The 55837-nt window shown below is 61.9% G+C and carries 58 protein-coding genes (1 of these 58 cut by a window edge); 51 read left to right on the top strand and 7 right to left on the bottom strand.

All coding sequences use genetic code 11. The features are described 5' to 3' along the window. The 3 genes from ACM6IM_RS27080 to ACM6IM_RS27070 all read left to right on the top strand — a co-directional run. Nucleotides 1-190 carry the 3' portion of a glutathione S-transferase family protein gene (locus tag ACM6IM_RS27080; RefSeq protein ID WP_192305979.1) on the top strand. It extends 434 nt beyond the left edge of the window, so only the last 190 of its 624 coding nucleotides appear in the window; its start codon lies off the left edge, out of view; the stop codon is at nt 188-190. A gap of 133 nt (nt 191-323) precedes the next feature. Continuing rightward, nucleotides 324-1256, top strand: a complete 933-nt coding sequence (locus ACM6IM_RS27075; protein WP_201193186.1) for an ABC transporter ATP-binding protein — start codon at nt 324-326, stop codon at nt 1254-1256. Next, nucleotides 1253-2032: an ABC transporter permease gene (locus tag ACM6IM_RS27070; RefSeq protein WP_414866797.1), complete on the top strand. Its 780-nt coding sequence runs from the start codon at nt 1253-1255 to the stop codon at nt 2030-2032. Before ACM6IM_RS27075 ends, ACM6IM_RS27070 begins: the two co-directional genes overlap by 4 nt. Nucleotides 2033-2146: 114 nt before the next feature. On the opposite strand, the gene ACM6IM_RS27065 is transcribed toward ACM6IM_RS27070, so the two are convergent. Beyond that, the gene (locus tag ACM6IM_RS27065) at nt 2147-2665 is read right to left on the bottom strand and encodes a DUF2062 domain-containing protein (RefSeq protein ID WP_192305986.1); all 519 of its coding nucleotides are present in this window, start codon (nt 2663-2665) and stop codon (nt 2147-2149) included. Nucleotides 2666-2800: 135 nt separating this feature from the next. Between ACM6IM_RS27065 and ACM6IM_RS27060 the strand changes: the two genes are divergently transcribed. The 12 genes from ACM6IM_RS27060 (at nt 2801) to ACM6IM_RS27005 (ending at nt 14241) form a co-directional block, all read left to right on the top strand. After that, nucleotides 2801-5023, top strand: coding sequence for a DNA internalization-related competence protein ComEC/Rec2 (locus ACM6IM_RS27060; protein WP_414866796.1), 2223 nt, complete (start codon nt 2801-2803; stop codon nt 5021-5023). Between the two features lie 98 nt (nt 5024-5121). Continuing rightward, nucleotides 5122-5760 (top strand): MotA/TolQ/ExbB proton channel family protein, encoded by a 639-nt coding sequence (locus tag ACM6IM_RS27055; RefSeq protein WP_414866795.1) that lies wholly within the window; start codon nt 5122-5124, stop codon nt 5758-5760. After that, nucleotides 5757-6185 carry a biopolymer transporter ExbD gene (locus ACM6IM_RS27050; RefSeq protein WP_201193180.1) on the top strand — a complete coding sequence of 143 codons (429 nt, stop codon included), beginning with the start codon at nt 5757-5759 and terminating at the stop codon, nt 6183-6185. The genes ACM6IM_RS27055 and ACM6IM_RS27050 overlap by 4 nt, the downstream gene beginning before the upstream one ends. Beyond that, nucleotides 6185-7195, top strand: coding sequence for a tetraacyldisaccharide 4'-kinase (gene lpxK, locus ACM6IM_RS27045; protein WP_201193178.1), 1011 nt, complete (start codon nt 6185-6187; stop codon nt 7193-7195). Before ACM6IM_RS27050 ends, lpxK begins: the two co-directional genes overlap by 1 nt. 24 nt (nt 7196-7219) lie before the next feature. Then, nucleotides 7220-7405, top strand: coding sequence for a Trm112 family protein (locus ACM6IM_RS27040; RefSeq protein WP_187677807.1), 186 nt, complete (start codon nt 7220-7222; stop codon nt 7403-7405). After that, nucleotides 7402-8166 carry a 3-deoxy-manno-octulosonate cytidylyltransferase gene (gene kdsB, locus ACM6IM_RS27035; RefSeq protein WP_414866794.1) on the top strand — a complete coding sequence of 255 codons (765 nt, stop codon included), beginning with the start codon at nt 7402-7404 and terminating at the stop codon, nt 8164-8166. Before ACM6IM_RS27040 ends, kdsB begins: the two co-directional genes overlap by 4 nt. Beyond that, complete coding sequence (locus ACM6IM_RS27030) at nt 8166-8627, top strand: low molecular weight protein-tyrosine-phosphatase (protein WP_201193174.1); 462 nt, start codon at nt 8166-8168, stop codon at nt 8625-8627. Before kdsB ends, ACM6IM_RS27030 begins: the two co-directional genes overlap by 1 nt. After that, a complete protein-coding gene (gene murB / locus ACM6IM_RS27025) occupies nt 8624-9643 on the top strand; it encodes a UDP-N-acetylmuramate dehydrogenase (RefSeq protein ID WP_414866793.1) in 1020 nt (339 codons plus the stop codon). The genes ACM6IM_RS27030 and murB overlap by 4 nt, the downstream gene beginning before the upstream one ends. 248 nt (nt 9644-9891) lie before the next feature. Then, a complete protein-coding gene (locus ACM6IM_RS27020) occupies nt 9892-10362 on the top strand; it encodes a (2Fe-2S)-binding protein (RefSeq protein ID WP_192306002.1) in 471 nt (156 codons plus the stop codon). Continuing rightward, a complete protein-coding gene (locus tag ACM6IM_RS27015) occupies nt 10359-12680 on the top strand; it encodes a molybdopterin cofactor-binding domain-containing protein (protein WP_414866792.1) in 2322 nt (773 codons plus the stop codon). Before ACM6IM_RS27020 ends, ACM6IM_RS27015 begins: the two co-directional genes overlap by 4 nt. Further along, on the top strand, nt 12680-13654 hold the full coding sequence (locus tag ACM6IM_RS27010) for an XdhC family protein (RefSeq protein ID WP_414866791.1): 975 nt from the start codon (nt 12680-12682) through the stop codon (nt 13652-13654). The genes ACM6IM_RS27015 and ACM6IM_RS27010 overlap by 1 nt, the downstream gene beginning before the upstream one ends. Beyond that, nucleotides 13651-14241 (top strand): nucleotidyltransferase family protein, encoded by a 591-nt coding sequence (locus ACM6IM_RS27005; RefSeq protein ID WP_414866790.1) that lies wholly within the window; start codon nt 13651-13653, stop codon nt 14239-14241. Before ACM6IM_RS27010 ends, ACM6IM_RS27005 begins: the two co-directional genes overlap by 4 nt. A 102-nt stretch (nt 14242-14343) precedes the next feature. Here ACM6IM_RS27005 and rne read toward each other — a convergent pair whose 3' ends face one another. Beyond that, complete coding sequence (rne, locus tag ACM6IM_RS27000; protein WP_414866789.1) at nt 14344-17565, bottom strand: ribonuclease E; 3222 nt, start codon at nt 17563-17565, stop codon at nt 14344-14346. A 701-nt stretch (nt 17566-18266) separates the two neighbouring features. Here rne and rluC point away from each other — a divergent pair. The 3 genes from rluC to ACM6IM_RS26985 are packed head-to-tail and all read left to right on the top strand — an operon-like array spanning nt 18267 to nt 20889. Further along, on the top strand, nt 18267-19226 hold the full coding sequence (gene rluC, locus ACM6IM_RS26995) for a 23S rRNA pseudouridine(955/2504/2580) synthase RluC (protein WP_192306012.1): 960 nt from the start codon (nt 18267-18269) through the stop codon (nt 19224-19226). Next, on the top strand, nt 19213-19875 hold the full coding sequence (locus ACM6IM_RS26990) for an HAD-IA family hydrolase (RefSeq protein ID WP_192306014.1): 663 nt from the start codon (nt 19213-19215) through the stop codon (nt 19873-19875). The genes rluC and ACM6IM_RS26990 overlap by 14 nt, the downstream gene beginning before the upstream one ends. A 24-nt stretch (nt 19876-19899) precedes the next feature. Beyond that, nucleotides 19900-20889: a S49 family peptidase gene (locus tag ACM6IM_RS26985; protein ID WP_201193165.1), complete on the top strand. Its 990-nt coding sequence runs from the start codon at nt 19900-19902 to the stop codon at nt 20887-20889. 64 nt (nt 20890-20953) lie between these two features. Here the strand turns inward: ACM6IM_RS26985 and ACM6IM_RS26980 are convergent, their stop codons facing one another. After that, nucleotides 20954-21532 carry a Maf family protein gene (locus ACM6IM_RS26980; protein ID WP_201193163.1) on the bottom strand — a complete coding sequence of 193 codons (579 nt, stop codon included), beginning with the start codon at nt 21530-21532 and terminating at the stop codon, nt 20954-20956. A gap of 105 nt (nt 21533-21637) precedes the next feature. Here ACM6IM_RS26980 and ACM6IM_RS26975 point away from each other — a divergent pair, with 105 nt between their 5' ends. From ACM6IM_RS26975 to ACM6IM_RS26845, 27 genes are all read left to right on the top strand, one after another. Further along, nucleotides 21638-22165, top strand: coding sequence for a YceD family protein (locus ACM6IM_RS26975; protein ID WP_192306020.1), 528 nt, complete (start codon nt 21638-21640; stop codon nt 22163-22165). A gap of 13 nt (nt 22166-22178) precedes the next feature. After that, nucleotides 22179-22361 (top strand): 50S ribosomal protein L32, encoded by a 183-nt coding sequence (rpmF, locus tag ACM6IM_RS26970; RefSeq protein ID WP_003179396.1) that lies wholly within the window; start codon nt 22179-22181, stop codon nt 22359-22361. A gap of 4 nt (nt 22362-22365) precedes the next feature. Continuing rightward, nucleotides 22366-23376, top strand: coding sequence for a phosphate acyltransferase PlsX (plsX, locus tag ACM6IM_RS26965; protein ID WP_414866788.1), 1011 nt, complete (start codon nt 22366-22368; stop codon nt 23374-23376). Between the two features lie 125 nt (nt 23377-23501). Then, nucleotides 23502-24440, top strand: a complete 939-nt coding sequence (gene fabD / locus ACM6IM_RS26960; protein WP_414866787.1) for an ACP S-malonyltransferase — start codon at nt 23502-23504, stop codon at nt 24438-24440. Between the two features lie 16 nt (nt 24441-24456). After that, nucleotides 24457-25197 carry a 3-oxoacyl-ACP reductase FabG gene (gene fabG, locus ACM6IM_RS26955; RefSeq protein WP_201193162.1) on the top strand — a complete coding sequence of 247 codons (741 nt, stop codon included), beginning with the start codon at nt 24457-24459 and terminating at the stop codon, nt 25195-25197. 196 nt (nt 25198-25393) lie between these two features. After that, nucleotides 25394-25630 (top strand): acyl carrier protein, encoded by a 237-nt coding sequence (acpP, locus tag ACM6IM_RS26950; RefSeq protein ID WP_192306028.1) that lies wholly within the window; start codon nt 25394-25396, stop codon nt 25628-25630. 108 nt (nt 25631-25738) lie between these two features. Next, entirely contained in the window at nt 25739-26983 is a 1245-nt protein-coding gene (gene fabF / locus ACM6IM_RS26945) for a beta-ketoacyl-ACP synthase II (protein WP_192306030.1), read from the top strand. Next, a complete protein-coding gene (gene pabC / locus ACM6IM_RS26940; protein ID WP_414866786.1) occupies nt 26983-27798 on the top strand; it encodes an aminodeoxychorismate lyase in 816 nt (271 codons plus the stop codon). Before fabF ends, pabC begins: the two co-directional genes overlap by 1 nt. A 3-nt stretch (nt 27799-27801) precedes the next feature. Next, the gene (gene mltG / locus ACM6IM_RS26935) at nt 27802-29064 is read left to right on the top strand and encodes an endolytic transglycosylase MltG (RefSeq protein WP_414866785.1); all 1263 of its coding nucleotides are present in this window, start codon (nt 27802-27804) and stop codon (nt 29062-29064) included. 19 nt (nt 29065-29083) lie between these two features. Further along, nucleotides 29084-29716, top strand: coding sequence for a dTMP kinase (tmk, locus tag ACM6IM_RS26930; RefSeq protein WP_414866784.1), 633 nt, complete (start codon nt 29084-29086; stop codon nt 29714-29716). Beyond that, complete coding sequence (locus ACM6IM_RS26925) at nt 29709-30695, top strand: DNA polymerase III subunit delta' (protein ID WP_414866783.1); 987 nt, start codon at nt 29709-29711, stop codon at nt 30693-30695. Before tmk ends, ACM6IM_RS26925 begins: the two co-directional genes overlap by 8 nt. 42 nt (nt 30696-30737) lie before the next feature. Next, a complete protein-coding gene (locus ACM6IM_RS26920) occupies nt 30738-31094 on the top strand; it encodes a PilZ domain-containing protein (protein ID WP_192306040.1) in 357 nt (118 codons plus the stop codon). A gap of 14 nt (nt 31095-31108) precedes the next feature. Continuing rightward, on the top strand, nt 31109-31894 hold the full coding sequence (locus ACM6IM_RS26915; protein WP_414866782.1) for a TatD family hydrolase: 786 nt from the start codon (nt 31109-31111) through the stop codon (nt 31892-31894). Nucleotides 31895-32236: 342 nt separating this feature from the next. Then, a complete protein-coding gene (locus ACM6IM_RS26910) occupies nt 32237-32875 on the top strand; it encodes a TetR/AcrR family transcriptional regulator (protein WP_201193115.1) in 639 nt (212 codons plus the stop codon). 138 nt (nt 32876-33013) lie between these two features. Further along, nucleotides 33014-33982 (top strand): GTP 3',8-cyclase MoaA, encoded by a 969-nt coding sequence (locus ACM6IM_RS26905; protein ID WP_414866781.1) that lies wholly within the window; start codon nt 33014-33016, stop codon nt 33980-33982. Nucleotides 33983-34117: 135 nt separating this feature from the next. Further along, nucleotides 34118-34726, top strand: a complete 609-nt coding sequence (locus tag ACM6IM_RS26900; protein WP_192306046.1) for a DUF4823 domain-containing protein — start codon at nt 34118-34120, stop codon at nt 34724-34726. A gap of 16 nt (nt 34727-34742) precedes the next feature. Further along, complete coding sequence (locus ACM6IM_RS26895) at nt 34743-35303, top strand: DUF1285 domain-containing protein (protein ID WP_201193109.1); 561 nt, start codon at nt 34743-34745, stop codon at nt 35301-35303. Between the two features lie 117 nt (nt 35304-35420). Beyond that, on the top strand, nt 35421-36137 hold the full coding sequence (locus ACM6IM_RS26890; RefSeq protein WP_414866780.1) for a FadR/GntR family transcriptional regulator: 717 nt from the start codon (nt 35421-35423) through the stop codon (nt 36135-36137). Between the two features lie 60 nt (nt 36138-36197). Continuing rightward, entirely contained in the window at nt 36198-37073 is an 876-nt protein-coding gene (locus ACM6IM_RS26885) for an SMP-30/gluconolactonase/LRE family protein (RefSeq protein WP_414866779.1), read from the top strand. Between the two features lie 199 nt (nt 37074-37272). Next, complete coding sequence (locus tag ACM6IM_RS26880; RefSeq protein ID WP_414866778.1) at nt 37273-38091, top strand: SDR family oxidoreductase; 819 nt, start codon at nt 37273-37275, stop codon at nt 38089-38091. Between the two features lie 121 nt (nt 38092-38212). Then, complete coding sequence (locus ACM6IM_RS26875; RefSeq protein ID WP_414866777.1) at nt 38213-39217, top strand: substrate-binding domain-containing protein; 1005 nt, start codon at nt 38213-38215, stop codon at nt 39215-39217. A 65-nt stretch (nt 39218-39282) separates the two neighbouring features. After that, on the top strand, nt 39283-40827 hold the full coding sequence (gene araG / locus ACM6IM_RS26870) for an L-arabinose ABC transporter ATP-binding protein AraG (protein WP_414866776.1): 1545 nt from the start codon (nt 39283-39285) through the stop codon (nt 40825-40827). A 12-nt stretch (nt 40828-40839) separates the two neighbouring features. Then, on the top strand, nt 40840-41808 hold the full coding sequence (gene araH, locus ACM6IM_RS26865; protein ID WP_192306060.1) for an L-arabinose ABC transporter permease AraH: 969 nt from the start codon (nt 40840-40842) through the stop codon (nt 41806-41808). A gap of 185 nt (nt 41809-41993) precedes the next feature. Continuing rightward, nucleotides 41994-42707, top strand: coding sequence for a GntR family transcriptional regulator (locus ACM6IM_RS26860; RefSeq protein ID WP_192306062.1), 714 nt, complete (start codon nt 41994-41996; stop codon nt 42705-42707). Then, on the top strand, nt 42704-43702 hold the full coding sequence (locus tag ACM6IM_RS26855; protein WP_414866775.1) for an ADP-ribosylglycohydrolase family protein: 999 nt from the start codon (nt 42704-42706) through the stop codon (nt 43700-43702). Before ACM6IM_RS26860 ends, ACM6IM_RS26855 begins: the two co-directional genes overlap by 4 nt. 201 nt (nt 43703-43903) lie before the next feature. Continuing rightward, nucleotides 43904-45370, top strand: coding sequence for a purine-cytosine permease family protein (locus tag ACM6IM_RS26850; protein ID WP_192306066.1), 1467 nt, complete (start codon nt 43904-43906; stop codon nt 45368-45370). Continuing rightward, nucleotides 45363-46292: a PfkB family carbohydrate kinase gene (locus ACM6IM_RS26845; RefSeq protein WP_414866774.1), complete on the top strand. Its 930-nt coding sequence runs from the start codon at nt 45363-45365 to the stop codon at nt 46290-46292. The genes ACM6IM_RS26850 and ACM6IM_RS26845 overlap by 8 nt, the downstream gene beginning before the upstream one ends. Nucleotides 46293-46393: 101 nt before the next feature. Here the strand turns inward: ACM6IM_RS26845 and ACM6IM_RS26840 are convergent, their stop codons facing one another. The 3 genes from ACM6IM_RS26840 to ACM6IM_RS26830 all read right to left on the bottom strand — a co-directional run bounded on the left by ACM6IM_RS26840 (nt 46394) and on the right by ACM6IM_RS26830 (nt 47460). Then, entirely contained in the window at nt 46394-46774 is a 381-nt protein-coding gene (locus ACM6IM_RS26840; protein ID WP_192306069.1) for a Rho termination factor N-terminal domain-containing protein, read from the bottom strand. Nucleotides 46775-46841: 67 nt separating this feature from the next. Continuing rightward, nucleotides 46842-47096, bottom strand: coding sequence for a hypothetical protein (locus ACM6IM_RS26835; protein ID WP_192306071.1), 255 nt, complete (start codon nt 47094-47096; stop codon nt 46842-46844). Between the two features lie 40 nt (nt 47097-47136). Continuing rightward, nucleotides 47137-47460 (bottom strand): hypothetical protein, encoded by a 324-nt coding sequence (locus ACM6IM_RS26830; RefSeq protein ID WP_414866773.1) that lies wholly within the window; start codon nt 47458-47460, stop codon nt 47137-47139. 295 nt (nt 47461-47755) lie between these two features. On the opposite strand from ACM6IM_RS26830, the gene ACM6IM_RS26825 reads away from it, so the two are divergent. From ACM6IM_RS26825 to ACM6IM_RS26800, 6 genes are all read left to right on the top strand, one after another. Continuing rightward, nucleotides 47756-48238: a GNAT family N-acetyltransferase gene (locus ACM6IM_RS26825; protein WP_414866915.1), complete on the top strand. Its 483-nt coding sequence runs from the start codon at nt 47756-47758 to the stop codon at nt 48236-48238. A 178-nt stretch (nt 48239-48416) separates the two neighbouring features. Then, complete coding sequence (locus ACM6IM_RS26820) at nt 48417-49409, top strand: 2-dehydro-3-deoxygalactonokinase (RefSeq protein WP_192306074.1); 993 nt, start codon at nt 48417-48419, stop codon at nt 49407-49409. A 19-nt stretch (nt 49410-49428) separates the two neighbouring features. Then, the gene (locus ACM6IM_RS26815; protein ID WP_414866772.1) at nt 49429-50049 is read left to right on the top strand and encodes a 2-dehydro-3-deoxy-6-phosphogalactonate aldolase; all 621 of its coding nucleotides are present in this window, start codon (nt 49429-49431) and stop codon (nt 50047-50049) included. A gap of 46 nt (nt 50050-50095) precedes the next feature. Next, a complete protein-coding gene (dgoD, locus tag ACM6IM_RS26810; RefSeq protein ID WP_016770960.1) occupies nt 50096-51244 on the top strand; it encodes a galactonate dehydratase in 1149 nt (382 codons plus the stop codon). Between the two features lie 107 nt (nt 51245-51351). After that, nucleotides 51352-52662, top strand: coding sequence for an MFS transporter (locus tag ACM6IM_RS26805; RefSeq protein WP_414866771.1), 1311 nt, complete (start codon nt 51352-51354; stop codon nt 52660-52662). A 60-nt stretch (nt 52663-52722) separates the two neighbouring features. Next, complete coding sequence (locus ACM6IM_RS26800; RefSeq protein WP_414866770.1) at nt 52723-53526, top strand: IclR family transcriptional regulator; 804 nt, start codon at nt 52723-52725, stop codon at nt 53524-53526. A gap of 87 nt (nt 53527-53613) precedes the next feature. Here the strand turns inward: ACM6IM_RS26800 and ACM6IM_RS26795 are convergent, their stop codons facing one another. After that, complete coding sequence (locus ACM6IM_RS26795) at nt 53614-55278, bottom strand: electron transfer flavoprotein-ubiquinone oxidoreductase (RefSeq protein ID WP_414866769.1); 1665 nt, start codon at nt 55276-55278, stop codon at nt 53614-53616. Nucleotides 55279-55837 lie beyond the last annotated feature (559 nt).

Raw genomic sequence — 55837 nt, 5'->3', positions numbered from 1 at the left:
GGCGCTGGCGGTCAAGCCGTACCTGTCGGGTGATGAAATCGGCATGGGCGACATCCCCCTCGGCAGTTTCATTTATGCCTGGTTCGAGATGCCGATCGAGCGTGCCCCGCAGCCTCATCTGCAAGCCTGGTACGCACGGCTGAAGCAGCGTCCGGCGTATCGGAAAGCCGTCATGACTGCGTTGACTTAATACTTACTATCGACACACTTCACTGTACTTGTGTGGCGGCGACAAGCACCATTGCGCTCATGCGCCGCGGTTGCGTTGTGCGCCGCCCGCCCTCATCGATTCTTTTTTTCCCTTCTTGGTGCGTAGATCCGATATGAGTTCCGCTCTGTCCATCCGGCAGCTAACCAAAACCTACGGCAACGGTTTCCAGGCCCTGAGTGGTATCGATCTGGACGTCGCCGAAGGTGACTTTTTCGCCTTGCTCGGCCCCAACGGTGCCGGCAAATCCACGACCATCGGCATTCTCTCGACCCTGGTGAACAAGACCAGCGGCACGGTGAACATCTTTGGCCACGACCTGGACAAAAATCCTGCGCAGCTCAAGCGCTCCATCGGCGTCGTGCCGCAGGAATTCAACTTCAACCAGTTCGAAAAAACCTTCGACATCGTCGTGACCCAGGCGGGTTACTACGGCATCCCGCCGAAAGTCGCCAAGCAACGCGCCGAGCAGTACCTGACCCAGCTCGGTCTGTGGGACAAGCGCGATGTACCGTCACGTTCGCTGTCTGGCGGCATGAAGCGTCGCCTGATGATCGCCCGTGCGCTGGTCCACGAACCGCGCCTGCTGATCCTCGACGAGCCGACGGCGGGGGTGGATATCGAACTGCGTCGTTCGATGTGGACCTTCCTCACCGAACTGAACCAGAAAGGCATCACCATCATCCTCACCACGCATTACCTGGAGGAGGCTGAGCAGTTGTGCCGTCATATCGGGATCATCGACCACGGCACCATCGTCGAGAACACCAGCATGAAACAGCTGCTGGGCCAGCTGCATGTAGAAACTTTCCTGCTCGACACCCGCAACGCACTGAGTGTCGCGCCGCAGTTGCTCGGTTACCCGTCCCGATTGCTCGATGCGCATACCCTTGAGGTCCAGGTCGAGAAGACCATGGGCATCACCGCGCTGTTCACCCAGCTGGCGCAGCAGAACATCGAAGTATTGAGCCTGCGTAACAAAACCAATCGCCTCGAGGAGTTGTTCGTGTCCCTGGTGGAGAAAAATCTGTCGAAGGTGGCCGTATGAATTCCGAGCTGCGACCCAACCTCGTCGCCCTCAACACCATCGTTTACCGTGAGGTCAGGCGCTTCACCCGGATCTGGCCGCAGACCTTGCTGCCACCGGCCATCACGATGGTTCTGTACTTTGTCATTTTCGGTAACCTGATTGGCCGGCAGATCGGTGACATGGGTGGTTTCACCTACATGGAGTACATCGTGCCGGGGCTGATCATGATGTCGGTGATCACCAACTCCTATGGCAACGTGGTGTCGAGCTTCTTCGGCAGCAAATTCCAGCGCTCCATCGAGGAATTGATGGTGTCGCCGGTGTCGCCGCACACCATCCTGATCGGCTTCACCCTTGGCGGTGTGCTGCGCGGGTTGATGGTCGGGCTGATTGTCACGCTGCTGTCGATGTTCTTCACCCACCTGCAGGTGCATCACCTGGGCATAACCGTTCTGGTCGTGGTGCTGACGGCGACGATCTTTTCGTTGCTGGGCTTCATCAACGCGGTGTTTGCGCGCAACTTCGATGACATTTCGATCATCCCGACCTTCGTGCTGACGCCACTGACTTACCTGGGCGGTGTGTTCTATTCGATCTCGTTGTTGTCACCGTTCTGGCAGACCGTCTCCCTGGCGAACCCGGTGTTGCACATGGTCAATGCCTTCCGCTTCGGGATCCTGGGGGTGTCGGACATCAGGATCAGCGTGGCGATCACCTTCATGCTGGTGGCCACGGTGGTGCTGTATATCGGCTGCGCGCGGTTGCTGGTGAGTGGGCGGGGGATGCGGACTTAGGGTTTTTCGGGCTGTACTGGTTTGGGTGCATATCCATTTTATTTGTGAGGGCGGAACCATAATCCGCCATCACCCCAAAAACGGATATTCACCCGGTCCAAAACAGAACCGAGGTCACCCCATCCGCCTTTTCTTGCGCCGTGCCCACTGCCGGCTGACCCACCATCGCCAGTACACCATCACCAGGCAATAGGCGAGTGCACCCAGCAGCAGGCCTGTCACCACCGACCCCAGCAGGAAGGGTTGCCACAATGTCGACAACTCGCCACTGATCCATTCCCAGGTCAGTTCGTCAGGCAAGGTCCGGGCGGGCACGTTCATCAGCCAGGCGCCCATCTGGTAGGTACAGAAAAACACCGCAGGCATGGTGATCGGGTTGGTCAGCCAGACCAGGCTGACAGCGATGGGCATATTGCCGCGTACCACGATGGCCAGGGCGGCGGCCACCAGCATCTGCATGGGAATCGGCAGGAACGCCGCGAACAACCCCACCGCCATGGCCCGCGCCACCGAGTGTCGATTGAGGTGCCAGAGGTTCGGGTCATGCAGCAGTGTTCCGAGAAAGCGTAAGGATTGATGTTCCCTGATGCTCGTCGGGTCTGGCATGTAGCGTTTGAATAATCGCCGGGGCATAGGGCTTCTCGGTCGGTTAAGGCGGCAAGTATGTCTGGATTCTATGAGCCGCCTATTCAGAGTTTGTGACAATTATTGACGACGCTCGTGCCGTCAGCCGGCTATGACTAGGAGGGGACTCTCAAGGACGGGCTTATGCGCACAGGGATGATGGCGCTGGCGTTGGGTTTGCTGGCCCTGCGTTTTGTACCGGTATTACCGCCGGTCTGGTTGTGGCTGGTGTTGCCCCTGGCGGGTTTGATGTTGATGCCGTTCAGGACTTATCCATTGGCGTTTTTCCTGTTCGGCCTCAGTTGGGCCTGCGCGAATGCACAATGGGCGCTGGATGATCGCCTGCCGATCGATCTCGACGGGGAAACCCGTTGGCTCGAGGGACGGGTGGTGGGTTTGCCCCAGGACAGCGAAGGGGTGGTGCGGTTCGAATTGACCGACATTCGCGCGCGGCAGGCACAGGTGCCCCAGCGCATGCGCCTGGCCTGGTATGGCGGGCCGCCGGTCAACAGCGGCGAACGATGGCGGCTGGCGGTGAAGTTGAAACGTCCGGCCGGGTTGCTCAATCCCCATGCCTTCGACTACGACGCCTGGCTGCTGGCGCAACGCATCGGCGCCACCGGTACCATCAAGGATGGCCAGCGCCTCGCCGAAGCCCGTTGGGCCTGGCGCGACGGCGTGCGCAAACGCTTGCAGGCGGTGGACGCCCAGGGCCGGGCCGGGGCTCTGGCGGCGCTGGTGCTGGGCGACGGTGCCGGACTCGGTCGCGAAGATTGGCAGGTGCTGCAAGACACGGGCACCGTGCACCTGCTGGTGATTTCCGGGCAGCACATCGGCCTGCTGGCCGGTGTGGTGTACCTGATGATCGCCGGGCTGGCTCGCTACGGCCTGTGGCCGCACCGTTTGCCGTGGTTGCCCTGGGCATGCGGGCTGGCATTCGCCTCGGCGCTGGGCTACGGGCTGCTGGCGGGGTTCGAAGTGCCGGTGCGACGAGCCTGCGTGATGATCGGCCTGGTGTTGTTGTGGCGCCTGCGCTTTCGCCACCTAGGCAGCTGGTGGCCCCTGTTGCTGGCCCTGAATGCGGTGCTGCTGTTCGATCCGCTGGTGAGCCTGCAGCCGGGATTCTGGCTGTCCTTCGCGGCGGTGGCGGTGCTGATCTTCACCTTTGGCGGTCGCCTCGGCCCCTGGCGATGGTGGCAGACCTGGACCCGTGCGCAATGGTTGATCGCAATCGGCCTGTGCCCTTGGTTGCTGGTGCTGGGATTGCCAATCAGCCTCAGCGGCCCGGTCGCCAATCTGCTGGCGGTGCCCTGGATCAGCCTGCTGGTGTTGCCGCTGGCCCTGTCGGGCACGCTGTTGCTGCCGGTGCCTTATGTGGGTGAAGGCTTGCTGTGGCTGGCCGGCGGGCTGATCGACGGGCTGTTCAAAGGCCTGGCGTGGGTGGCCGGGCAAATGCCTGCGTGGGTGCCGGTGGCGATTCCATTCTGGGCGTGGGCGTTGGGAAGCCTAGGCGCGCTGCTCCTGTTACTGCCCCGTGGCGTACCGCTGCGGCCGTTGGGCTGGCCGCTGTTGCTGATGTTGGTGTTTGCGCCCAGGCCCCCGCTGGCCGAAGGCATCGCCGAAGTCTGGCAACTGGACGTCGGTCAGGGGCTGGCGATCCTGGTGCGAACCCGCCATCACACCCTGCTGTACGACAGCGGCCCGCGCTTGCGTGGCGTCGACCTCGGCGAGCGCGTCGTCCTGCCTGCCTTGCGCAAGCTCGGCGTGGACGGGCTCGACCTGATGCTGATCAGCCATGCGGACGCCGATCATGCCGGCGGCGCGCGGGCGATTGCCGGGGGGCTGCCGGTGATGCGGGTCATCAGCGGCGACCCCGAGGCATTGCCCGACGAATTGCACGCGCAGCCTTGCGAAAGCGGGCAGCAATGGACCTGGGACGGCGTGAGGTTCCAGCTCTGGCAATGGCCCCAGGCATCGGACAGCAACCAGAAGTCCTGTGTCCTGCAGGTCGAGGCCAAGGGTGAGCGCTTGCTGCTGAGCGGTGACATCGACAGCGCAGCCGAGCGCGCCCTGCTCGACAGTCCGCTGGGCGTGCCCACCGAGTGGTTGCAGGCGCCGCACCACGGCAGCCGCAGTTCGTCCTCGATGGCCTTGCTGGCGACGCTGCAACCCAAAGCAGTGCTGATTTCCCGAGGCCACGGCAATTCGTTCGGCCACCCGCATCCCACGGTCATGGCCCGGTATCGCAAACGGGGCATGTCCGTGCATGACAGCGCCGAGCAGGGTGCCATTCGTCTGCGCCTGGGGCAATTCGAGCCGGCCTGGACGATGCGTCAGCAGCGGCGTTTCTGGCGTGCCGCGCCATGAGGGCCGCCTGTCAACGCCCGACCGGATGCGACATCACGGTCTTCGGTGAGCCGACCCCCTATGTTAGAGTGGCGCACTTTTTCGAGGGGACTGACACTGTGTGGGAATTGGTCAAATCCGGCGGCTGGATGATGCTGCCGATCATTCTGAGTTCCATCGCGGCCATGGCGATCGTCGCCGAGCGTCTGTGGACCCTGCGAGCCAGCCGCGTGACCCCGGAGCATCTGCTCGGCCAGGTCTGGGTGTGGATCAAGGACAAGCAGCTCAACAAGGACAAACTCAAGGAACTGCGGGCCAACTCACCCTTGGGCGAGATTCTGGCGGCGGGCCTGGCCAATTCCAAGCATGGTCGCGAGATCATGAAGGAGTGCATCGAGGAAGCCGCGGCGCGGGTGATTCATGAACTCGAACGTTACATCAATGCGCTGGGCACCATCGCTGCGATGGCGCCGTTGCTGGGCCTGCTCGGCACGGTGCTGGGCATGATCGACATTTTCAGCGCCTTCATGGGCACGGGCATGACCACCAACGCCGCCGTACTGGCCGGCGGTATTTCCAAGGCATTGATCACCACGGCGGCGGGTCTGATGGTGGGTATTCCTTCCGTGTTCTTCCACCGGTTCCTGCAACGCCGCATCGATGAACTGGTGGTGGGCATGGAGCAGGAAGCGATCAAGTTGGTCGAGGTGGTGCAGGGTGACCGCGACGTGGACCTGTACGAGGGCAAAAAAGCGTGAAATTCCGTCGCAAGCAACGGGAGAACGTGGACATCAACCTCGCGTCGCTGATCGACGTGGTGTTTATCCTGCTGCTGTTTTTCGTCGTCACCACCACCTTCACCCGTGAAACCCAGTTGCGCGTGGACCTGCCGGAGGCGGCCAGCGGTTCGCCTGCCGAAGACCAGGCCAGGCACCTGGATGTCACCATCAGTGCCGATGGCGTGTTCTCGGTGAATAACCAGATCCTGCCAAAGAATGATCTCGCCACCTTGATGGACGCCTTGCAGAAGGAGTCCGGTGGCGATACCAACCTGCCATTGTCCATCAGCGCCGACGGCAAGACCCAGCACCAGTCGGTCATCACGGCCATGGATGCCGCCGGCAAACTGGGCTTCAGCCATCTGCGCATGACCACAGTCGAGGCGGCGCCGCCCGCGCCCTGATGGCCATGTCCGATCGTTTGCTCGCCGCGTGGTATCAGGGGCATCCGGCCCTGAAATTGTTGCAGCCGCTGGAATGGTTGTATCGACGCGTGGTCACCCGCAAGCGCGAACGCTTTCTGGCGGGCGAGGGTGAGATCTATCAGCCGCCGGTGCCCCTGATCGTGGTGGGTAACATCACCGTGGGCGGCACCGGCAAGACCCCGCTGATTCTGTGGATGATCCAGCATTGCCAGCGCAGCGGCCTGCGGGTCGGCGTGGTCAGTCGCGGTTACGGTGCCAAACCGCCACAGCTGCCATGGCGCGTCGAAGCCGACCAGGACGCCGCAGTGGCGGGCGACGAACCGTTGCTGATCGTCCAGCGTACCGGCGTGCCGCTGATGATCGATCCGGATCGCAGCCGCGCGGTCAAGGCGCTGTTGGCGAGCGAGCCGCTGGACCTGATCCTGTCCGATGACGGCATGCAGCATTACCGCTTGGCGCGGGACCTCGAACTGGTACTGATCGACGCGGCCCGTGGCCTGGGCAATGGGCGTTGCCTGCCCGCCGGCCCCCTGCGCGAGCCGGTCGAGCGCCTGCACAGCGTTGACGCTGTGTTGTACAACGGCGCCACCGATGACCGTGCGGACGGTTTTGCCTTTACCTTGCAGCCCGGCGCACTGGTCAACCTGCAGAGCGGCGAACGGCGTGCCCTGGATCACTTCCCCGCAGGCCAGGCGCTGCATGCGGTCGCCGGAATCGGCAATCCGCAGCGTTTCTTCACTACCCTCGAAACGCTACACTGGCAGCCTGTTCCCCATGCGTTTGCCGATCACGCCGAATACAGCGTGCAGGCTTTGAATTTCACACCGTCATTGCCCGTGGTGATGACTGAAAAGGACGCGGTCAAGTGCCGCGCCTTCGCCGCCGCCGATTGGTGGTACCTGACGGTCGATGCTGCGCCATCGCCGGCCTTCGTGGCCTGGTTCGATACGCAGTTGATGCGTCTGTTGCCGGCTCGTCTTTTGCCTTAAACCGTTGTTCTCCAGGGAATGCTCATGGACACCAAACTGCTCGACATCCTCGCTTGCCCGATCTGCAAAGGCCCGCTCAAGCTCAGCGCCGACAAAACCGAACTGATCAGCAAGGGCGCCGGCCTGGCGTACCCGATCCGCGACGGAATCCCGGTGATGCTCGAAACCGAAGCCCGCACCCTGACGACCGACGAGCGCCTGGATAAATGACCGCAGCCTTTACCGTTGTCATTCCATCGCGTTATGCCTCCACCCGCTTGCCGGGCAAGCCGCTGCTGCTGATCGCCGGCAAGCCGATGATCCAGCATGTCTGGGAGCAGGCGAGCAAGAGCAGTGCCCAGCGCGTGGTGGTGGCCACCGACGATGCGCGCATTGTCGAGGCTTGCAAGGGCTTTGGCGCCGAAGTGGTGCTGACCCGCGAAGATCACAATTCCGGCACCGACCGTTTGGCCGAAGTCGCCGCCCAGCTCGGCCTGGCGCCGGACGCCATCGTGGTCAACGTTCAGGGGGACGAACCGCTGATCCCGCCGAGCGTGATCGACCAGGTCGCCGTCAATCTGGCGGCCCACGCCGAAGCGCGCATGGCCACCTTGGCCGAGCCGATCGAAGACGTGGAAACCCTCTTCAACCCCAATGTGGTGAAGGTGGTCAGCGACCTCAACGGCCTGGCGCTGACCTTCAGTCGCGCGACCCTGCCATGGGCCCGAGATGCGTTCGCCAAAAGCCGCGATCAGTTGCCGGAGGGCGTTCCGTATCGCCGTCATATCGGGATCTACGCCTACCGCGCCGGGTTCCTGCATGACTTCGTCAGCTGGGGGCCGTGCTGGCTGGAAAACACCGAATCCCTGGAGCAGCTGCGTGCCTTGTGGCATGGCGTGCGCATTCATGTCGCCGACGCGCTGATTGCGCCGCCGACCGGTGTCGATACCCCCGAAGACCTCGAACGCGTTCGTCGCCTGCTGGAGGCCTGATGCGGGTTCTGTTCGTCTGCCTGGGCAATATCTGCCGTTCACCCACGGCCGAAGGCGTGTTGCGCCACAAGCTGCGCGAAGCAGGGTTGGCCGAGCGGGTCGAAGTGGCTTCGGCCGGCACCGGTGACTGGCATGTCGGCAAAGCGCCGGACAAACGCAGCCAGGCTGCGGCCAGGCGTCGTGGCTACGACCTGTCTGCCCAGCGTGCGCAGCAAGTGACCCGTGCCGATTTCGCCACCTATGACCTGATCCTGGCCATGGACCACAGCAACTTGCGCCACCTCAAGGCCCTGCAACCGGCCACGGGCAAGGCCGAGCTGGACCTGTTCCTGCGTCGATATCAATCGGAGATCGACGAAGTCCCGGATCCGTATTACGACGATCAGGGTTTTGATCAGGTGCTCGACTTGATCGAGCGTGCCAGCGATCAGTTGCTGATCGAATTGAAGGGCCGGTTATGAGTTTGCAGGTACAGCGCGAGGTTTCCCTCAAGCCGTTCAATACCTTTGGCGTGGATGTCCGGGCCCGTTTGTTCGCCCAGGCCCATAGCGATGCCGACGTACGCCAGGCGCTGGCCTACGCCGAGGAACAGGGCGTGCCGCTGTTGGTGATCGGCGGTGGCAGCAACCTGTTGCTGACGGCCGATATCCCGTCGCTGGTGCTGCGCATGGCCAGCCGTGGCATTCGCATGCTTGAGGATGACGGCCGCCGCGTCGTCATTGAAGCCGAAGCAGGCGAGCCCTGGCATCCGTTTGTGCTGCACACCTTGGCGCAGGGGTTGTCGGGGCTGGAAAACCTCAGCCTCATCCCAGGCACCGTTGGCGCAGCACCGATGCAGAACATCGGCGCCTATGGCGTGGAAATCAAGGACGTGTTCGCCGGCCTGACCGCGCTGGATCGCCAGACCGGCGAGCTGCGCGACTTCACCCTGGACGAGTGCAATTTTGCTTACCGCGACAGCCTGTTCAAACAGCAGCCAGGCCGCTGGTTGATCCTGCGGGTGCGTTTTGCCCTGAGCCGCATCGCGCACCTGCACCTGGAATACGGCCCGGTGCGTCAGCGCCTGACCGAACAGGGCATCGACCAGCCAACCGCCACTGACGTCAGCCGGGCGATTTGCAGCATCCGCAGCGAAAAACTGCCCGACCCCGCCGTGCTCGGCAATGCCGGCAGTTTTTTCAAGAATCCGCTGGTGTCGGCCACGCTGGTTGCGCAGCTCAAGGGCGAATACCCGGACCTGGTGGCTTACGCACAACCCGATGGGCAGATGAAACTGGCCGCCGGGTGGTTGATCGAGCGCGCCGGGTGGAAAGGTTTCCGCGACGCCGACGCCGGTGTGCACAAGGCCCAGGCGCTGGTGCTGGTCAATTATGGTGACGCCACCGGGCTGCAGCTGCTCGACCTGGCACAACGCATTCAGAAAGACATTTCAGAACGCTTCCATGTCGAACTGGAAATGGAGCCAAACCGCTATTGAAGCTAAGCTTTCAGGGTTGATTTGAAAGCCCTGCACAACTTCCATTGTGCAGGGCTTTTTTGTTAATGCTGGGTTAACTTAGTCAGCTAACGATACAAACCATTTGCTCCACCAAAGGCCCGGTGCAGACGCTCGCGTCTGTACAAGAGAGCCCGATTAGCCTGAGCCGATCTGCGTGATTGCACCCGCCGAAAACCCGGCGGCAGATTGCTCGACCCCATAACCTTCATCACTATGCGGGCGTGCCCATGATTACCCTGAAACTCAATGGTCAAGACCATCAACTCGATGTCACCGAGGACATGCCGCTGCTCTGGGCGATCCGCGACGTGGCGGGTTACAACGGTACCAAATTCGGTTGCGGCATGGGCCTGTGCGGCGCCTGCACCATCCATATCGACGGTTCACCGGCGCGCAGTTGCATCACCCCGATTGGCTCGGTGACCGGTCAGAATGTCACCACCATCGATAACCTGCATGCCGATCCCGTCGGGCAGGTCGTCCAGCAGGCCTGGCTCGACAGCGCCGTGGCGCAGTGTGGTTATTGCCAGGGCGGGCAAATCATGTCGGCGACGGCGCTGCTCAAGACCAACCCGGACCCCAGCGACGAACAGATCGAAGAGGCAATGGTCGGCAACATCTGCCGGTGTGGCACCTACAACCGGATCAAGACCGCGATCCGCCAGGCATCCACTCACCTGAAGGAGGCCAAGGCATGAGCCAGTTACCCAATGATTTTGCCCTGAGCAACCTCAGCCGCCGTGGCTTTCTCAAGGGCGTCGGTGCCACCGGTGCCTTGGTGATTGCCGCCAGTTGGGGCTGGCAGGACGCATTCGCCGCCGACAAAGAGAAAAAGTTCGGCGCCGACGGCATGCCCAACGGCTGGATCGATGACCCGAAGGTCTACGTCAGTATTGCGACGGACGGCACAGTGACCGTGGTGTGCAACCGCTCGGAAATGGGCCAGGGCGTGCGCACCAGCCTGACCATGGTGGTCGCCGATGAGCTGGAGGCCGATTGGGCGCGGGTCAAGGTGCAGCAGGCACCGGGCGATGAAGTGCGTTTCGGCAACCAGGACACCGACGGCTCGCGCAGCATGCGCCACTGGTACGAACCCATGCGGCGTTGCGGTGCCGCTGCGCGGACCCTGTTGGAGCAGGCGGCTGCCGACCAGTGGAAAGTCCCGGTCGGCGAGTGCCACGCCCAGCTGCATAAGGTCATCCACAAACCCAGCGGCCGGGAGCTGGGCTACGGCGAGCTGGCGGTCGCTGCGGCTGCATTGGCCGTGCCCGCCCGTGACGGCCTGCGACTCAAGCAACCGTCGGAGTTCCGTTACATCGGCAAGGAAAGCACCCGGGCCATCGACGGTGCAGATATCGTCAATGGCCGCGCCATCTACGGCGCCGATGTGCATTTCGATGGCATGCTCTATGCCACCATCGCCCGTCCGGCGGTCTACGGCGGCAAGGTGAAGTCGCTGGATGACAGCGCGGCGCTGAAGGTCCCCGGGGTGATCAAGGTCCTGCAGATCGAAAGCCGCCCATTGCCCTCGGAGTTCCAGCCGCTGGGCGGCGTGGCGGTGGTGGCCAGCAACACCTGGGCCGCCATCAAGGGGCGCGAGGCGCTGAAGATCGAGTGGGACGACGGCCCCAATGCCAGTTACGACTCGATCGCCTACCGCAAGGAGCTGGAAGCGGCGTCGCTGAAGCCAGGCAAGGTGGTCCGCAACACCGGCGACATCGACAAGGCGCTCAGCAGCGCCGACAGCACCCTGGAAGCGTCCTACTACCTGCCCCATCTGTCGCAATCGCCGATGGAGCCGATGGTCGCCATCGCCCGCTTCAAGGACGGCGTCTGCGAAGCCTGGGGACCGAGCCAGGCGCCTCAGGTCACCCGCGAGCGGATCGGTGAACGCCTTGGCCTTCCCTTCGATAACGTCACCTTCAATGTCACCTTGCTCGGCGGTGGCTTCGGGCGCAAATCCAAGCCGGACTTCATCATCGAAGCGGCCGTACTCGCCAAGGAGTTTCCCGGCAAGGCCGTGCGGGTGCAATGGACCCGTGAGGACGACATCCATAACTCCTACTTCCATACGGTCTCGGCGGAATACCTGAAGGCCGGCCTGAACAAGGAGGGCCTGCCGTCCGGTTGGCTGCACCGCACCGTGGCCCCGAGCATTACCGCGTTGTTCGCCCCGGGGATGAACCACGAGGCCGCCTTCGAGTTGGGCATGGGGTTCACCAACATGGCCTACGCGATTCCCAACGTGCGCCTGGAGAATCCGGAAGCCGTGGTGCACACGCGGGTGGGCTGGTATCGCTCGGTGTCGAACATTCCCCACGGTTTTGCGGTGCAGAGCTTTGTCGATGAACTGGCGCACAAGGCCGGCGAGGACCCGCTCAAGTACCAGATCAAGTTGCTCGGTCCCGATCGTCAGATCGACCCACGCACCTTGAGTGAGGAATGGAACTACGGCGAGTCGCCCGAGCGCTATCCGATCGACACCGGGCGCATGCGCACCGTCCTGGAAACCGCCGCGAAAGCCGCCGGTTGGGGGCGCAAGCTGCCGAAGGGGCGAGGCCTGGGCCTGGCGGTGCACTACAGCTTCGTCACCTACGTGGCGGCGGTGATTGAAGTCGAGGTCAAGGACGACGGCACGCTGATCGTGCACAAGGCCGACATCGCGGTGGATTGCGGTCCGCAGATCAACCCCGAGCGGATTCGCTCGCAGTTCGAAGGCGCTTGCGTGATGGGCCTGGGCAACGCGGTGCTGGGTGAAATCAGCTTCAAGGACGGCAAGGTCCAGCAGGACAACTTCCACATGTACGAAGTGGCGCGCATGTCGCTTGCGCCGAAGGAAGTCGCGGTGCACCTGGTCACGCCGCCGGGCGTCGTGCCGCTGGGCGGTGTCGGTGAGCCAGGTGTGCCGCCGATTGCGCCGGCACTGTGCAACGCGATCTTCGCCGCGACGGGTCAGCGCATCCGCAACCTGCCGGTTCGCTTTCAGCTGCAGGGTTGGCAGAAGGCGCAAGTGTAATGGACAGCGTCGATCTGAACGTCTTGCGCAGCGTGTTGCAATGGCGCCAGGCCGGTCAGCGAGTGATGTTGTACAGCGTGGTCCAGACCTGGGGCACGGCGCCCCGGGCGCCTGGCGCCATGCTGGCATTGCGCGAAGATGGCGTGGTGATTGGCTCGGTGTCCGGTGGCTGTATCGAGGATGACCTGATTGCCCGGCTGCACGACGGGCGAATTCCGCCTGACGGGCCGCCGGTGCAACTGATCACCTATGGCGTCTCCCTCGAGGAGGCTGCACGCTTTGGTTTGCCGTGCGGCGGCACTTTGCGCCTGACCGAGGAGCGCGTCGGCGACCCGGCCTGGGTCGCTGAACTGCTGGCGCGCTGCGAGGCCCATGAAGTCGTTGCGCGCACGCTGCAGATTGCCACCGGCGAAGTCCGGTTGCAGCCTGCGGCCAAGGGTGACGTGCTGAGCTTCGACGGCCACACACTGCGGGCGATCTACGGTCCGCGCTGGCGCTTGTTGCTGATCGGCGCGGGGCAATTGTCCCGGTATGTGGCCGAGATGGCGCGGTTGCTGGATTTCGAAGTGCTGATCTGCGACCCGCGCACGGAGTTCGTCTACGGCTGGGAGGAACAGCATGGGCGCTTTGTCTCCGGTATGCCGGACGAAGCCGTGCTGAACATACAGACCGACGAGCGCACGGCCATCGTCGCGTTGACTCACGATCCCCGCCTGGATGACATGGCGCTGCTCACAGCCCTCGACTCCAGGGCCTTTTATGTCGGTGCATTGGGCTCGCGGGTCAACAGCAGGAAGCGTCGGGAAAATCTGGCTCAGCTAGGCTTGTCTCAAGGTGCCATCGACCGTTTGCACGGTCCGATCGGTTTGCACATCGGCAGCCATTCACCGGCCGAGATTGCCTTGTCGCTGCTGGCCGAGATCGTGGCGATCAAGAATGGCGTCGAATTGAAACAGAAGAAGGAGAACGTATGAGCGAGCCTGTGGGTGTCATCGTTCTGGCTGCGGGGCAGGGCGCCCGATTCAGGCAGGTCGCGGGTGCCGACAGGGACAAATTACTGGCCGACTGCACCGGGCGCGATGGTGCCGTTCGTTCGGTGATCGAGCAGGTGCTGCTCAGCGTACCGGCGAACCTGGCGAAGCGCGTACTGGTGACCACCGAGGATCGCCCGCAGGTGATTCGCATGGCCCAGGCCTACGGTTTCGACATCGTGCTGATCGAATCGACCGGCATGGGCGACAGCCTCGCCGCCGGGGTGGCGGCGTGTCCGCAGTTGGGGGGATGGTTGATCATGTTGGGTGACATGCCGTTCATCCTGCCGTCCACCGTCGAGCGGGTGTTGGCGGGGCTGACGGAGGAGGGGATCAGTGTTCCGCTGATCAATGGCGAGTACGGTCATCCCGTGGGGTTTGGACGCGTGTTCGGGCCGGGTTTGATGGCGCTGTCGGGGGATCGCGGTGCCAGGTCGTTGTTTGCCTCGGCCAAGGTGGTCGAGGTGACGGTGGAGGATCCCGGGGCGCTGTGGGATGTCGATGTGCCTGAGGCGCTCATCTTCCAGTAGGCAGCGGTAATACGGGAAGCCTGAGACGCAGCAGACCTTTCGCAAAGGCATAAAAAAGCCCCGCCTGGCATCGCCAGGCGGGGCTTTTTAGTCGCCGCAGAATCAGACGAGCGGTTTAGGCTCGTGTTCTTTTTCCTGGGCTTCGTGTTGCACGACCGCTTCCTGTACGGAGCGCGGTGCTTCGTGGATCACCGATTCAGCCGATTCAGCGGGAGCCTCGACGACCGGGGCAGGGGCTGCCTCGACCACTTCGGCAACCACCGGGGCAGGCTCGTCGGCGACTACGGCTTCAGCTGGAGCGGCAGCGGCGGCCAGTTCGGCCTCCTTCTGCAGGCGCTCTTCCTCACGCTTGCGGCGACGCACTTCACGTGGATCGTTCGGCGCACGGCCGCTTGGCGTCAGGGCGCTGACAGGAGCCGCCTCGACCACTGGAGCGGGGGCTTCGGCAACGACCGGCGCTTCAACCACTGGAGCCGGTTCGGCAGCTGCCACGACCGGTTCGGAAACCACGGGTTCAGGCTCAGCGACGGGCGCAGGGGCTGGGGTTTCAACAGCAGCCGGTTCGGCCACCCAGTTGAACGCGGTTTGCTCTTCACGAACTTCGCGAACCGTTTCGGTCACTGTTTCTGCAGTGACTTCGGCGGCAGGCTCGGCAACCACGGCGGGCGCTTCAACCACTACGGCCGGTTCGGCAGCGGCTTCCACTTCAGGCTGTGCTTCCTGATCCGGTGCCACTTCGATTTCCGGAGCGGACGTCGCTTCCACCGCAGTGGTCGCTTCGACGACCGGTGCTTCGACGGCTGGTGCTTCGACTGGAGCGGTTTCCAGCGTGGCAGCAGTGGCGCGTTCAGCTTGCTCGTTGGCCTGAGCTTCGGCTGGAGCGCTGATCACGGTACTGGCAACGGCGGCGGTCACTGCCAGGCCAGCGGCCAGGTCGGCGGCGCTTGGTGCTTCGCTGCCTTCAGCGGATTCCGCTTCTTCCGAACCCTCGATCACGTTGCCGTTGGCATCGCGCTGACGCTCGCGGCGGTTGCTGCGACGACGCTGGCCACGGGAACGGCGGCGTGGACGATCGCCTTCGGCGTTCTCCTGGCCGTCTTCCGACAGTTGCTCATCGTTGCCGGTCAGTTCTTCTTCGGCCACGGCAGCCGCTTGCTCGGCACGCGGTTGACGTTCTTCACGCGGTGGGCGCGGAGCACGCTCTTCGCGTGGCTGGCGGGCTGGACGCTCTTCAGCGGTCACGGCAGCAGCGGTTTCCGGCGCAGCAGCATCCAGAGGCTCGCGCAGTACACGAACCCGCTCTTCACGCTCGCCACGTGGCTTGCGATCTTCGCGAGGCGCGCGTGGAGCACGTTCTTCACGTGGGGCGCGCGGAGCACGTTCTTCGCGAGCGGCCGGGGCTTCTTCGCGGACTTCACGGACTTCACGTGGCTCGCGTGGTGCGCGCTCTTCACGCGGTGCACGCTCTTCGCGCGGTTTGCGTTCTTCATCGCGGCGACCGTTACGGTTGCGGCTCTGCTGACGACCGTTGCGACGTTCTTCGTTGCGTGCCGGACGTTCGGAAGCGGCCGGTTTTTCAACCACGGCTGGCGCGGCAGGTTCTTCCTTGGTTGCAAACAGGCTGACCAGCGACTTCACCAGGCCTTTGAACAGGCTTGGCTCTGGCGCGGCGGCCGGCGCAGCCACCGGTGCGGCGGGAACGTCGGTTGGAACCGGAGCGTTGGCGCGGGCCGGCGCAGTCTTGACCGCGGCTTCCTGGCGAACCAGGGTGCGGGTTGCGGCAGCTGGCTGGACTTCTTCGACTTCGGCGGCGGCCGCAGCGATTTCGTAGCTGGACTGGTTGTTGGCTGCTTCCGGGCTGTCATCGCGCAGACGCTGCACTTCGAAGTGCGGGGTCTCGAGGTGATCGTTCGGCAGAATGACGATACGGGCACGGGTGCGCAGTTCGATCTTGGTGATCGAATTGCGTTTTTCGTTGAGCAGGAAGGCTGCCACCGGAATCGGCACCTGGGCGCGAACTTCGGCGGTACGGTCTTTCAGAGCTTCTTCTTCGATCAGGCGCAGGATCGCCAGGGACAGCGACTCAACGTCACGGATGATGCCGGTGCCGCTGCAGCGAGGGCAGACGATGCCGCTGCTTTCGCCCAGCGATGGACGCAGGCGCTGACGGGACATTTCCAGCAGGCCGAAGCGCGAGATGCGACCGACTTGCACGCGAGCGCGGTCGGCTTCCAGGCATTCGCGGACTTTCTCTTCCACGGCGCGCTGGTTCTTGGCAGGGGTCATGTCGATGAAGTCGATGACGATCAGGCCGCCGATGTCGCGCAGGCGCAACTGACGGGCGATTTCTTCGGCGGCTTCAAGGTTGGTCTGCAGGGCGGTTTCTTCGATGTCGCTGCCTTTGGTGGCGCGCGCCGAGTTGATGTCGATGGACACCAGGGCTTCGGTCGGATCGATGACGATGGAACCGCCGGAAGGCAGTTCGACGACGCGCTGGAAAGCGGTCTCGATCTGGCTTTCGATCTGGAAACGGTTGAACAGCGGGACGCTGTCTTCGTACAGCTTGATCTTGCTCGCGTATTGCGGCATTACCTGGCGAATGAAGGTCAGGGCTTCGTCCTGGGCTTCAACGCTGTCGATCAGCACTTCGCCGATGTCCTGGCGCAAGTAGTCGCGGATGGCGCGGATGATCACGTTGCTTTCCTGATAGATCAGGAACGGAGCGGAGCGATCCAGCGAGGCTTCCTTGATGGCGGTCCAGAGTTGCAGCAGGTAGTCGAGGTCCCACTGCATTTCTTCGCTGCTGCGGCCCAGGCCGGCAGTGCGCACGATCAGGCCCATGTCGGCAGGTGCAACCAGGCCGTTCAGGGCTTCACGCAGTTCGTTGCGCTCTTCGCCTTCGATGCGACGGGAGATACCGCCGGCACGCGGGTTGTTCGGCATCAGGACCAGGTAACGACCGGCCAGGCTGATGAAGGTGGTCAGGGCGGCGCCCTTGTTGCCACGTTCTTCTTTTTCGACTTGAACGATGACTTCCTGGCCTTCGCTCAGGACGTCCTTGATGTTGACGCGGCCTTCAGGCGCTTTCCTGAAGTATTCGCGGGAGATTTCCTTGAGGGGCAGGAAGCCGTGGCGCTCGGAGCCGAAATCGACAAAGGCAGCCTCAAGGCTCGGTTCGATGCGAGTAATCCGGCCTTTGTAGATGTTGGCCTTCTTCTGCTCGCGTGCACCGGATTCGATGTCCAGGTCGTAGAGGCGTTGGCCATCTACCAGTGCAACACGCAACTCTTCGGGTTGAGTTGCGTTAATCAGCATTCTTTTCATGTAGTACCGTCGGTTTCCGGGCTGCCGGAAACGGCGTTCGGCACACACGACTTCTCACGGTCGGTGTCAGGTGCGTCGGGAATGGTTGGCCAGTCCCGTGTCCAGCGAGGTCCGGCCAATGTGGGCCTTCGTCGCGACGTACGCGTCCTGCTTGCTGTGGCTACTTAAGCACTCAGTCAGGAGGAGGAATCAACCGGCGGCTGTGGACGAGATGAAGCGTCTAGATAAAGCCTATTGCTACACAGTCCAGCGGTTGTGCATCTCCACCCTACACGTATCCCTGATAATTCGGGTGCTGCCGCGCGCAGAATCCGCAGCGGGTTGGCATTTACCGTGAGCTCCGAAAGGGGAAATCACGCATCATGGCTAATTTAGGCGTTGTTTCCGAAGCCTGCGCTCGGGGTCATTCGCTGCTGACTGCACTTTGTGAACTGGCCGTGAATATGAGCTCGCGTGGCGAGTTGAAACTCTGCTTTGCGGCGTGATTCAGGCCTCATGTCACCTGCGCTCGTTACAACTGCAAACTCCACCGTTACGTAGCGAAAGCCCCGTAGGACGGCCTCGCGTCCTGGTGAATTGCTTTGGTCAGGGCCGGTTTTTGACCGTTAATCCGCTGTCCAGGCCGCTTTTGGCGGCGTTCGCGACTATAGCAGTAATGATTAAGTGCTTCAATTCCATAAAAAATTGATATCATCCGCGCCATGACGACTACTGCCCCCTCGACTCCAGGCGTACAACTGCTTGAGGTCTCGCCGGAATATGCCGGCCAACGTATTGATAACTTCCTTCTCGCTCGGCTCAAAGGCGTGCCCAAGACCTTGATTTACCGCATTTTGCGCAAGGGCGAAGTGCGGGTGAACAAAGGTCGGATCAAGCCCGAATACAAGCTGCAGGCGGGCGATATCGTGCGCGTCCCGCCGGTTCGCGTGCCCGAACGTGACGAGCCGGTGCCCGTTGCCCAGGGGCTGTTGCAGCGCCTGGAGGCCTCGATTGTCTACGAAGACAAGGCGCTGATCGTGATCAACAAGCCGGCCGGGATCGCGGTCCACGGCGGCAGCGGCCTGAGCTTCGGCGTGATCGAAGCCTTCCGGCAGCTGCGCCCCGAAGCCAAGGAGCTGGAACTGGTCCATCGCCTGGACCGGGACACCTCCGGCCTGCTGATGATTGCCAAAAAGCGCAGCATGTTGCGCCATTTGCATGAAGCGCTGCGCGGCGATGGCGTCGACAAGCGCTACATGGCGCTGGTGCGGGGCAACTGGGCGACATCGATCAAGCAGGTGCGCGCGCCGCTGCTCAAGAGCAATCTGCGTTCGGGCGAGCGCATGGTGGAGGTCAACGAAGAGGGCAAGGACGCGTTGACCGTGTTCAAGGTGCTGCGCCGCTTCGGCGATTTCGCCACCATGGTCGAGGCCAAGCCAGTCACCGGTCGGACTCACCAGATTCGCGTGCACACCTTGCACGCCGGGCACTGCATCGCTGGTGACAGCAAGTACGGCGATGACGATTTCACCCGGGAAATCCGTGATCTGGGCGGCAAACGCCTGTTCCTGCATGCCTACATGCTGACCGTGCCGCTGCCCGATGGCGGCGAGCTGAAGCTTCAGGCCCCGGTTGATGACATGTGGTCCCAAACTGTGGAGCGCCTGAGTGCACCCATCTGATTACAAATTGTTGATTTTCGACTGGGACGGCACGTTGGCCGATTCCATCGGTCGGATTGTTGAAGCGATGCACGTTGCCTCCGGCCGTATGGGCTTCGAGTTGCGTGATGACTTTGCGGTCAAGGGCATCATCGGCCTGGGTCTGCCAGAAGCGATTCGCACCCTGTATCCCGAGATCGATGACAGGGAGATGGAGGCGTTTCGCCAGCATTACGCTGATCACTACATCGCTTCGGAAGCCGTGCCTTCGCCCTTGTTCGAAGGCGTGGTGGAGTCGATGGAGGCGTTTCGTGCCGAGGGCTATCACCTGGCGGTCGCGACAGGCAAGGCGCGTCGCGGTCTGGATCGGGTGCTGAAATCCCACGGTTGGGAAAACTATTTCGATATCACCCGTGCGGCCGACGAAACCGCCAGCAAGCCTCATCCGTTGATGCTCGAGCAGATCCTCGCTCACTGCGAGGTGCGTCCGGAGCAGGCGTTGATGGTGGGTGATTCGTCGTTCGATCTGCAGATGGCGCGCAACGCCGGCATGGGTTCGGTGGCGGTCAGCTATGGCGCTCAGTCGATCGAGGCGTTGAAAGCGTTTGAGCCACGGTTGTCCATTGATCGTTTTTCACAGTTGCATGCCTGGCTGAATCAGCGGGCTTAATACGTTTTTGCTGGGGTGAATGGCATGACCGACGAATGGAAGGCGCCCGAGAAGTCGAGTGCGCAAAGCGGTGACGAGAAAAGCTGGAAGCTGCTGGAAAAAACCTTGCTGGCCGGGGTGCAGGAGCAGCGTCGATCCCGTCGCTGGGGGATTTTCTTCAAGCTCCTGACCTTCGTGTACCTGTTCGTCGCGCTGGCCTTGTTCACGCCGTTGATGGATATGGAGAAGGCTGCCAGCCGCGGCGGCAGCTACACGGCGCTGATCGATGTGAATGGCATGATCGCCGACAAGGAGCCCGCCAGTGCGGACAATATCGTCGGCAGCCTGCGGGCGGCCTTTGAGGATGACAAGGTCAAGGGCGTGATCCTGCGGATCAACAGCCCGGGCGGCAGTCCGGTGCAGTCGGGCTATGTCTATGACGAGATTCGCCGTCTGCGCGGTTTGCACCCCGATACCAAGTTGTATGCGGTGATTTCCGACCTGGGCGCGTCCGGCGCCTACTACATCGCCAGTGCCGCCGATCAGATCTATGCCGACAAGGCGAGCCTGGTGGGCTCCATCGGTGTGACCGCCGCCGGTTACGGTTTCGTTGGCACCATGGAAAAGCTCGGTGTCGAGCGTCGTACCTACACCTCCGGCGAGCACAAGTCGTTTCTCGATCCGTTCCAGCCGCAGAAGCCTGAAGAGACTGCGTTCTGGCAAGGGGTGCTCGATACCACCCACAAACAGTTCATCAACAGCGTCAAGCAGGGGCGTGGTGACCGCCTGAAGGACAAAGAGCATCCGGAGCTGTTCTCTGGGTTGGTCTGGTCCGGTGAGCAGGCGCTGCCGCTGGGCTTGATCGATGGCCTGGGCAATGCGAGTTCGGTGGCGCGTGATGTGATTGGCGAGAAAGAGCTGGTGGATTTCACTGTGCAGGAATCGCCGTTCGATCGCTTCTCGAAAAAGCTCGGCGCCAGCGTGGCTGAGCAATTGGCGATGTGGATGGGGTTCCATGGCCCTTCGCTGCGCTGACTGGCGGGCGGCATGAAAAAAACCGGCTCTCGTGGCCGGTTTTTTCATGGAGGAGGGCGGGCGCTCAGGGTATTGCAACACCTTCGACCAGCAGCATATCGATCAGGCGAATCAGCGGCAGGCCGATCAGGCTGGTGGCATCCGCGCCTTCGGTGCGTTGAAACAGGCTCACGCCCAGGCCCTCGGCCTTGAAGCTGCCAGCGCAATCGTAAGGCTGCTCGGCCAGCAGGTAGCGTTCGATGCGTGCGGTGTCGAGTGTGCGCATGTGTACGGTGAATGGCACGCAGTCGACCTGGCAATGGCCGGTCTGGCTGTTGAGCAGGGCCACGCCGGTGAGGAAGGTCACGCTGGCGCCGCTGGAGGCGAGCAGTTGTTCGCGGGCCTTCTCGAAGGTATGGGGCTTGCCGATAATCCGTTCGCCGAGCACCGCCACTTGGTCGGAGCCGATAATCAGATGAGCGGGATGGCTGCCGGCAAGGGCTTGCGCTTTTTCCCGGGCGAGGCGTTTGACCAGTTCGATCGCAGGCTCGTCCGGCCGGCGGCTTTCGTCGATATCCGGCGAGCTGCAGATGAACGGCAGTTGCAGGCGGGCCAGCAATTCCCGGCGATAGGCCGAGCTTGAAGCGAGTAATAAAGGCAGCATGTGCATCTCCGGATCACAGGTGCGAATTCTAGCGAGGCTTCCAGGTGACGGACAGGGCGGAATTTCCTTTGACATGGCCGGGGGCATCCCTATAATGCTGCGCCTATGTTGAATGACCCGATTCCACCTCACGTTGACCCGCGCAAATTGGCTGACCGTGGCACCACCCTTCAAGGTGAAATGCTGCTGGCCGATTTGAAGAGACTCTGCGACCCGCTTTCCGACACTGTCGGTACGGTGCAGGCTAAATTCGTTTTTGAACGAGATGAACGTAAGTCTGTGGTAATCCACAGCTTTATCGACACCGAAGTCAAAATGGTTTGCCAGCGTTGTCTTGAGCTGGTCACCCTGCCGATCCATAGCGAATGCAGTTATGCTGTGGTGAAGGAGGGTGCGAATACCCAGTCGTTGCCGAAAGGTTATGACGTGCTGGAACTGGGCGAAGATCCTTTGGATCTGCAGTCACTGATCGAGGAGGAGCTTCTGCTCGCCTTGCCCATTGTGCCTGCTCATCATCCGGAAGAATGCCAGCAGCCGGCGGGAGCAGATGAACCCGAACCGAGCGAGGACGAGGTAACGCGGTCCAACCCGTTCAGTGTATTGGCGCAGTTAAAGCGTGACCCAAACGTTTAGGAGTTAATCAATTATGGCTGTTCAGCAGAACAAAAAATCCCGCTCTGCCCGTGACATGCGTCGTTCGCACGATGCTCTCGAGGCTAGCACCCTGTCTGTAGAAAAAACCACCGGTGAAGTTCACCTGCGTCACCACGTATCGCCAGAAGGCGTATACCGTGGCCGTAAAGTGATCGACAAGGGCGCTGACGAGTAATCACTTGTCTGCTCAAGTCATCGCGATTGACGCAATGGGCGGGGACTTCGGTCCCCGCAGCATTGTCCAGGCCAGCCTCGCTTGCCTGTCTGCTACACCCTCGCTGCACCTGACCCTCGTCGGTCAACCCTCCCTTCTTGAAGAATTGATCGCTGGCCATTCGGCTGTGGATCGCTCGCGCCTGTCGATTGCACCGGCGTCCGAAGTCATCACCATGGACGAAAAGCCTGCCCAGGCCCTGCGTGGCAAGCCGGACTCGTCGATGCGCGTGGCCCTGGAGTTGCTGCGCGATGACAAGGTCCAGGCGTGCGTCAGTGCCGGTAATACCGGCGCGCTGATGGCGTTGTCGCGGTTCGTGCTCAAGACGCTGCCAGGTATCGACCGGCCGGCCATGGTGGCAGCGATTCCGACGCAGAAGGGCTATTGCCAGTTGCTCGACCTGGGTGCCAATGTCGATTGCAGTGCCGAGCATCTGCTGCAATTCGCCGTGATGGGGTCGGTAGCCGCTGAAACCCTGGGTATCGTTCGTCCCCGGGTGGCATTGCTCAACATTGGCACCGAAGACATCAAGGGCAATCAGCAGGTCAAGTTGGCGGCGACCTTGTTGCAGAACGCTCGAGGCATCAACTACATCGGTTTTGTCGAGGGTGACGGTCTGTACCGTGGCGAAGCGGATGTGGTGGTGTGCGACGGCTTCGTCGGCAATATCCTGCTCAAGTCCAGCGAAGGCCTGGCGACCATGATTGCAGGGCGCATCGAAGCCCTGTTCAAAAAAAACTTTGCATCAAAAGTCGTCGGCGCACTGGCGTTGCCGTTGATGAAGCGCCTGCAAGAGGATCTCGCTCCTGCGCGGCATAACGGCGCAAGTTTCCTCGGTTTGCAGGGAATTGTGGTGAAAAGTCATGGATCTGCCGGTGTTCTGGGCTTTCAGAGTGCGATTTCACGGGCGCTTATAGAGATTCAGGAAAACCTGCCGGAGCGCATTCACGGTCGGCTGGAGGATTTGTTGCTTTAGGCGTTTTCGTCGGACAATGCTTAAATGTGACCGCTTGGTTCCATTGGCCATCCAAACTGTCAGTTTCTTGCGTCCCCCGGTGGGGCGCCAATTCTTCGACGACAAGATCATTAGGGGCTTGTTACATGTCTGCTTCCCTCGCATTCGTCTTTCCAGGACAGGGTTCGCAGTCCCTCGGCATGCTGGCCGAGTTGGGCGCGCAACATCCAGTGGTCCTCGAAACCTTCAAAGAAGCATCCGATGCGCTCGGCTATGACCTGTGGGCACTGACCCAACAAGGGCCGGAAGAGCAACTCAATCAAACCGACAAGACCCAGCCGGCCATTCTGACGGCCTCGATCGCCTTGTGGCGTCTGTGGCTGGCCGAAGGTGGCGCGCGTCCAGCGTACGTCGCCGGTCACAGCCTGGGCGAGTACAGCGCACTGGTCGCGGCAGGCAGCCTGAGCCTGGGCGACGCAGTGAAACTGGTCGAACGCCGTGGCCAGTTGATGCAGGAAGCCGTTCCGGCCGGGCAGGGCGGCATGGCGGCCATCCTCGGCCTGGAAGACGCTGACGTGCTGGCAGCCTGTGCCGAAGCGGCGCAAGGCGAAGTGGTCAGCGCCGTCAACTTCAACTCCCCGGGCCAGGTGGTCATCGCCGGCGCCAAGGCGGCGGTCGAGCGCGCCATCGAAGGCTGCAAGGCCCGTGGCGCCAAGCGTGCCATGCCGTTGCCGGTCAGCGTTCCGTCCCACTGCGAGCTGATGCGTCCTGCGGCCGAGCGTTTCGCCGAGTCGATCGCCGCGATCGACTGGCAGGCGCCGCAGATTCCGCTGGTGCAGAACGTCAGTGCCCAGGTATCCGCCGATCTGGAAACCCTCAAGCGCGATCTGCTCGAGCAGCTCTACAAGCCCGTGCGCTGGGTAGAATCGGTGCAGACACTGGCTGCCAAGGGCGCGACCCAGCTGGTCGAGTGCGGTCCCGGCAAAGTCCTGGCAGGCCTCAACAAACGTTGCGCCGAAGGCGTATCGACATCCAACCTCAATACCCCAGATGCTTTCGCTGCCGCCCGCGCAGCGTTGGCCTGAATCAGGAGAAGCTTGCATGAGTCTGCAAGGTAAAGTTGCACTGGTCACCGGTGCCAGCCGCGGTATCGGTCAGGCTATCGCCCTGGAACTGGGTCGTCAGGGGGCCATCGTTGTCGGCACCGCGACCTCCGCTTCGGGCGCCGAGCGCATCGCCGCGACCCTGAAGGAAAACGGTATCCAGGGCACTGGCCTGGAACTCAATGTCACCAGCGATGAATCCGTGGCAAAGGTACTGGCGAGCATCCAGGAACAGTTCGGTGCGCCGGCGATTCTGGTCAACAATGCCGGTATCACCCGCGATAACCTGATGATGCGCATGAAAGACGACGAGTGGTATGACGTCATCGATACCAACCTGAACAGTCTATATCGCCTGTCCAAGGGTGTTTTGCGCGGCATGACCAAGGCCCGTTGGGGTCGAATTATCAGTATTGGTTCGGTTGTGGGTGCCATGGGCAACGCAGGCCAAGTAAACTATGCCGCCGCCAAGGCAGGTCTGGAAGGTTTCAGCCGTGCCATGGCGCGTGAAGTCGGTTCACGTTCGATTACGGTAAACTCGGTAACCCCTGGGTTCATCGACACCGATATGACCCGTGAACTGCCCGAGGCACAGCGTGAAGCCTTGCAGGCGCAAATTCCGCTGGGCCGTCTGGGACAAGCACAAGAGATCGCGTCTGTGGTCGCTTTTCTTGCATCCGACGGTGCGGCATACGTGACTGGGGCTACAATCCCGGTGAACGGCGGGATGTATATGTAGGTTAAATGTGACGGATTGCTTCAAAAAAATGTCATACGAGCTGTCTAAAATCCGTTATAAAGCTGCAATCTATTTATAGGCAGAGGGTCGCCGGATCTGAGGAGTGAAGCTTTCAGTTGAAAAGCTGAAAAGTCTTTCTATACACTTATCCACTGGCCAGCTGCCTGAATTTGTCCATTAGGAGTGAAAACAAGGTATGAGCACCATCGAAGAGCGCGTCAAGAAAATCGTTGCCGAGCAACTGGGTGTTAAAGAAGAAGAAGTGATCAACACTGCTTCCTTCGTTGAAGACCTGGGTGCCGACTCCCTTGACACCGTTGAGCTGGTGATGGCTCTGGAAGAGGAATTCGAGACCGAAATCCCTGACGAAGAAGCTGAAAAGATCACTACTGTACAAGCTGCAATCGACTACGTTACTGCCCACCAGGCGTAATAGTTTGTAATCGTTGCTCGCTGTCGTGGAAAAACCGCACTGCCGTCACGGCGTGCGGTTTTTTCTTTAGGCCTGATGCAAAGTCGTCATTTGAAAAAGGAGAGTGTTGTGTCGCGTAGACGCGTCGTAGTCACCGGTATGGGTATGCTGTCGCCACTGGGCACAGATGTGCCGAGCAGTTGGCAGGGCATTCTGGCTGGCCGCAGTGGCATTGGTCTGATCGAACACACCGACCTTTCTGCCTATTCCACCCGTTTTGGCGGCTCGGTAAAGGGCTTCAATGTCGAGGAATACCTGTCGGTCAAGGAAGCTCGCAAGCTTGACCTGTTCATTCAATACGGCCTGGCCGCCGGTTTCCAGGCGGTACGCAATGCCGGTCTTGAAGTCACCGACGCCAACCGTGAACGCATTGGCGTGGCCATGGGGTCGGGTATTGGCGGACTGACCAATATCGAAGAAACCAGCCGCACCCTGCATGATTCCGGCCCACGGCGGATTTCTCCGTTTTTCGTGCCTGGCTCGATCATCAATATGATTTCCGGTTTCCTGTCGATCCACCTCGGCGCACAGGGACCCAACTACGCCATCGCCACTGCGTGCACCACCGGTACGCACTGCATCGGCATGGCAGCACGCAACATCATGTACGACGAAGCCGATGTGATGATCGCCGGCGGCGCCGAGATGGCCGCCTGTGGCCTGGGCATGGGCGGTTTCGGTGCCTCGCGTGCACTTTCCACCCGCAATGACGAACCGGCCCGTGCGAGCCGTCCGTGGGACAAGGGCCGTGATGGCTTCGTCCTGTCCGACGGTGCCGGCGCGCTGGTGCTCGAAGAGCTGGAACATGCCAAGGCCCGTGGCGCGACCATCTATGCCGAGCTGGTTGGCTTTGGCACCAGTGGCGATGCCTTCCACATGACGTCGCCTCCTGCGGACGGTGCCGGTGCTGCACGTTGCATCACCAATGCCCTGCGCGATGCGAAGGTCAATCTCGATCAGGTCCAGTACATCAACGCCCACGGTACCTCGACGCCGGCCGGCGATCTGGCCGAGGCCTGTGCGATCAAGTCGGTGTTCGGCGATCATGCCTACAAGCTGGCCGTCAGCTCGACCAAGTCCATGACCGGTCACCTCCTGGGTGCTGCAGGCGCGGTCGAGGCGATCTTCAGCGTGCTGGCCATCAACAGCCAGGCGGCGCCGCCGACCATCAACCTGGATGAGCCGGACGAAGGTTGTGACCTCGATTTCGTGCCGCACACGGCGCGCAACATGGATATCGACGTGGTGCTGTCCAACTCCTTCGGGTTTGGCGGCACCAACGGCTCGCTGGTGTTCCGCCGGTTCGCAGGCTGATGGACGGCTGGGTCGACGGTCAGCCGGCTGACGCTCTGTCGCTGAAGGATCGCGGCCTGGCTTACGGCGATGGTCTGTTCGAGACCATTGCCGTGCGTAGTGGCCAGCCGTTGTTGCTGGATCGCCATCTGTCGCGCCTGGCGCAAGGCTGCACGCGGCTGGCGATCAACGCCGATCACGGCTTGATCCGCAGCGAGGTGCTGGCCTACGCCGCGGCACTGGGTGAGGGCGTGCTCAAGCTCATTCTCACCCGTGGCGACGGCTTGCGCGGTTACGCGCCCGATCCCTCGGCCCAGGCCCGACGCATCCTGCAGGGCAATCCCCCGGCTGCCTATCCCGGCATCCATGCCGAACAAGGCGTTCGTCTGTTTCCCTGCGCCACGCGACTCTCCACGCAACCCCTGCTCGCGGGGCTCAAGCACCTGAACCGTCTTGAGCAGGTCATCGCGCGGTCCGAATGGCAAGACGCCGAGCACGCCGAAGGGTTGATGCTGGATCAGGCGGGGCGGGTGATCGAAGGCGTCTTCAGCAATCTGTTCCTTGTGCGCAATGGCGTGTTGATCACCGCCGATCTCAAGCGTTGTGGTGTTGCCGGCGTGATGCGCGCGGAATTATTGTTTCAAGCCGAGTCGTTGGGAATCTCCACGCATATCACCGACATCACCCTCGAACAGCTGCAATGGGCCGATGAAGTCTTTGTCTGCAACAGCGTATATGGCGTCTGGCCGGTGCGCGCCTATGCAGCACTGAGCTGGCCGGTTGGGCCGCTCACCCGTAAACTCCAACACATTTCCCGCGCGCTACTGGATGCTTGATACGTGAGACGTAAACTCTTGCTGTTGCTGGAAACCGGCCTGGTTCTGGCAGGGTTGTGTCTGGGCGCTTCGGCCTGGAAGATCCATACGGCGCTGAACCAGCCATTGAATATTGCTCAGGAAGCGTTGCTGGATGTGCCCAAGGGCACGACCCCCACCCGCACTTTCTACCGACTTGAAGCCGATGGCGTCATCAAGGACGCTTTCTGGTTGCGCGTGTACTGGCGCTTCAACCTGCCAAGGCAACCCCTGCACAGTGGCGAATACCGCATGCAGCCCGGCATGACGGTCGACGACCTGATCGACTTGTGGAAGCGCGGCGAGATGGTCCAGTACAGCCTGACCCTGGTCGAAGGCTGGAATTTCCATCAGGTTCGCGCGGCCCTGGCCAAGGCTGAAAAGCTGGAGAAGACCCTGGACGGCTTGAGCGACAGCGATGTGATGGACAAGCTCGGTCACAAGGGTGTCTTTCCGGAAGGGCGTTTCTTTCCGGACACCTATCGTTTCGTTCGTGGCATGACCGACGTCGAGCTGCTGAAAAAAGCCTATGACCGCCTCGATGAGGTGCTGGCCGCCGAGTGGGCACAACGCGCGGCGGACGTGCCGTATACAGACCCCTACCAGGCGCTGATCATGGCTTCGCTGGTGGAGAAGGAAACCGGCGTGCCGCAGGAGCGCGGGCAGATTGCAGGGGTGTTCGTGCGACGTCTGGGGCTGGGGATGCTGTTGCAGACGGATCCGACCGTGATCTACGGCCTGGGCGATCGTTACAACGGCAAGTTGACCCGCGCCCATCTCAAGGAGTCGACCCCTTACAACACCTACATGATCGCAGGCCTGCCGCCGACGCCGATCGCAATGGTCGGCCGCGAAGCGATCCATGCAGCGCTGAATCCCGTGGCCGGCAACAGCCTGTATTTTGTCGCCCGTGGGGATGGCAGCCATGTGTTCTCCGACGATCTGGACGCCCACAACAGTGCCGTGCGCGAGTTCCAGCTCAAGCGACGTGCCGATTATCGCTCCAGCCCGGCGCCGGTCACGGCTCCTGAAACGAATGGTGAGCCGGCGCCGATCCCGCCGGCTTCGCCTGACACCGACCCGCAAGCGTTGCCGCCCGTGACCCCGCCCGAGCCCGCTCAGGCACCGGCTCAGGCGCCAAGCCAGGAGCCGGACCCGCAACCGCAACCGAGCGAAGAACCTGCCAAAGAGCCCGCTGCCGAGTCTGCGCCCGAATCGGGCGCCTCCACGCCGCAACGCCCGCAATGAACTTGACTAAGGACTGCCCGTGACTGGCTTGTTTATTACCCTGGAAGGCCCTGAAGGCGCCGGCAAGAGCACCAACCGCGAATACCTTGCCGAGCGTCTGCGCACCGCTGGACTGGAAGTGGTATTGACCCGCGAGCCCGGTGGCACGCCGCTGGCCGAACGCATCCGCGACGTGCTGCTGGCCCCGGTCGAAGAGTCCATGGACCCGGACACCGAGCTGCTGCTGGTCTTCGCTGCCCGCGCCCAGCATCTGGCCGGCGTGATTCGCCCGGCACTGGCCCGGGGCGCCGTGGTGCTGTGCGATCGCTTTACCGATTCGACCTACGCCTATCAGGGTGGAGGACGTGGCTTGTCGCTGGAGCGCATCGCGACGCTGGAAACCTTCGTCCAGGGCGATCTGCGTCCGGACTTGACGCTGATCTTCGACTTGCCGGTGGAAGTGGGCCTGGCCCGTGCCAGCGCCCGCGGCCGCCTGGATCGCTTCGAGCTGGAAGGCCGAGCCTTTTTCGATGCCGTGCGCAGCGCGTTCCTCAAGCGTGCCGCAGCAGAACCGACGCGTTACCTGCTCGTCGATGCCGCACAGCCTCTGGCGCAGGTCCAGCAGTCACTGGACGCCTTGTTGCCGCGTCTGCTGGAGCTGAGCCGTGGCTGAAGCCTATCCGTGGCAGGACAGCCTCTGGCAGCAGTTCGCCGGTCGCAAGCAGCATGCTCATGCCTATCTGCTGCATGGTCCGGCCGGAATTGGCAAGCGCGCGTTGGCCGAACGCCTGATGGCCAGCCTGCTGTGCCAGCACCCGACCGGTGAGGGCGCCTGCGGCGAGTGCAAATCCTGCCTGCTGCTCAAGGCCGGCAGTCACCCTGACAACTACATTCTCGAGCCGGAAGAGGCCGACAAGGCAATCAAGGTCGATCAGGTGCGTGACCTGGTCAGCTTCGTGGTGCAAACCGCGCAACTGGGCGGGCGCAAAGTGGTGCTGATCGAGCCGGTCGAGTCGATGAACGTCAACGCTGCCAACGCCTTGCTCAAAAGCCTTGAAGAGCCTTCCGGCGACACGGTGCTGCTGCTGGTCAGCCATCAGAGCAGCCGCCTGTTGCCGACCATCAAAAGCCGTTGCGTGCAGCAGGCGTGCCCGTTGCCGAGCGAGGCGGTGAGCCTGGCCTGGCTGGCGACGGCGCTGCCCGATTGCGCCGAAGAGGAACGCATCGAGTTGCTGACCCTGGCCGCCGGTTCGCCGCTGGCGGCGGTCAACCTGCACGCCCAGGGTGTGCGAGAGCAGCGGGCGCTGGTGGTCGACGGCGTCAAGAAACTGCTCAAGCAACAACAATCACCCACGCAGCTGGCCGAGGGCTGGAATTCGATTCCGCTGCTGTTGCTGTTCGACTGGTTCTGCGATTGGTCGAGCCTGATCCTGCGATATCAGTTGACCCAGGACGAAGACGGGCTGGGGCTGCCCGACATGCGCAAGGTCATTCAGTACCTGGCGCAGAAAACCAGCCAGGAAAAAACCTTGAATATTCAGGACTGGATACTCGCCCAGCGCCAGAAAGTCCTGAGCAAGGCCAACCTCAACCGCGTGCTGTTGCTGGAAGCCTTGCTGGTGCAATGGGCGTCATTGCCTACCCAGAAGTGATCGACTGCGCCTAGACTCTGAACATCGGCAGTGGAGGTCAGCATGAATGAAACCGCGAACCAGGGCCCGCGCAACGGCATCCTGTCCTTGACCATCAAGGACAAATCCGTGCTTTACGCGGCCTACATGCCGTTCATCAGGAACGGTGGCCTGTTCATCCCGACCAACAAGAGCTACAAGTTGGGCGACGAGGTGTTCATGCTGCTGAACCTGATGGACGAACCGGAAAAAATCCCGGTGGCCGGCAAGGTCGCCTGGATCACGCCCAAAGGTGCCCAGGGCAACCGCGCCGCTGGCGTGGGCGTGCAGTTCAACGATGGCGACAGCGCCGCGCGCAGTCGAATCGAAACCCATCTGGCCGGAGCCCTGAAGTCCGACCGTCCCACTCATACGATGTAAGTTGCCGCCCCTTTATGCTTGTAGATTCCCATTGCCACCTTGACCGCCTTGACCTTGCCGCACACGACGGCTCCCTGGATGCCGCACTCGACGCAGCCCGGCAGCGCGGGGTCGGGCACTTTCTGTGCATCGGCGTCAGCGCCGACAACGCCGCCGACGTCAAGGCCCTGGCCGAGCGCTACGACGATGTCAATTGTTCGGTGGGCGTGCATCCACTGGACGTCCAACCGGGGGCTGCACCGGCGCTGGATTGGCTGTTGCAGGAACTCAATCACCCGCGCGTGGTGGCGATTGGCGAAACCGGCCTGGATTATCACTACGAGCCTGAGGCGGCGCAGTTGCAGCAGGAGTCCTTTCGCCTGCACCTGCAAGCTGCACAGCAGACCGGCAAGCCCGTGATCATTCACACCCGGGGCGCCCGGGCCGACACCCTGAGCCTGTTGCGCGAGGCTGCGCTGCCCCAGGCCGGCGTCCTGCACTGCTTCACCGAGGACTGGGAGATGGCCCGGGAGGCGCTGGACATGGGCTACTACATTTCCCTGTCCGGGATTGTCACTTTCCGCAATGCCGATGCGCTGCGTGACGTGGCGAGTAAAGTGCCCGCCGACCGTTTGCTGGTGGAAACCGACTCGCCCTACCTGGCGCCGATCCCTTATCGGGGCAAGCCGAACCTGCCGCAATATGTGCGGGAAGTGGCAGAGTTCCTGGCCATGTTGCGCGGTGAGTCCTACGAGCGATTGGCCGAGCAGACCACCGCGAATTTCCGCCGGCTGTTTCCGCTGGCGCATGTGAAAGGTTAAATCGCAGGCAAAAAAAACCCGGGTTCTGGGGGGTGAATCCGGGTTAAGACCATTAGGAGTAAAACAATGGTACGCGGTCCGTTGGTACCAATATCGGCGCGGCACTTGGGGGAGATGCATCGCCGACAGTTGAAGTATTGATCAGTATTGCGCCGAGTCCAGTTCACCGGTCGCGGTTTTTAAACAATTTTGGAATACAGCCGCTTCAGAAGCGTTCTCATTAAAAGAGGACCTTGCGAGAAATCATCGAGAAACACAGATATGCTCGGATGATCCGTGCATTTTTGCGCAAGTTAGGCATAATACGCGGCTTCGAATTTTGACCCCGACAGACCTTTTCTTATGCATAAAGAACCTCGTAAGGTCCGTGAATTTCGTCGCCGCGAGCAGGAAATTCTCGATACCGCGCTCAAGCTGTTCCTCGACCAGGGTGAAGACAGTGTCACCGTCGAGATGATTGCTGATGCCGTCGGTATCGGCAAAGGCACGATCTACAAGCACTTCAAGTCCAAGGCGGAGATCTATCTGCGCCTGATGCTCGATTACGAGCGTGATCTGAACGAGCTGTTGCATTCGGCCGATGTCGACAAGGACAAGGAAGCCCTGTCCCGGGCCTACTTCGAATTCCGCATGCGCGATCCGCAACGCTATCGCTTGTTCGATCGTCTTGAGGAGAAGGTGGTCAAGGGCAACCAGGTGCCGGAGATGATCGAGGAGCTGCACAAGATCCGCGCCTCCAACTTCGAACGCCTGACCCTGCTGATCAAGGGCCGGATCAGCGAAGGCAAGCTCGAAGACGTGCCGCCTTACTTCCACTATTGCGCGTCCTGGGCGCTGGTCCACGGTGCGGTGGCGCTCTATCACTCGCCGTTCTGGAGCAATGTGCTGGAAGATCAGGAAGGTTTCTTCCAGTTCCTGATGGACATCGGTGTGCGCATGGGCAACAAGCGCAAGCGTGATACCGACACACCGAGCACCTGAGTTGTTCAGTTGCGTCATCGCGCCATGATTTTGCTACATGGCGCAGTACCTCAGGAATATACTCAGGCATAGGACTTGCTAAAACTTGATTTGTGAGTCAAGTTTTGCTTCGTTCGATTCCCCTGTGCCGGAGTGATCATGATCGTTGACCGTCAAGGCAGGCGTTTCCGCAATCTGCGAATCAGCCTGACCTCAGCCTGCAATTACGCGTGTACCTACTGCGTGCCCAACGGCAAGCGGCTGGTGGCTGCGCAGGATGAGCTGTCGGCCGAGGCCATGGCGCGCGGCGTGGCGTATCTGATCGAAGCGGCCGGCATCGAGCGCTTGCGCATCACCGGTGGCGAGCCGTTGGTCAGCCCCAAACTCGAAGCCTTCATGGCGGCTGTGGGGCAGATGGGGCTGGAAGACATCAGCCTGACCACCAACGGCCAGTTACTGGCGAAAAAACTGCCGTTGTTGGTCAACGCAGGCATCCGCCGTCTCAATGTGTCCCTCGATACCCTGGATGCCAGTGCGTTTCGCACCATCGCCCGCGGTGGCGACCTGGCGACGGTGCTTGATGGCATGGCGCAGGCCAGCGCGGCCGGGATGAAAATCAAGGTCAACATGGTGCCATTGCGCGGGCAGAACCTGGACCAGGTGATGCCGCTGCTCGATTACTGCCTGGAGCGCGGCTATGAGTTGCGCTTCATCGAGTTGATGCGCATGGGTCACCTGGCCAGCGATTCCAATGCGTTCCTGCAGCAGTTCGTCAGCTTGCAACAGCTGTTGAGCCTGATTGGCGATCACCATGAGTATCTCCAGGCCGATGCGCCCATCGACGCCACCGCCGTGCGCTACGAGATTCCGGGTCAGGGTTATTTCGGCGTGATCGCCAACGAAAGCGTACCGTTCTGTCGGACCTGCTCGCGACTGCGCTTGTCGTCCACCGGCTGGCTGCATGGCTGCCTGTCGTCGAGCAACCGTCACTATGTCGGTGACCTCCTGGACAAGCCGCGTCATCAGGCATTGCCGGCTTTGCAACGCCTGCTGGTGAAAGCCCTGGGTGACAAGCAGGATGTGGCGTTCTCCGGTGGCGCGACCGTCATGAAGATCATTGGCGGCTGATGCTCTCGCGAGCAGGCTCGTCCCCCGCGGTCTTTAGCGATTGTATCCATACGGTTCCCAAGTTCGGGAGCTGGCGCGGAAGCTGCATCCCATGGCCATTCGCCGGTTTTCCGTCACCGGTCTCTGGAGGGTAGGATGCGTAGCCTGGTTTTGCTGCTGGCCGTTTTGGCACTTGGTGGCTGCATGAATGTCAGCGATATGGCAGAAGGGACTCGCTACCATATGAGCGACGCCGGTCTGCTTGACCACAGTGATAGCCGTCGGGTGAACAACCTGCGCATCCAGCCGGACTCGTTCGTCTACATTGCCCAAGGTGCCTTTGCACCGCCGCACAGTGCCGTGTATCCACGACCCAACGTGATTGCCGAAGTCGCTTTCGACGGCTTTATCGAGTACTTCCCGATGGTCCGCCGCGCGCGGGCGCCGGAAGGTCTCGACCAGGCCATGGGCGAGGCCCGTGCGGTAGGCGCGCATTACCTGCTGTATACCCGTTTCGCCAAGGCCGACGACCGCATCGGCAACTCCGATGAGTGGCTGGACCAGGAAGCCGTGGATCGTCTCGGTGTCGACACCGGGGTGATTCAGATCATGTTGATCGAGACCAGCACCCAGTATTTGATTGATACTGCACGCATCAAGAGTCGTGGCGGTTTACTGACGTTCCACGACAAAAAGCCGGAAGACCTGATGGGCCCGCCGCTGGAACAATACGCGCGCAGCCTGCTGGGGATCAGCGACCAGTAAATCGAAGGAGAACGCCATGAGTGGCCCGCAGAAAGCCAACGACCTGTTGGGGCAAATCCCCAAGACCAAGGGCTTGCCACCGGTCCACTTGTGGAACCCCGAGTTCTGCGGCGACATCGACATGCGCATCGCCCGCGACGGCACCTGGTATTACCTGGGCACGCCGATCGGGCGCAAACCGATGGTCAAGCTGTTCTCCACCATCATCCGCCGCGACGGCGATGACTACTTCCTGATCACCCCGGTCGAGAAAGTCGGGATCAAGGTCGACGACGCACCCTTTGTCGCGATTGCCGTGGAAGTGGAGGGTGAGGGCGAAGCACAAACCCTGCGCTTTACCACCAACGTCGACGAAACCACCGAGGCAGGTGCCGAGCATCCGATCCGGGTGATGATCGATCCCGATACCCAGGAGCCTGCGCCCTACGTGCATGTGCGCAGCAACCTAGAAGCCCTGATCCACCGCAATGTGTTCTACCAACTGGTGGAGCTGGCGGTCAGTCGTGAGATCGACGGGCAGCGTTGGTTGGGGGTGTGGAGTGGCGGTGAATTTTTCCGGATCGGCCTCGAACCCTGACGCATGCCCCTGGGGGAGCTTGCTGTGGAGCTTGGGTGTTCCGGTGAAAAATCAAATTGACACCCAATCATATGATGATTAGCGTGGTCCTCCTCAGCGAATGGCTTCGAGGTGTCCATGTCCAGCAGTTTTCATGCGTCGACGGTCGATTGGCTGGGTTGCTGGATTGCCGCCGGTCAGGTCAAACCGGGGGAAACGCTCAAGGTTGAAGCCGATCTCGGCGAGCAGTTGGGCGTCAGTCGCACGGTCATCCGCGAAGCCATCAAGACTTTGGTTGCCAAGGGCATGCTCGAAGTCGGTCCGAAGGTCGGCACCCGGGTGTTGCCGGTTCGGCGCTGGAACCTCTTCGATCCACAGGTGGTTGGCTGGCTGTCACGCAGCGGCTTGCCGGAAAATTTTGTCGACGACCTGCTGGACTTGCGCCGCACCATCGAGCCGATGGCGGTGCGCTGGGCTTGCGAGCGGGCGACGGTCGAACAGGTCGACGCGATTCTGCTGGCCTATAACGCGCTGGAGCGCGCTGTTGACGGTGGCATCGATTACAACCGCGCCGACCGGTTTTTCCATGAGTGCATCCTGGCGGCCAGCCACAACCAGTTCATCGAACAGATGGTCCCGGCGCTCGGCGCGTTGCTGGCGGTGTCTTTCGAAGTGTCTGCGGCCGACCCGGACGAACTGCGACGCACGCTGCCCATCCACAAAGAAATGGCCGATGCCATCGCCGCCCGTGATTCGGCGCGGGGCGTATGGGCCTGCATGACCCTGATCGATAACGCCGACCTGGCGATCAAGCGTTTTTACCCGCAGGTCATGGCCGACAAGAAAGCCGGCTAAAGGGGCAGGATCCGGGAACGGATGTGTTCCAGATAAAAACAACAACAAGGCGGAGGTTTCATGAAGTGGACTGCAGTCACCGGGCATCGCGCGCAATTGGGCGAAGGGCCGTTCTGGGACGCACCGACCCAGGCACTGTACTGGGTCGATATCGCCGGTCGTCAGGCGCTGCGTTTGATCGGCGCCAACGTGCAGATCTGGCAGATGCCCGAGCACGTGTCCGCCTTCATTCCCTGTGAACGTGGCGATGCACTGGTGACATTGAGTAGTGGCGTCTATCGGCTGGACCTCGATTCGCCGGGGCTCGAGCCGCGGCTGACGCTGTTGTGCGTCGCCGACCCGCAGCCTGGCAATCGCGGCAATGAAGCCCGTTGCGACGCTCAGGGCCGACTCTGGCTTGGCACCATGCAGAACAACATCGGCGAAAACGGCGAAGACCTGGCGTTGGTGCGGCGTTCCGGCGGTTTGTTTCGTGTCGACCGCTATGCCCGTGTCACGCCGCTGCTGCGCGGTCTGGGGATTCCCAACACGCTGCTTTGGAGTGACGACGCCACCACGCTGTATTTCGCCGACAGTCTGGATGGCACGCTCTACCGGCATTTCATTCGGACCGACGGCAATCTCGAGCCCGCCCAGGCCTGGTTCGGCCCGCATGAGCGAGGCGGTCCCGATGGCTCGGCGATGGATGCCGACGGGTTCATCTGGAATGCGCGCTGGGACGGCAGTTGCCTGCTCAGGCTGGCACCGGACGGGCAGGTCGACCGCGTGATCGAGCTGCCGGTCAGTCGTCCCACCAGTTGCGTGTTTGGCGGTGCCGACCTGAACACCCTCTACATCACCAGCGCAGCCAGCCCGCTCAACCATCCGCTGGACGGCGCACTGTTGGCCCTTCAGGTCGATGTGTCCGGAAAACCCTGTACGAGATTTGCCGGTTAAATCCCAAAATATGGGATGTAAAATTATATATTGAGATTATTTGGCGGTCGGGTTTATAGTCGGCTCCATCAGTTGCACGCACTCACACTTAAAAAGAACAAGACAGGTGAAGTGATGAAACGATTTATCTGCTGCTATTTCGCCCGGACATCCACACATGCCCGGTTTTCGTCGTGCCCAGGAATAGAGGCTCGGGCGCATGGCTGAGCTCCTGTCTCTGCCTCCCGTGCCCGAACCACCCAAGGGCGAACGCCTGAGCAACAAGGTGGTGCTGCTGACCGGCGCCGCCCAGGGCATTGGCGAGGCAATCGTCGCCGCCTTCGCTTCGCAGCAGGCCCGGTTGGTCATCAGCGATATCCAGGGCGAAAAAGTCGAAGCCGTGGCGAAGCATTGGCGCGACAAAGGCTTCGATGTCCAGGCGCTCAAGGTCGATGTGTCCAGTCAGCATGACCTGCACGCCATGGCCCGGCTCGCCGTCGAACGCCACGGTCGCATCGATGTGCTGGTCAACTGTGCCGGCGTCAACGTGTTCCGCGACCCCCTGCAAATGACCGAGGAAGACTGGCGCCGGTGCTTTGCCATCGACCTGGACGGCGCCTGGTTCGGTTGCAGGGCGGTGTTGCCGCAGATGATCGAGCAGGGCGTCGGCAGCATCATCAACATTGCCTCGACCCATTCCAGCCACATCATTCCGGGCTGCTTCCCTTACCCGGTGGCCAAGCACGGCCTGCTCGGCCTGACCCGTGCACTGGGCATCGAATACGCGGCCAAGGGCATTCGCGTCAACGCCATCGCCCCGGGCTATATCGAAACCCAACTGAACATCGATTACTGGAACGGCTTTGCCGACCCGCACGCCGAACGTCAGCGCGCATTCGACCTGCATCCGCCGCGTCGCATCGGGCAACCGATGGAGGTGGCGATGACGGCGGTGTTTTTGGCGAGTGACGAGGCGCCGTTCATCAACGCTTCGTGCATCACCATCGATGGTGGTCGCTCAGTGATGTATCACGACTGAGCCCCTCGATTTCAGGTGCGGAACCACGCCTGAAATCCAATCATCATACGATATGACTATTTGCAGTAACCTTTGATTGGCTTTCAACTAACGCTCAAAAAAAATAACAAGGAGTCAGCTTATGAATCGTCGTCGTGGGATCCGTTCCCTGTGCCGTGCCGCTTTGGCGGTCACTGCGGTCAGCCTGAGCAGTACGCTGCTGGCGGCTGAGGAAGTGAAGATCGGTTTTCTGGTCAAGCAGGCGGAAGAACCCTGGTTCCAGACCGAATGGGCTTTCGCGGAAAAGGCCGGGAAAGACAAGGGCTTCACCGTCATCAAGATCGCTGTGCCGGACGGTGAGAAAACCCTGTCTGCCATCGACAGCCTGGCCGCCAACGGCGCGAAGGGTTTCGTGATCTGCCCGCCGGACGTGTCCCTGGGGCCTGCGATCATGGCCAAGGCCAAGCTCAACGGGTTGAAAGTGATTGCGGTGGATGACCGTTTCGTCGACGCCAGCGGCAAGTTCATGGAAGACGTGCCTTACCTCGGCATGGCGGCCTTCGAGGTTGGCCAGAAGCAGGGCGCGGCGATGGCCACCGAAGCGAAGAAGCGCGGCTGGGACTGGAAAGACACCTACGCGGTGATCAACACCTACAACGAACTCGACACCGGCAAGAAACGCACCGACGGTTCGGTCAAGGCCCTGGAAGACGCCGGGATGCCGAAGGACCACATCCTGTTCTCGGCGCTCAAGACCCTCGACGTACCGGGCAGCATGGACGCCACCAACTCGGCGCTGGTGAAACTGCCGGGCGCAGCGAAAAACCTGATCATCGGCGGCATGAACGACAACACCGTGCTGGGCGGCGTGCGCGCCACCGAGAGTGCCGGGTTTGCCGCGGCGAACGTAATCGGCATCGGCATCAATGGCACCGATGCCATCGGTGAGCTGAAAAAGCCCAACAGCGGCTTCTTCGGTTCGATGCTGCCCAGCCCGCACATCGAAGGCTACAACACCGCCAGCATGATGTTCGAGTGGGTCACCACCGGCAAGGAACCGCCCAAGTACACCGCAATGGACGACGTGACGCTGATCACGCGGGACAACTTCAAGCAGGAGTTGGAAAAAATCGGCCTGTGGAACTGAGGCTCGGTTGATTTCCTCGGCGGCCTCGGTGACGGGGCTGCCCGATCCGTGGGAAGAGGTGTTTTATGCACGCGCAAGTACAGACACAACATGACAGCGTCGGCGGCAGTTTGCGCTTCGACGGGATCGGCAAGACCTTTCCCGGCGTGAAGGCGCTGGATGGCATCAGCTTCGTCGCGCATCCGGGCCAAGTGCATGCCCTGATGGGCGAGAACGGTGCCGGCAAGTCGACGCTGCTGAAAATTCTCGGTGGCGCCTATATCCCCAGCAGCGGTGAATTGCACATCGGTGAGCGGACGATGGCCTTCAAGTCCACGGCCGACAGCATCGCTTGCGGGGTCGCGGTGATCCATCAGGAGCTGCACCTGGTGCCGGAAATGACCGTGGCGGAAAACCTCTTTCTCGGCCATCTGCCCGCCCGTTTCGGCCTGATCAACCGCGGCGCACTGCGTCAGCGAGCGTTGGCCTGTCTCAAGGGCCTGGCCGATGAAATCGACCCGCAGCAGAAGGTCGGGCGCCTGTCCCTGGGGCAGCGTCAACTGGTGGAGATCGCCAAGGCATTGTCCCGTGGTGCGCACGTGATTGCCTTCGACGAACCGACCAGCAGCCTCTCGGCGCGGGAGATCGATCGCTTGATGGCGATCATCGGCCGCCTGCGCGACGAGGGCAAAGTGGTGCTCTACGTTTCCCATCGCATGGAAGAAGTCTTCCGCATCTGCAATGCCGTGACGGTGTTCAAGGACGGCCGCTACGTGCGCACCTTCGAGGACATGAACGAGCTGACCCACGACCAGTTGGTCACCTGCATGGTCGGTCGCGATATCCAGGACATCTACGATTACCGCCCGCGCAAGCGGGGGGCTGTGGCCTTGCGGGTCGACGGCCTGCAGGGGCCGGGATTGCGCGAGCCGATGAGCTTCGACGCGCACAAGGGCGAGATCCTCGGGTTGTTCGGTCTGGTCGGCGCCGGGCGTACGGAGCTGTTCCGTTTGCTCAGTGGCCTGGAGCGCAGCAGCGCCGGTCGCCTGGAGTTGCGGGGTCATGAACTGAAACTGCGTTCGCCTCGGGACGCGATTGCCGCCGGCATCCTGCTGTGCCCGGAGGACCGCAAGAAGGAGGGCATCATTCCGCTGGGCAGCGTCGCCGAGAACATCAACATCAGCGCGCGTCCGGCCCATGCCGGATTCCGCTGCCTGATTCGCGGGCTCTGGGAAAAGGACAATGCCGACAAACAGATCAAGGCCTTGAGGGTGAAGACGCCCCACGCCGGGCAACAGATTAAGTTCCTGTCCGGCGGCAATCAGCAGAAGGCGATTCTCGGCCGCTGGCTGTCGATGCCGATGAAGGTGCTGCTGCTCGACGAGCCCACCCGTGGCATCGACATCGGTGCCAAGGCCGAGATCTATCAGATCATCCACAACCTGGCTGCCAGCGGCATTGCCGTAATCGTGGTGTCCAGTGACTTGATGGAAGTGATGGGCATTTCCGACCGCATCCTGGTGATGTGCGAAGGGGCGATGCGCGGCGAGCTGAGCCGCGAACAGGCCAATGAATCCAACCTGCTGCAACTGGCTTTGCCGCGCCAACGCGCTGACGGCGTGGCGAACTGAGAGGTGACTATGATGACAACCCAAAACGAAACCTTGCCGACGGCGCGCAAACCGCTGGACCTGAGACGCTTTCTCGATGACTGGGCCATGCTGGCGGCAGCGGTCGGGATCTTCGTGCTCTGCACTCTGCTGATCGACAACTTCCTCTCGCCGCTGAACATGCGCGGCCTGGGCCTGGCCATTTCGACCACCGGCATTGCCGCATGCACCATGTTGTATTGCCTGGCCTCGGGTCATTTCGACTTGTCGGTGGGCTCGGTGATTGCCTGTGCCGGGGTGGTGGCGGCGGTGGTGATGCGAGACACCGACAGCGTGTTTCTCGGTGTCTCGGCGGCGTTGTGCATGGGGCTGATCGTCGGGCTGATCAACGGCATCGTGATCGCCAAGCTGCGGGTCAATGCGTTGATCACCACACTGGCGACCATGCAGATCGTGCGCGGCCTGGCCTACATCTTCGCCAACGGCAAAGCGGTGGGCGTTTCTCAGGAATCGTTCTTCGTCTACGGCAATGGCCAGCTGTTCGGGGTGCCGGTGCCGATCCTGATCACCATCGTCTGCTTCCTGTTTTTCGGCTGGCTGCTGAATTACACCACCTACGGGCGCAACACCATGGCCATCGGCGGCAACCAGGAAGCCGCGCTGCTGGCCGGGGTCAATGTGGACCGGACCAAGATCATCATCTTCGCCGTGCATGGCGTGATCGGTGCGCTGGCCGGGGTGATCCTGGCCTCGCGCATGACCTCGGGCCAGCCGATGATTGGCCAGGGGTTCGAGTTGACGGTGATTTCGGCGTGCGTGCTGGGCGGGGTTTCGCTGAGCGGCGGGATCGGCATGATCCGCCATGTGATCGCCGGCGTGCTGATTCTGGCGATCATCGAGAATGCGATGAACCTGAAGAACATCGATACCTTTTACCAGTATGTGATTCGCGGTTCGATCCTGCTGCTGGCAGTGGTGATCGACCGGCTCAAGCAACGCTAGTCACCCTCAAATCCCCCTGTGGGAGCGGGCTTGCTCGCGAAAGCGGTAGATCAGCCAACCGATACGTTGACTGACAGGCCGCCTTCGCGAGCAAGCCCGCTCCCACAAGTGCTGTCCCCCCGCCTTCTGTCATCTCCCGCAAAAATCCCTTGCCCGCTGCCAATGCTTTCATGTTCAATTTGTACATGATTAGACAGGTACGATTTGACAAAAAACAACGGGTGGTCGACGAGCTCATCCGGCGCATCGAAAGCGGCCTCCTGGAGGACGGCTTTCTGTTGCCGGGCGAGCATCAGTTGGCTCAGGAATTCAAGGTCAGCCGCGGCACGCTGCGTGAGGCGCTGGCCGAACTGAAACGGCGCAAGTACATCGCGACGCAAAGCGGGGTAGGTTCCATCGTCACCTTCGACGGCGTAGTGCTCGACCAGCGCAGCGGCTGGGCGCAGGCGCTGGCCGACAGCGGGGCGCTGGTCAACACCGAAGTGCTGCGGCTGGAGGCGGTCACGCGGCCTGACCTGCTGTCGCGTTTCGGTACCGACCAATTCATCACCCTTGACCGTCGCCGTCGTGCCAACGACGGTACGCTGGTTTCCCTCGAGCGTTCATTGATGCCGGCCACCGGCGGCCTGGAAAGCCTGCCGCGTGTCGGCCTGATCGACAATTCCCTGACCATCACCCTGGCCGCCTATGGCTATATCGGCGAACGCGGCGATCAATGGATCGGCGCCGAACCCTTGAGCGCCGAAGACGCCGAACTGCTCGGGCGTGCGACCGGCACCGTGTTCCTCAAGGCCCTGCGGACCACCTACGACCGGCAGAACCGTTTCATGGAGCAGGTCGAAAGCCTGCTCGATCCCGTGCACTTTCGCTTGCACCTGCAGTTTGGGAATCCGCAATGACCGCGCTCAATCGTGCCCTCGGCGCGTTTTATGGCCTGGCCCTGGGCGACGCGCTGGGCATGCCGACCCAATCCCTGAGCCGCGCCGAGATCCAGGCACGTTTCGGTGACATCACCCGTCTGGAAGACGCCGGCCCCCATCAGCCGATCGCCGCCAACATGCCCAGAGGCTCGATCACCGACGACACCGAGCAGGCGATTCTGGTCGGTCAATTGTTGATCGATGGCCGGGGCAACATCGAGCCTTCGGTGCTGGCGCAGCGACTGATCGAATGGGAGGCCGTGATGCAGGCCAAGGGGTCGCAGGATTTGCTCGGCCCTTCGACCAAACGCGCCATCGAGATGATCCTCGCCGGCCATTCGCCCGAGGAGGCGGGGCGCTATGGCACCACCAACGGTGCGGCAATGCGCATCACCCCGGTCGGGATCGCCGCCGACGTCGCCGATCCACGGCGCTTCATCGCGGCCGTGGTGCAGGCCTGCCAGGTCACCCATAACACCACGCTGGGCATTTCCAGTGCAGCGGCGGTGGCGGCCGTGGTCTCGGCCGGCATCAATGGCATGGACCTGGGCGAGGCGTTGAATCTCGGCCAGCACATCGCCCTGCAAGCCGAGGAACATGGCCACTGGGTCGCGGGTGGACGCATGGCCTCGCGAATCAGTTGGGCGCGCTGCATCAGCGTCGAGCGTGACAAGGCGCTGTTGGCTGACCTGCTGTACGACGTGATCGGCACTTCGGTGGCGTCCCAGGAGTCGGTGGTCGTATCGTTCGCCCTGGCGCAACAGGTCGCCATCGGCGAAATGAATGCCTTCGATGCAGTGTGCATGGCTGCCAGTCTTGGTGGCGACACTGATACCATCGCGGCGATTCTCGGCGCCATGCTCGGGGCCTGCCTGGGGCTTGAGAGCTGGCCTGCGGCGATGATCGAACAGGTCAAGGCCGTCAACGGGTTGGAGCTGGAACCTCTGGTGCAAGGGCTTCTCGCCCTGCGCTGACGGGCCGACGCCTTCGCCGGCAAGCCCGCTCCTACAGGCTCAACGAAGATCCAGTGTGGGAGCGGGCTTGCTCGCGAAGGCCGCGCCGCCTATTTATTTTTCAACCGCAACGGAACGCACAACACGGCCAGGACGGCCGGCATGTTTTGTCGACTTCCGCATTGCCCACAACCACAAAAATGGCAACAGGAGCACTTTCACATGAGTTCATCATCCGCCGGGCAAAGCGCCGGGCAACTGGAAACCCGGGGTATCGAGCCGGTGCCGGAAGCGGAGTGCAACGGTCATCCGCTGCAGCTGTTCTGGGTCTGGTTCGCCGCCAACATTTCCATCCTCGGCCTGCCGCTGGGGGCCACGCTGGTGGCATTTCGCGGGTTGGCAATCTGGCAGGCGATCATCGTCGCGATCCTCGGTGCCGCCGGTTCCTTTGCGGTGGTCGGGATCATTTCCATTGCCGGTCGCCGGGGGCGTGCGCCGAGCCTGACGCTGTCGCGGGCGATCTTCGGGGTGCGCGGCAACATCGGCCCGACGCTGGTTTCGCTGATGTCGCGACTGGGCTGGGAAACCGTCAACACCACCACGGCGGCCTTCGTGCTGCTGTCGCTGTGCTCGATCCTGTTCGGCTCGCCGGTGGAAGCGAAAAGTGCGCCGCTGCTGACCCTGATCTTCATCGCGATTTTCGTGCTGCTGACCTTGTCGGTGTCGGGCCTCGGCCACGCGACGCTGCTGGTGATCCAGAAGTGGGCCACCTATGTGTTCGGTGCGCTGAACATCCTGGTCGGCGGGTTTCTCTGCGCCACCATCGACTGGAGCGCCGTGTTCAACGCCACGCCTGCGCCCATGAGCGCGATGATCATCGGCATCGGCACCATGGCCGCCGGCACCGGCATCGGTTGGGCCAACGCCGGGGCCGACATGTCGCGTTATCAGCACCGCAGCGTCAAGGCCGTGCGCCTGGTGGCATCGGCGGCGTTCGGTGCGGGGATCCCGCTGGTGCTGCTGATCACCCTGGGCGGTCTGTTGTCGGTGGGCAACAACGACCTGGCGTCGGCCACCGACCCGATCGTCGCGATCCGCGACATGTTGCCGACCTGGATGGCCGTGCCGTACCTGATCACCGCGTTCGGCGGCTTGCTGCTGTCGAACAACCTGTCGGTGTACTCCGCCGGCCTGACCACCCTGACCCTGGGTTTGAAGGTCAAGCGCGTGTACGCGGTGGTGGTCGATATCGTGGCGATCTTCGCCGGTTCGATCTACTTCATGCTGATCGCTGACAGTTTCTACGGCCCGTTCATTACCTTCATTTCCTTGCTGGCAGTGCCGATCACCGCGTGGGTCGGAATTTTCGTCGTCGACCTGATTCATCGTCATTACTACAGCCCGACCGACCTGCTGGACGTCAGCCCGAGCAGTGCCTACTGGTATCGCGGCGGCGTCGAGTGGCGCGCGTTCGGCGCGTGGGCGGTGGCGATCGTGCTGGGTTTCAGCTTCACCACCATCGGCACCACCGAGCAGACCGTGTGGTTCCGTGGCTGGCTGTCCGATTCGTGGCTGGGCCATAACGGTCTCGGCTGGATCGTGACGTTCCTGGTGGCGGGCGGAATTTACCTTGCACTGGGCGGGGCCAGGGATCGTCGTGCCGCGTTGATCGAGAATGCTCATGCCTAAGATGTTACACACCGGCCAGGTCATCATTGACCTGGTCATGGCCGTCGACCACTTGCCCGCGCCGGGTGGCGATGTGCTGGCGCAGTCCGCCGTTTTCGAAGCCGGCGGCGGTTTCAACGTGATGGCCGCCGCGCAGCGCAATGGCTTGTCGGTGGTCTACCTCGGGCGCCATGGCACCGGCCGTTTTGGCGACCTGGCCCGGGACGCGATGAAGGCTGAGGGCATTCGCCTTGGCATCGCCCAACCTGCCGTACGGGATACCGGCCTCTGCGTGGCGGTGACAGATGCCTGCGCCGAGCGCAGTTTCATTTCCTACATCGGCGCGGAAGGCGAGGTGAGTGCCGAGGAACTGGCCAGCGTGCCGGCCCTGGCGGGTGACTATGTCTACGTCAGTGGCTACAGCCTGGTGCAGGTCGGCAAGGCCCAGGCGCTGCTCGATTGGGTGCTGGGGTTGCCCGCCGCCGTCAACGTGGTGTTCGACCCGGGCCCGCTGGTGGACTCACCAGACGGGCCATTGTTGCAGGCCTTGTTGCCGCGCATCGATGTGTGGACCAGCAACAGTGTCGAAGCGCTGAAGGTGACCGGGGCTGCGGACATGGGCGGCGCCCTGGATCGGCTGGCCGGATTGTTGTCGCCGGAGGTGTTGCTGGTGGTCCGGGATGGGCCTCAGGGCTGCTGGATCAGTCAGCGTGGCGCGCGTCAGCATGTGCCGGGGTTCGAGGTCGATGCGGTGGACAGCAATGGCGCGGGGGATGCCCATGCCGGGGTATTCGTGGCCGGGTTGGCGCAAGGGTTGCCGGCGCTCGAAGCGGCACGACGGGCCAATGCCGCAGCGGCGTTGGCGGTGACGCGCTGGGGTCCGGCGACTTCGCCGGGCACGGCTGAGGTGGATGCGTTGATCAGCCAGACTTCAGGCGGCTAGGCGATCGCCTTCGCGAGCAGGCTCGCTCCTACACTGCAACGAGGCACAATGCCGGTCGCACTGTAGCAGCGAGTCTGCTCGCGAAGGGCAGTCCGTGTCGCTCATTCAGCTTTGCGCAACGCTTCAATCAACGCCTGCTTACGCATGCTTGAACGCCCGGGAATCTTCTTCGCCGAGGCGTCCTTTCTTAAACTTTCAACGGTCTGCTTCTCCCGCGATGCCGTGCTGTCACGCGGATGCCCTTCACGGCTGGCGGCCGCACGCCGTGACGATTCCTTGCGGGCTTCGGACTTGGCCTGCGCCGGTTTCCTGCGGCCCGAACCACCACTGCGCTCACCACCGCCCGACTGTTTGTTGACCGTGGCCCAGGCGCGTGCTTCGGCTTCCTCTTTCGACAGGCCCTTGTGCTCGTAACTTTCTTCAATGTGCTCGGCCTTGCGTTTTTGCTCGGCGGTGTATTTGTCTTTGCTTCCACGAGGCATGGGACTTCTCCTGGTGTTTGCATCGAGGGTCGCCACCGCGTGCGGCGGCGACCTGACTTTGCTGCTGTCAGACGTCCAGCTTGCGCGCCGCCTCGACACCGGCGGCGCTGAGTTTGATCGGCAGATTCAACGAGTGTTCGCCGGCCTCGTTGCACACCACATGACCCTGCTGGATCAGCCCTCGCTGCTGAAGCGTGGCGAGGGTGCTGGCCACGACTTTCTCCCCCCGGTAATTGTCCAGGACCTCCTTGCCCAGGCCGCTTGGGTGAGCGTGCAGCAATCGGGTCAGGACTTCTTTCTCAAGGTTTTCATCAACGTTCATGGTTACCTCTTCATGGCTGTGGATTACTCGCGTGGGCGAATCACTGGTTGGCGCCGCCTTCCGAGCCCGAGCCACCGGTGGTGGTTTTCGAGCCGGTGCCGGAGCCGGCGTTATCGGGAGTGCCGTCGGGAACGTTCATGCCACCTTGACGGCCCGTGTCGTTACCCTGGGTCCGTGGGTCGGTACCGGTGGACGGTGGCAGGTTGTGATCGACGCCGCCGCCATCGGTGTTGATGCCGGGTGCGCTCTGGATGGCGGGGGACTTGGGCTTCTCGACCGGATCGGTCGGGCCGGTACCGGCAGCGAAGGTCGTCGAGGACAACAGCGCCGTGACGGCGAGGGCGGTCAATCGGGACATGATCATGGTGTCGTCTCCATTTCAATTGAAGTCCTTACCTGATGTTGGTCCCCCCCTGATTTGGATGGTGCCTGATGAACGACGAACGGTTCAGTCGCTGCGCAGTTCCGATCCTGAAACAAGCCAAGAGCAGACGGTTCAAAGTGATCAGCCCGGTCAGCCATCATGCAAGGCGCCGGGTTATTGATGCCAGGGTGAATGGCGGCAGGCGTTACCTGTTCGGTAGGGCACAATAATCCCTGTGACGCGCGTCGCTCAGCGCCTTAACATGGCGTTTTCCATTGATGACGAAGGCCCGTCCATGACCATCGAGATCCGTCCGGCGACCCCGAGCGATGCCCCGCAAATCCTCGGGTTCATCACCGAACTGGCCGACTACGAGCGTGCTCGCCACGAAGTCATCGCCAGTGTCGCCGATATCGAGCGCAGCCTCTTTGGCGAAGGTGCGACCGCCCATGGCCTGATCTGCCTACGCGACGGTCTGCCCATCGGTTTCGCCGTGTTTTTCTTCAGTTACTCGACCTGGCTCGGCAGTAATTGCCTGTACCTCGAAGACCTCTACATCACCCCGGAACAGCGTGGTGGCGGCGCGGGCAAGACCTTGCTGCGCCATCTGGCGAAAATTGCCTGTGCCAATGACTGCGGACGTTTCGAGTGGAGCGTGCTGGAGTGGAATACGCCGGCCATCGACTTTTACAAGTCGCTGGGTGCGCAGCCCCAGGAGGAGTGGGTGCGCTACCGGATGGATGGTGCCGTGTTGCGCGAGTTCGCCGAAGGCAAGTAGTCATCGCTGGGATGACGTGAGGATCGCAATGTCCGGCAGCCGCAGGCGCTGCCAAACATTGCGATCTTTTTTTGTCTTTATCCCAATATGTGGGAGTGATATTTATATATTGAGATTTAGCCCCGGGCAGGTTTATAGTCCAGCTCACTCACTGCCAATAAACAGAACAGGTGAAGCGATGCTGGCGCAATTGATCGCGCTCGATTGGGGGACAACCTCCTTACGTGCTTACAAACTCGCAGCAGGTGGCCAGGTGCTCGAACAGCGTTCGCTGTCGTGCGGCATCATGCAGCTGCCTCACACGCCGCGCACGATTGCCGGACGGGTGTGCACCGACGGTTTTGAGCTGGCCTTCGATGAGGCCTGCGGTGACTGGCTGGAGGCCCAGCCGGGCTTGCCGGTGATTGCCTGCGGCATGGTCGGCAGCGCCCAGGGCTGGCGCGAGGCAGCGTACCGCGACACGCCCGCGAACGTCGCCAACCTCGGCACGTCCCTGCAGACCGTGCGCAGTGTCCGCGGCGTCGATGTGCATATCGTGCCGGGTGTGATCCAGCGCTCGCGCTTGCCGAACGTAATGCGCGGCGAAGAGACCCAGGTCCTCGGCGTGTTGCAGAACCTGCCGGTCGCGGCGACCGAGGACCTGCTGATCGGCCTGCCGGGCAGCCATTCGAAATGGGTAGAAGTGGCCGATGGCTGCATCGTGCAGTTCGACACCTTCATGACCGGCGAAGTCTTCGCCGTGCTCAGTGACCACAGCATTCTGGGGCGCACCCAGCAACGCGGAGCGCCCTTCGATGGCGTCGCCTTCGACCGTGGCGTGCACGTCGCGTTGTCGACGGAGGGCGAAATCGGCCCGCTGTCGACGCTGTTCAGTGCCCGCAGCCTCGGGCTGACCGGCGAACTCAGCGCCAGCGCTCAAGCGGATTACCTGTCCGGCCTGCTGATCGGTCATGAGCTGAGTGCATTGGCCGCGGTGCTGCGTCGTCGGCGCTGCAGCGTGCATTTGCCGGCAATCATTCTGATTGGCAACACCCAACTCTGCGCTCGCTACAGCCGGGCCCTGGACGCCTGCGGTTTTTCTCGTGTGACGCTGGCCGAACAAGCCACCGAGCGCGGTTTGTGGCAGTTGGCGCTTGCCGCCGGACTGATCTCTCAACATCCATCCCGTTAAACCTGACTGGAGGTCTGACATGCTCAAGCAAGCCCTGGCGCAAAACGGCCTGATCGCCATCCTGCGCGGCCTGCGTCCGCAAGAAGCGGCGGCCATCGGCGAAGTCCTGTATGCCGCTGGATTTCGCGTGATCGAAGTGCCGCTCAACTCCCCCGAGCCGTACGACAGCATCCGCATCCTGCGTACCACTCTGCCGGCCGATTGCCTGATCGGTGCCGGTACGGTGTTGACGCCGGAACAGGTGGAGCAGGTGAAAGCCGCCGGAGGGCAGGTGATTGTCATGCCGCACAGCGATGCCAAGGTATTGCGCGCGGCGAAAGCGGCGGGGTTGTTCCTGTCGCCGGGTGTCGCCACGCCGACCGAAGCCTTCGCCGCGCTGGCCGAGGGCGCCGATGTGCTGAAGATGTTCCCGGCCGAGCAGATGGGGCCGGCGGTGGTCAAGGCCTGGCTTGCCGTGCTGCCGGCCGGAACCATCCTGGCACCGGTGGGCGGGATCACGCCGGACAACATGCAGGTATTCATCGACGCCGGGGTCAAAGGCTTCGGCCTCGGTTCCGGGCTGTTCAAGCCGGGCATGACGCCTGAGCAAGTGGCGGCCAATGCCAAGGCCTACGTCGCTGCCTGGAACGCCCTTCGCTAAGACTTTTGGCGCTGCGAGCGCTGCATCTAACAAGAGAGACAAACAGATGAAAATTACCAAACTGACCACTTTCATCGTTCCGCCGCGCTGGTGCTTCCTCAAAGTCGAAACCGACGAGGGGGTGACCGGATGGGGCGAACCCGTGGTTGAAGGCCGCGCCCACACCGTGGCGGCTGCCGTTGAGGAATTGTCCGACTACCTGATCGGCAAGGACCCACGCAACATCGAAGACATCTGGACGGTGTTGTACCGCGGCGGTTTCTACCGTGGTGGCGCCATCCACATGAGCGCGCTGGCGGGTATCGACCAGGCGTTGTGGGACATCAAGGGCAAGGCGCTGGGGGTGTCGGTCAGCGATCTGCTCGGTGGTCAGGTGCGGGACAAGATTCGCGTGTATTCCTGGATCGGCGGCGACCGGCCGGCGGACACCGCGCGCGCGGCCAAGGAAGCGGTATCCCGTGGCTTCACTGCAGTGAAAATGAACGGCACCGAAGAACTGCAATTCCTCGACACCTTCGAAAAAGTCGACCTGGCCCTGGCCAACGTTGCGGCCGTGCGTGATGCGGTCGGCCCGAACGTCGGCATCGGCGTGGACTTCCATGGCCGGGTGCACAAGCCGATGGCCAAGGTGCTGATGAAGGAACTCGACCCGTACAAACTGATGTTCATCGAAGAGCCGGTGCTCAGCGAAAACTACGAAGCACTGAAGGAACTGGCACCCCTGACCAGCACGCCGATTGCCCTCGGCGAGCGGTTGTTCTCGCGCTGGGATTTCAAGCGGGTGTTGAGCGAAGGCTACGTCGACATCATTCAGCCCGACGCCTCCCATGCCGGCGGCATCACCGAGACCCGCAAGATCGCCAACATGGCCGAGGCCTACGACGTGGCGCTGGCGCTGCATTGCCCGCTGGGGCCGATTGCCCTGGCAGCCTGCCTGCAACTGGATGCGGCGTGCTACAACGCGTTCATTCAGGAACAGAGCCTGGGCATTCACTACAACGAGAGCAACGACCTGCTCGATTACGTCAAAGACCCGCGGGTGTTCGACTACGACCAGGGCTTCGTGAAGATCCCCAACGGCCCGGGCCTGGGGATCGAGATCAACGAGGAATACGTCATCGAACGCGCCGCCGTCGGCCATCGCTGGCGCAATCCGATCTGGCGCCATGCCGACGGCAGTTTTGCCGAGTGGTGAGATCCCTCTGATCCAGCACAGCCCCGGGTGGGAGCGATCCTGCTCCCACCCGGGGGCGGTGTATCGCTGCAAATCCGACCTCAATAAACATAAAAAGAGGCACCCTCATGCAACCGCAAACCCTCACCGGGCAGGCGTCGTTGGTGACGCCCAGCCGCAAGCGTTTTTTCATCATGGTCCTGCTGTTCATCACCGTGGTGATCAACTACCTCGACCGCAGCAACCTGTCCATTGCCGCCCCGGCGCTGACCAGCGACCTGGGGATCGATCCGATTCACGTCGGGCTGATCTTCTCCGCATTCGGCTGGACGTACGCCGCCATGCAGATCCCCGGCGGCTGGCTGGTGGACCGCGTACCGCCACGCATCCTCTACACCGCGGCACTGCTGCTGTGGTCGATTGCCACGGTCATGCTCGGCTTCGCCGGCAGCTTCATCGCGTTGTTCGTCCTGCGCATGGCGGTCGGGGCCCTGGAAGCCCCGGCGTACCCGATCAACAGCCGCGTGGTCACCACCTGGTTCCCCGAGCGCGAACGGGCGACGGCCATCGGTTTCTACACGTCCGGCCAGTTCGTCGGGTTGGCATTCCTGACACCGGTCCTGGCCTGGTTGCAGCATGAGTTTGGCTGGCACATGGTGTTTGTCACCACGGGCGCAGTGGGCATTCTCTGGGCGGTGATCTGGTATGCGGTGTATCGCGAGCCGCGGGATTTCAAAGGCGCGAACGAGGCCGAGATCGACTTGATCCGCGAGGGTGGCGGGCTGGTGGATATCCAGGCGGAACAAGCCAGGGTCAAGGCCAAATTCAGCTGGACCGATCTGGGCATCGTGCTGAGCAAACGCAAGCTGTGGGGCATCTACCTCGGACAGTTCTGCCTCAACTCGACGTTGTGGTTTTTCCTGACGTGGTTCCCGACCTATCTGGTGAAGTATCGTGGCATGGACTTCATCAAGTCCGGCCTGCTGGCGTCGCTGCCGTTTCTCGCGGCGTTCGTGGGCGTACTGTGCTCGGGCTTCTTCTCGGACTTTTTGATCCGCCGCGGGTACACCGTCGGCTTTGCCCGCAAATTGCCGATCATCGGCGGCTTGCTGATTTCCACCTCGATCATCGGCGCCAACTTCGTCGAGTCGACACCGCTGGTGATTGCCTTCCTCGCACTGGCCTTCTTCGGCAACGGCTTGGCGTCCATCACCTGGTCGCTGGTCTCGACCCTGGCACCTGCGCGTTTGCTGGGCCTGACCGGGGGCGTGTTCAACTTCATCGGGAACCTGTCGGCCATCGCCACGCCGATCGTCATCGGTTTCCTCGCCACGGGTAATTCGTTTGCGCCGGCCATTACCTATATCTCGGTTCTGGCATTGATCGGTGCACTTTCCTACATCTTGTTGGTAGGGAAGGTCGAGCGTATCAAGTTGTAGTCGTGGCCCCCGGGCGACCATAATGCCGCCCGTTCTCTCGCTCAACGGTAAAGGCTGGATATGCAGGAAGACGCTGCAAAAAACACCAAGGACGCCGCGCCAACCGGTACCCAGACCCTGCTTCGCGGGCTGGGTGTGGTGCAGGCCGTGGCCAGTGGCGCCCGTGATCTCAAGGAAATCGCCCGGCTCATCGGCACTACACGCAGCACCACCCATCGCCTGGCCAGCTGCCTGGTGGACGAGCGCTATTTGCGGGTGGTGCCGCAGATCGGCTATCTGCTGGGGCCGAAGTTGATCGAACTGGGTTTTCAGGCCCGTGAAGAGCTGCCGCTGGTGACGCTCGCCGGACCGTATCTGGATGAGTTGTCGGCGTTGACCGGTGACACCATCCACCTGGCGATCCGCGAGGGTGACGAGGTGCTTTACCTGCACAAGAATCCGGGGCGCAACGGCCCGGAAATGCGTTCGCGGGTCGGCCATCGCATGCCGTTGGCACGTACCGGGATCGGCAAGGCGCTGATGCTCGACGATGTGCAGGAAGAATGGCAGCGGCTGTATGAAGTCAGTCTGCCGGCCGGTGGGAAAAATCAGTTCTGGCCGCAACACCCGGAGCAATCCTGGGAGCAGTTCCGCCAGCGCATGGTCGAGTACGTGGCGGGCGGCTATGCCTTCGACCTGGAAGACAACGAACCGTCGATCCGCTGTGTCGCCGCACCGATCCGCGATGCCAGCCGACGCATTGTGGCCGGCATCAGCATTGCCAGCACCGTGCCGTACATGCCGCTGGAAAAAATGGCCGAGCTGATCCCCCTCATCAAAGGTGTGACGGCACGGCTGTCGGCGGAGCTGGGCCTCAAGGTCTGACACACGCCCGCCTGCAATGTGGTGTGCCCTGAATCGCGGGCAACAAAAAGGCCCCCCTCAGGGAGCCTTGATGTTCAGGCGGTTGGCTTACATGTTCGGGTAAGTCGGGCCGCCGGCACCTTCCGGTGTCACCCAGGTGATGTTCTGTGCAGGGTCCTTGATGTCGCAGGTCTTGCAGTGAACGCAGTTCTGGGCGTTGATCTGGAAGCGCTTCTCGCCGTCTTCCTGGGTCACCACTTCATACACGCCGGCCGGGCAGTAACGCTGGGCCGGTTCGTCGTACAGCGGCAGGTTCTTGCTGAGCGGAATGCTCGGGTCGGTCAGCTTCAGGTGGCACGGCTGTTCTTCTTCGTGGTTGGTCCCGGAGATGAACACCGAGCTCAACTTGTCGAAGCTGAGTTTGCCGTCGGGTTTTGGATAGTCGATCTTCTTGCAGTCGGCCGCCAGCTTGAGGCAGGCGTAGTCCGGCTTGTTGTCGTGCAGGGTGAACGGCAGCTTGCCGCCGAAGATGTTCTGGTCCAGCCAGTTGAAACCGCCGCCGACGATGGCGCCGAACTTGTGGATGGCGGGGCCGAAGTTGCGGCTGCCGAACAGCTCTTCGTGGAGCCAGCTGTTCTTGAACGCATCGACGTAGGTGGTCAGTTCTTCGCTGCCGTCCTTGTCGGCGAACAGCGCGTCAGCTACGGACTCGGCGGCGAGCATGCCCGACTTCATCGCCGTGTGGCTGCCCTTGATCTTGGCGAAGTTCAGGGTGCCGAGGTCGCAACCGATCAGTGCACCGCCCTTGAACACCATCTTCGGCAGCGAGTTCAGGCCACCCTTGCAGATCGCGCGGGCGCCGTAGCTGATGCGCTTGCCGCCTTCCAGGTATTGCTTGAGCACCGGGTGATGCTTGAGGCGCTGGAATTCGTCGAACGGCGACAGGTAGGTGTTGCTGTAGGAAAGATCGACGATCAGGCCAACGAACACCTGGTTGTTTTCCAGGTGATAGAGGAACGAGCCACCGGTGTTCTCGGTGCCCATGATGTCCATCGGCCAACCCGCGGTGTGCACCACCAGGCCAGGCTGATGCTTGGCCGGATCGATTTCCCAGATTTCCTTGAGGCCGATGCCGTAGTGCTGGGCGTCGGCATCGCTGTCCAGGTTGTAGCGCTTGATCAGTTGCTTGCCGATGTGACCGCGGCAACCTTCGGCGAACAGCGTGTACTTGCCACGCAGTTCCATGCCCGGTGTGTACAGGCCGTCTTTGGGATGGCCTTCACGGTCGACACCCAGGTCGCCGGTGATGATCCCGCGCACCACGCCGTTTTCGTCGATCAGCGCTTCCTGGGCGGCGAAGCCTGGGTAGATTTCCACGCCCAGGTTCTCGGCCTGTTGGGCCAACCAGCGACACAGGTTACCCAGGGAAATGATGTAGTTGCCTTCGTTGTGCATGGTCTTGGGCACAAAGAAGTCAGGGATTTTCTGCGCGCTTTCAGCGTTCTTGAGCACGTAGATGTCGTCACGGGTGACCGGCGTGTTCAGCGGGGCGCCGAGTGCTTTCCAGTCCGGGAACAATTCGTTCAGGGCGCGTGGTTCGAACACGGCACCGGACAGGATGTGAGCCCCCACTTCAGAGCCTTTTTCGACCACGCAGACGCTGATTTCCTTACCGGCTTCAGCGGCCTTCTGCTTCAATCGGCAGGCAGCGGAAAGACCAGCGGGGCCGGCACCGACGATGACGACGTCGAATTCCATGTATTCGCGTTCCACAGGTTTTCTCCTACTCAAGGCTCAACGGTTTTTTTTCTGATTGGAGGTTTGGTGTCGCATCCATGAATCCCTGCGCGAGCGGGGAAGAGGACAATCGATGAGCCACCTTTCTCTCTGGGTGGCGCATTATATCTACACCACTCTCAGCGTCCAATACAAACGTTTGTTTGAAATGGCTCAAAGCCACAGAAATCAAAGTCACGCGGCTTATGAACGGCTATTTTGCCGTATTGACCGGAATAGGTGTTCCGGTCAAGATACGGTCGGTTTTGCGCTCGCCGTAGGCTGACTGGTGGTTTCAAGAGCACCTCTAAAGACAGGGCGATGGCAGTGCAAGGTGATGTGCCGCGCGGGTTTGCCACGCAGTTTACACGCCGTTAAATGCAATGACCGATCAGTCACCACTGACGAACGGTCACGTGCAACATGGGCGGCGATCACTTGACACAAAGGCCGGCGTTTTTAGAGGTGCCCTTGCGCCCGATGAGCATCAACCGCCAGGTACGCCTAGGCGACTTTCTTTTCACCGGAGAGTAACGAGGAATCCATGAAGGTTCTT

Origin of the sequence: Pseudomonas sp. IT-P12, from assembly GCF_949767465.1 — a bacterium.
Lineage (GTDB): Bacteria > Pseudomonadota > Gammaproteobacteria > Pseudomonadales > Pseudomonadaceae > Aquipseudomonas.
The sequence above is the reverse complement of the archived record's forward strand: the minus strand, read 5'-3'. Positions and strand labels throughout refer to the sequence as shown.

Bases quoted from the DNA above. Each gene is read 5' to 3' on its own strand.
- ACM6IM_RS27075 (WP_201193186.1), top strand. From the start codon at position 324: ATGAGTTCCGCTCTGTCCATCCGGCAGCTAACCAAAACCTACGGCAAC.
- ACM6IM_RS27070 (WP_414866797.1), top strand. From the start codon at position 1,253: ATGAATTCCGAGCTGCGACCCAACCTCGTCGCCCTCAACACCATCGTT.
- ACM6IM_RS27065 (WP_192305986.1), bottom strand. From the start codon at position 2,665: ATGCCCCGGCGATTATTCAAACGCTACATGCCAGACCCGACGAGCATC.
- ACM6IM_RS27060 (WP_414866796.1), top strand. From the start codon at position 2,801: ATGCGCACAGGGATGATGGCGCTGGCGTTGGGTTTGCTGGCCCTGCGT.
- lpxK (WP_201193178.1), top strand. From the start codon at position 6,185: ATGGCCATGTCCGATCGTTTGCTCGCCGCGTGGTATCAGGGGCATCCG.
- ACM6IM_RS27040 (WP_187677807.1), top strand. From the start codon at position 7,220: ATGGACACCAAACTGCTCGACATCCTCGCTTGCCCGATCTGCAAAGGC.
- kdsB (WP_414866794.1), top strand. From the start codon at position 7,402: ATGACCGCAGCCTTTACCGTTGTCATTCCATCGCGTTATGCCTCCACC.
- ACM6IM_RS27030 (WP_201193174.1), top strand. From the start codon at position 8,166: ATGCGGGTTCTGTTCGTCTGCCTGGGCAATATCTGCCGTTCACCCACG.
- murB (WP_414866793.1), top strand. From the start codon at position 8,624: ATGAGTTTGCAGGTACAGCGCGAGGTTTCCCTCAAGCCGTTCAATACC.
- ACM6IM_RS27020 (WP_192306002.1), top strand. From the start codon at position 9,892: ATGATTACCCTGAAACTCAATGGTCAAGACCATCAACTCGATGTCACC.
- ACM6IM_RS27015 (WP_414866792.1), top strand. From the start codon at position 10,359: ATGAGCCAGTTACCCAATGATTTTGCCCTGAGCAACCTCAGCCGCCGT.
- ACM6IM_RS27010 (WP_414866791.1), top strand. From the start codon at position 12,680: ATGGACAGCGTCGATCTGAACGTCTTGCGCAGCGTGTTGCAATGGCGC.
- ACM6IM_RS27005 (WP_414866790.1), top strand. From the start codon at position 13,651: ATGAGCGAGCCTGTGGGTGTCATCGTTCTGGCTGCGGGGCAGGGCGCC.
- rne (WP_414866789.1), bottom strand. From the start codon at position 17,565: ATGAAAAGAATGCTGATTAACGCAACTCAACCCGAAGAGTTGCGTGTT.
- rluC (WP_192306012.1), top strand. From the start codon at position 18,267: ATGACGACTACTGCCCCCTCGACTCCAGGCGTACAACTGCTTGAGGTC.
- ACM6IM_RS26985 (WP_201193165.1), top strand. From the start codon at position 19,900: ATGACCGACGAATGGAAGGCGCCCGAGAAGTCGAGTGCGCAAAGCGGT.
- ACM6IM_RS26980 (WP_201193163.1), bottom strand. From the start codon at position 21,532: ATGCTGCCTTTATTACTCGCTTCAAGCTCGGCCTATCGCCGGGAATTG.
- ACM6IM_RS26975 (WP_192306020.1), top strand. From the start codon at position 21,638: ATGTTGAATGACCCGATTCCACCTCACGTTGACCCGCGCAAATTGGCT.
- rpmF (WP_003179396.1), top strand. From the start codon at position 22,179: ATGGCTGTTCAGCAGAACAAAAAATCCCGCTCTGCCCGTGACATGCGT.
- fabD (WP_414866787.1), top strand. From the start codon at position 23,502: ATGTCTGCTTCCCTCGCATTCGTCTTTCCAGGACAGGGTTCGCAGTCC.
- fabG (WP_201193162.1), top strand. From the start codon at position 24,457: ATGAGTCTGCAAGGTAAAGTTGCACTGGTCACCGGTGCCAGCCGCGGT.
- acpP (WP_192306028.1), top strand. From the start codon at position 25,394: ATGAGCACCATCGAAGAGCGCGTCAAGAAAATCGTTGCCGAGCAACTG.
- pabC (WP_414866786.1), top strand. From the start codon at position 26,983: ATGGACGGCTGGGTCGACGGTCAGCCGGCTGACGCTCTGTCGCTGAAG.
- ACM6IM_RS26920 (WP_192306040.1), top strand. From the start codon at position 30,738: ATGAATGAAACCGCGAACCAGGGCCCGCGCAACGGCATCCTGTCCTTG.
- ACM6IM_RS26915 (WP_414866782.1), top strand. From the start codon at position 31,109: ATGCTTGTAGATTCCCATTGCCACCTTGACCGCCTTGACCTTGCCGCA.
- ACM6IM_RS26910 (WP_201193115.1), top strand. From the start codon at position 32,237: ATGCATAAAGAACCTCGTAAGGTCCGTGAATTTCGTCGCCGCGAGCAG.
- ACM6IM_RS26905 (WP_414866781.1), top strand. From the start codon at position 33,014: ATGATCGTTGACCGTCAAGGCAGGCGTTTCCGCAATCTGCGAATCAGC.
- ACM6IM_RS26900 (WP_192306046.1), top strand. From the start codon at position 34,118: ATGCGTAGCCTGGTTTTGCTGCTGGCCGTTTTGGCACTTGGTGGCTGC.
- ACM6IM_RS26895 (WP_201193109.1), top strand. From the start codon at position 34,743: ATGAGTGGCCCGCAGAAAGCCAACGACCTGTTGGGGCAAATCCCCAAG.
- ACM6IM_RS26890 (WP_414866780.1), top strand. From the start codon at position 35,421: ATGTCCAGCAGTTTTCATGCGTCGACGGTCGATTGGCTGGGTTGCTGG.
- ACM6IM_RS26885 (WP_414866779.1), top strand. From the start codon at position 36,198: ATGAAGTGGACTGCAGTCACCGGGCATCGCGCGCAATTGGGCGAAGGG.
- ACM6IM_RS26880 (WP_414866778.1), top strand. From the start codon at position 37,273: ATGGCTGAGCTCCTGTCTCTGCCTCCCGTGCCCGAACCACCCAAGGGC.
- ACM6IM_RS26875 (WP_414866777.1), top strand. From the start codon at position 38,213: ATGAATCGTCGTCGTGGGATCCGTTCCCTGTGCCGTGCCGCTTTGGCG.
- araG (WP_414866776.1), top strand. From the start codon at position 39,283: ATGCACGCGCAAGTACAGACACAACATGACAGCGTCGGCGGCAGTTTG.
- araH (WP_192306060.1), top strand. From the start codon at position 40,840: ATGACAACCCAAAACGAAACCTTGCCGACGGCGCGCAAACCGCTGGAC.
- ACM6IM_RS26860 (WP_192306062.1), top strand. From the start codon at position 41,994: ATGATTAGACAGGTACGATTTGACAAAAAACAACGGGTGGTCGACGAG.
- ACM6IM_RS26855 (WP_414866775.1), top strand. From the start codon at position 42,704: ATGACCGCGCTCAATCGTGCCCTCGGCGCGTTTTATGGCCTGGCCCTG.
- ACM6IM_RS26850 (WP_192306066.1), top strand. From the start codon at position 43,904: ATGAGTTCATCATCCGCCGGGCAAAGCGCCGGGCAACTGGAAACCCGG.
- ACM6IM_RS26845 (WP_414866774.1), top strand. From the start codon at position 45,363: ATGCCTAAGATGTTACACACCGGCCAGGTCATCATTGACCTGGTCATG.
- ACM6IM_RS26840 (WP_192306069.1), bottom strand. From the start codon at position 46,774: ATGCCTCGTGGAAGCAAAGACAAATACACCGCCGAGCAAAAACGCAAG.
- ACM6IM_RS26835 (WP_192306071.1), bottom strand. From the start codon at position 47,096: ATGAACGTTGATGAAAACCTTGAGAAAGAAGTCCTGACCCGATTGCTG.
- ACM6IM_RS26830 (WP_414866773.1), bottom strand. From the start codon at position 47,460: ATGATCATGTCCCGATTGACCGCCCTCGCCGTCACGGCGCTGTTGTCC.
- ACM6IM_RS26825 (WP_414866915.1), top strand. From the start codon at position 47,756: ATGACCATCGAGATCCGTCCGGCGACCCCGAGCGATGCCCCGCAAATC.
- ACM6IM_RS26820 (WP_192306074.1), top strand. From the start codon at position 48,417: ATGCTGGCGCAATTGATCGCGCTCGATTGGGGGACAACCTCCTTACGT.
- ACM6IM_RS26815 (WP_414866772.1), top strand. From the start codon at position 49,429: ATGCTCAAGCAAGCCCTGGCGCAAAACGGCCTGATCGCCATCCTGCGC.
- dgoD (WP_016770960.1), top strand. From the start codon at position 50,096: ATGAAAATTACCAAACTGACCACTTTCATCGTTCCGCCGCGCTGGTGC.
- ACM6IM_RS26805 (WP_414866771.1), top strand. From the start codon at position 51,352: ATGCAACCGCAAACCCTCACCGGGCAGGCGTCGTTGGTGACGCCCAGC.
- ACM6IM_RS26800 (WP_414866770.1), top strand. From the start codon at position 52,723: ATGCAGGAAGACGCTGCAAAAAACACCAAGGACGCCGCGCCAACCGGT.